Genomic DNA, 57,671 nt, shown 5'->3' on the forward strand with positions numbered 1-57,671 from the left:
CTTTCAGAATCTCAAATCCATTGATTTTGAGGTAATATTCCTCCTTTTTAGATCAATTTCAGGATTCTTTTCAAGTTTACCGTGAAGATGGCCATTGCACCCTGCATTTCCATATTTTGGATGCCATAGGAATCTGCTCTTCCATAACCATGGACATTCTTGAGCTCACTGTTCTTTGCCTCGATCTTATACCTTTCCTTAGACTTGCTCCGGTAATGATAGGTTTGCTGGAAAGCCATCTGCTCTTTATGGAGTTCGGATTTAATGGTTATCGAATAGGTCTTTGTTTTTGACCCATCCTTATAACATCCTTCCCTGAGAGGGCAAACCTTACATCTATCCACATCGAAGTAATACGTGTCTGCTTGATTTTTACCTATGTTCTTTTTGCCCTGACGGGCCTTCCGGATTGCTAGATGGCCAGCCGGACAGACAAACATCCCCGCATCTTTATTGTAGTGAAAGTGATCGCTTTCTTTCCTGGATCCCTGGCTGACTGCCGGTTTCAATTTAGCGATGATATCAATGTTCTGTTCTTTTGCCAGCCGTAGATTGTCCTTTCCAGAATATGCGGCATCGCCTATRATCGTGTCCACTTCCATTCCATTCTGCTGGCTGATCTCCAATAATCGGGGCAGTTCCGGACCATCACCTTTCTCGCCTGTAGTAACGACCGCTGCTGTGATGATGCGTTCCTCGGTCATTGCCAGATGTGTTTTATAGCCAAAGAAACTACTGTCCATTGATTTATGTCCAAGCCTGGCTTCACCATCTTTTGAGAGCAGATAGTATTCCTTTGTGTCCTCGATGGTTTCCTTCAACAGGTTCAACTTCTCTTTTACAGCCGGTATTTCACTGATAGATTGATCCTGATCCAGCACTCTCTGTAATTCCCTGCAATAGGCAAGCTCTTGGTCCAGGTCGTTGGACTCGTTCTTTTGTGGTAGGCGCCCTTTGTAGTCCTCATCGATCTGATATATTGCTTTCCTCAACAGCTTGGATCGTTCCTTGAGCACTYCCWGTGCTGTGTATGGGTTCGATCTGSAATGGGTATGTGTGGCATCTACGATGATGGACCTTGATTTTATAATACCCTTTTCAAGAGCGATCGTTACGGTCTTATTGATCAACAGGTTCAATAGGTCCATGTCCTTTAACCGTAGCTTACGGAATTTGGTGAGCGAACTTGGATTGATCACATCCTCCTCAGGGGCCATTTCCAGAAAGTATTTAAAGGACATGTCATATCTGGAACGATCAACGACATCAACATCCGAAACGGTGTAGATCGTCTTTAACAGAAGGTACTTGAACATCTTGATGGGGCTCTCTGCTGTACGCCCATTGGTCTGGCAATACTTCTCCAAAAGTTCCTCATGTATAAAACTGAAATCGATAAGATCGTTGATTTTGCGAAGTAGATTGTCTTTTGGAACAATGATATCGTACAATCCCGAATAGGAACTGAACTGAATTTTTTGTTGGGTAGAAAGCATCCTGATGTCCGTTAAAGCCTACTTTAAGATACGAAAAAAGGAGCAGAAAACTGTTGTTTTCCACTCCTTTTTTTAGCCCATTCTAAAAGAGGTATGGTCTTTACCGATACCAACGTTAGCATCAGGGTTATGCTGAGTACCACGTTGACGTACGATGATGTTACCAGCGATAGCTTGTTGACCACCGAAAATTTTGATACCTAATCTCTTACTATGTGACTCACGGCCGTTCTTGGAACTACCCGCACCTTTTTTATGTGCCATTTCTTTATTCTAATTTATGACTTGCGTCAGATTAAAAAATTCGATTATAAACTGATACCAGTAATCTGGATTTTAGTGAAGTGTTGACGGTGACCGTTTTTCTTCTTGTAGCCTTTACGACGTTTCTTCTTGAAAACGATAACTTTTTCACCTTTCAAATGTGACAAAATAGTAGCTGAAACTTTAGCACCTGAGATACTTGGTGTACCTACAGTAAACTTACCACCGTCTTCTGCTAACAATACATTGTCAAATTCAATACTAGCGCCTTCGTCTCCTTGTAAACGGTGTACAAAAAGATATTGGTCTTTTGCAACCTTAAATTGCTGTCCTGCTATATTTACTATTGCGTACATTGTTATTTATTAAAATTGTTAATATTTAATGAGTCGCAAAGATAGAACTTATTTTTTAAATGAACAAAAAATATTATCTATTTTGAAGTATCCCAAAATAGATATTCCTATTTCTATTCTTCAGGTTTTAACAAGTCCAAAGTATGTTTTATTTGCTTCAAATAACGGCCATACATCATCTCAATCACCCACCTGAAAAGAAAAACCCCGCCAATGATAATAATTGCTTGAGAACCAAAATAGATTAAATTACTTGCTAAACCCGAAGACAACAGCCTACCTATAGGGTCTTGCTTTCCAGTGACCATTTCCAAATTAGCCGACATCACACCAATCGATAGCCCACAAACCAAGCCCATCACAAAAAACACAAAACACGAAGTATGATAAAAATCTATAAAATACCTCAACTCATAATAAAACCAAATCAGATTATCCCTGCTATCATAATTCAAGTGATATGATCGTCTATAAAACCTGAAAAATTTAACGAAAAAGTAGATTACCAATACAGAAATTAAAAAATAAAATGTATTCAAAGTAAACAAAATAACAGGATGAAAATCTAATTTTAGATTGACATATATCATACCTCCCAAGCTCATCACCGCCATTATTATAAGGGCATAGAAATCCTTCCTCATATTCGACCTAACCTTATCAATCGCATTATTCGATTTTTTCAAAGAAAGATTTATTTCTCCCAGATTCACTTCAGAATCACCTTCTCGCTTCCACGCATTTTTTAAATCGTCAAAATTCATAACCTTGCTTTTTAATGATTTCTTGTAACTTGTCCTTGGTCCTATTCAGCTTGACACGAGCATTTACTTCTGAAATACCCAACTGACCAGCAATTTCTCGATGAGAAAAGCCCTCTAGAAAGAAAAAGATTAAAGCCTTTTCAATCTCGTTCAATTGCTTAACCGCTTGGTAGAAATACGTCAGTTGTTCTTCTTTTTCGTGATGATCAGATTTGTCGATTACATCGATATCTTCAATCAGGCTGTCAGATTTCGGGGATTTCTTTTCTTTCTTGATATAAACCAACGCTGTATTCAACGCCACACGGTACATCCAAGTAGAAAACTTACTCTGTGCCTTAAAACTTCCATACGATCTCCATAACTGCAATAGCATCTCTTGAAATAGGTCTTCCCTATCAAGAGGATCATCCATATAAATTTTGGACAATTTATACAGGATACCTTTGTGATTTTCTACTGCTGATAAGAAATCTTTTTCGTTTATGTTCAAAGCCGATAGTTTACCAAATTCTATAAGTTAGTATAGAATGAGATAATTCGTTACATAAAAAAGAAATAATTTCTGAAAAAAGTGATTATTGAATTTAAATGGTCTTTATTTCTGTTTTGATTGGTATGTTTTGTTTCCAATTACCCTTCACTGTAGTTATAAAGCCTGTAGTTTTATTTTTAACAGTAATATCAAATGTACAAGCTCTAGATGCATAGGTGACCTCTCCAAAAACGGTCAATTTTGAGTTTGGAGCTACAACCTTATTGACAGGTGATTTACCATTTGGAATCAAGTGAGGAGTAGTAGTTGTCCATTTTTTGAACTTTACTTTTTCATCCCAATACGTAACACCTTGATACATCAGAGGTATCATTGAGATCAAAGAGTCTGGAGCTGGTATATAATCGAAGGTGCCTATTATTGGCGACGTAAATTCTGAAGTACTATTGACATTTACAAAATACTCTTGAATAGGAGTATTTAAAGCAATGGGATTGCTCGTATTGTTGGTAATAGTTTTAGCAGCTAAACGAATAGTATTTACTTGTAGACTATTCGGAGTTTCTTCCACTATCTTCTCAGTTACTTCATAATTGGCAGCAGTGCTTTGAGTGATTTCGATTTGCCTTACTGTATTCTCGTCTTTGATACCGATTAAAATTCGACGTGGTTCTTCAGAAAAATTCTCTGTCATGGAAACATAAAGCTTTGTAGGATCAGCAGCTTTTTTCTCCAGAGAAATAAATCCTTTAGAACAATCAACTCTGCCTACATTCCCTAAGGCCATGAGTTGCTGCCTAACATCCAACAATACCTGAGAAGGGTTGATCGTCCTTACATACTCTACTTTCCAGGACTCAGATTCCAATTGAATCTCTTGGTCTTTAAATCCAGTGTTGAATTGGATTTCTTGCAATCCTTTATCAACGATTACATTAGTGTAATCAGGGTCTTTCTCACACGATGAAAGACACAATACAAAAAAGATAATTAATAACCTTTGCAGGCAGAAATGGGTCTTCATGGCGAAATATTTTTAAATTATTCGCCAAATTTATTAAATACTATAATACGTTGTAGCTGAATAGCTTCAAAAATAAAAATATTCCTTAAAATAGAGAGTTATAACATCTATTTTGGCTTTGATTGTAACAACAAATTTTGTAAATAATAAATCCCTCAGAAAATTATTTCTCTGAGGGATTTATTTTATTATTAGTGGTTGTTAACCCACTATTTCTTGGATTTCATTCATGATTTTTTGAGCAATGGATTCTGCTGCTTCTGGAGTAGGACCTTCAGAGTAGATTCGGATAATAGGCTCCGTATTTGATTTCCTAAGGTGAACCCATTCATTCGGAAAATCTATTTTCAAACCATCAATGGTCGAATGGTTTTCATGAGCATATTTTTCCTGCATCTTTGCCAATAGATTATCGATGTCCAATTCAGGAGTAAGGGTGATCTTATTTTTCGACATAAAATATTGAGGAAGTTCAGCACGGTATTCAGTTACTTTTTTTCCAAGTTTAGCTAAATGTGTTAGAAATAAAGCAACACCAACTAAAGAATCACGACCATAATGTGAGGCTGGATAAATAACGCCACCATTACCTTCGCCACCAATTACTGCATCTACTTCTTTCATCTTAGTAACGACATTGACCTCTCCTACTGCAGCTGCGAAATATTCACCACCATGTTTCTCCGTAACATCTCTCAATGCTCGGGTCGAACTAAGATTGGAAACCGTATTGCCCTTTTTCTGACCTAAGATAAAATCAGAAACAGCTACTAAAGTATATTCCTCTCCAAACAACTCGCCGTCTTCCATCATAAAAACTAAGCGATCCACATCCGGATCAACAGCAATACCCAGATCGGCACCATTATCTAACACGACCTTTGATAAATCTGTTAAATGTTCTTTTAAAGGTTCAGGATTATGAGGAAAATGACCATTAGGCTCACAATGTATTTTATAAATTGTTTCAACACCCAGTGCTTTTAATAATTCTGGAATAAAAGTACCACCAGTACTATTTACTGCATCAACTGCAACTTTAAAGTTTGCGTTTTTAATAGCCTCAACATCGACAAATTCCAATGCCAAAACATCCTCGATATGTTTCTGAAGAAATGAATCATCTTTGGTTACAGTCCCTAATTGATCAACCTCCGAAAAATCAAAATTCAAACGCTCACCTAATTCAAGGACTTCCTTGCCTTTAGCATCATCAATGAACTCTCCTTTACTGTTCAGTAACTTTAGAGCATTCCATTGTCCAGGGTTGTGGGATGCAGTTAAAATAATCCCTCCCGCAGCATTTAATTTTGGAACCGCGATCTCAACAGTAGGTGTAGTCGACAATCCTAAATCGATAACATTTACCCCAATGCTCTGAAGTGTACCGATAACTAAGTTTGAAACCATCTCTCCAGAGATACGGGCATCTCTACCTACGACAATAGTTTTATTTTCCGCATTTTCTGTAATGATTTTTCCGTAAGCAGCAGTAAATTTAACAATGTCAACAGGTGTTAGATTATCACCTGGTTTACCGCCTATGGTACCCCGAATTCCTGAAATAGATTTTATTAATGCCATAAGTTCAATGTTTTTAACGCCGGTAAAAATAAAGGATTTAAATAATTATTAAGGATTTTTATTCTTTTTTTCCTTCTTATGTATATCTTTGTTGCAACTTTGTTTCGTTTACGATTCTAAGTAAGGTATTACATCTTATTTTTATAGATTTGGTTTAATTAAAAAAATTAGACTGTTCTATTGCAAAAATATGTTAGATAAAATAATTCAATTCGATCAAGATTTATTTCTATTAATCAATCAAGGACTCAGCAATATAGTTTTTGATTGGTTACTCCCTATTTTACGTAACCCTTACACATGGTCACCTCTTTACTTATTTTTGATCATTTTCTTTATCAAGCACTATGGCAAAACTGGGGTTCTTATTGTAGCCTGCACCTTGGCGACTTTTGGAATTTCAGACTCCATGTCTTCACACTTGATCAAAAAATCAGTAAAGCGTGTTAGACCATGCAATGATGTCGTGTTCAAAAACGAAGTTAATTTGCGCGCTCGCTGTGGATCTGGGTTCAGCTTTACTTCTTCCCATGCTACAAACCATTTCGCGATGGCATTTTTCTGGATTGTATTGTTCCGTCGCAAATGGAAACATACCTTATGGCTATGTATTCTATGGGCGGCTTCCATATCCTTTTCTCAAATCTATGTAGGGGTCCATTATCCGCTCGACATTCTCTGCGGCGCAATACTGGGAACTCTAATCGGATTGGGAACTGGCTATTTATTTAAAAGGTTTTATCCTAAATTTTTCGAACCCCAAAACCAACCAACAACATCACCTGCATGAGTAGTTTCTTGATCGTATCGATTTTATTTTTATCTGCATTACTGAGTGGTATAGCAGTGTTTTTTGTAAAACGTGACAACACTCAATTGTTAAAATTAGTATTGTCATTCAGTGGTGCATATTTGTTTGCAATCACTGTATTGCATCTTATACCTGAAGTATACCACAGTAACCAAACTCCAGGTGAAATCATTGGTTTATACATTCTCGGCGGATTTTTGTTCCAATTGATTTTAGAACACTTCTCACAAGGAATTGAACATGGCCATATTCATCATAACAAAGATGGACATCATCATCAAGCATTCCCTATTGCAATTTTAATCAGCTTATGTTTGCATGCATTTTTAGAAGGATTCCCTTTAGCATCCGGACATCGAAATGAATTGGTGTTTGGAATTGCAATCCACCATATTCCTGCTGCCTTTGCATTGGGGAGTTTGTTGATAGGTACAAGACTGAAAAAACAAACTATCGTGTTATTTATTGCTGTTTTTGCGGCTATGACTCCACTTGGCTTCTTGACAAGTAAGGGAATCAGCGCAGGAGAAATCGGAAATGTAGCACAATATTTTGATAAAATAATGGCAGTGGTAATCGGTATCTTCTTACATATTTCTACAACGATATTATTCGAGTCTGGCTCGGCAGATCACCATACTTTCAACAAAAAGAAAATGTTGGCCGTACTATTGGGAGTACTGGTATCAATGGCAAACTTTCTATTTGAAGGTCATGATCATTCGCACCATCATCATGGACCTTCAGAACAAACTGAAGAAACCCACGACCACGAACACCATGATCATGACCATCATGATCATGAACATTAATAATCCAGGTCATCCATAACACCCCTGAACTTATCCAATAGTTCACTTAGCTTCAAGCAATCATCTACAGAAATGTTCTCTGGCAGGACATCGTCCAGCATCATGTCATTCTCGATTTCTTGAAGCAATTCTAATCCTTTGTCTGTGATTAACAGATCAACAGCGCGCTTGTCTATGCTGTTCTTTTCCCTAGACACAAGGCCTTTGCTTACGATACGATCCACCAACCTACTGATATCAGGGGTTTTGGTGAGTAACCTCTCCTTTAACAAATTGTTTGTAACAGGATCCGGATACTGCCCACGTAAAACACGCAACACATTGAACTGCTGCAGGGTGATTTGTTTGGCACCCGCCCTCTTCTCCAGCATCACGTTCAACCAGTTGTTTGTATAAATAATATTGATCGTTGCGCGATGCCAAGGACTAGCGAATTGCCTCACTTTAACCAATTCTTCGATCTTCGGCATATTTAATAATACATTAGTGTGACTTAATGCGCAATTTAAAAGATTTTAATTATTTATCTTTGCTAATATTGATTTTTTTTAAAAACTCATAAAAAATTGTCGTCGAATGCCGAATAATATTAGCCTCGATAAATTAAAAATCGGAGACATCGCTAAGATTAATGCTATCCAGTCAAATGAAATCCCCGCAAAATTCTATCAATTGGGCTTCTACCCAGGCTCCGTCATTGAAGTTAAGCACAAAGCCCCATTAAACGGCCCAATTTGCGTTAATGTAGTGGAAAACAACGCACTAATCGCAATCAGAAAATCTGAAGCAAAACTTATCACAGCAGTAATTATATAATGGAAAACCCTAATATTGTCCTGCTTGGTAACCCCAATGTAGGTAAAACCTCTCTATTCAATAGACTTACTAAATTAAACCAAAAAGTAGGTAACTACCCCGGTATTACAGTCGAAAAAAGAGAAGGTTCTCTGAAAGCAAATAACAAAACCTATCATATTATTGATCTCCCAGGAACTTATACCTTATTTCCAAATTCCCTCGATGAAGAAATAGTATTTAAGGTATTAAGTGAAAAGGAAAACAAGTTGACGCCAGACTTAACAGTCGTGGTTGCTGAACCTTCTACCATTAAAAGAGGGATAATCCTATATCAACAGGCGAGAGAACTGGGTTTACCAGCAATATTTGTGGTCAATATGATCGATGAAGCAGATAGCAAAGGCGTACATATCGACTTCCCAAGATTAGAAGCTTATCTGAAAACAAAAGTTTATCAAACTAATGCCCGAACAGGAAAAGGTTTGGATAAACTTATCTCTTCATTGGACGAAAAACCAGCGATTTATATCGGTAATTTCCAAATTCCAGAGAAATATACTGCGGCATTGGATGAAGCTAAAAAATTATTTCCTTTAGCTACTGAATACCTTACTTGGCAATACTTAGCTCAGGAAAATGTTTCCTATATCCCCGCTGATAAACAAAATGCATTAAAAGCAATCCGTGACAAATATCAGTTGGATACGCATGAAATGCAAAAAACAGAATCCCTCATAAGGCACGATAAAATTTCAGCGGACCTTGAGGGGATATTAAATAAATCTGAAAATAAAACCCTCGACACAACATCCAAGATTGACAAAATCTTGCTGCATCCAGTCTTGGGATATGTTATTTTCTTTGGCTTATTGTTCTTGATTTTCCAAGCCATCTTCAGTTGGTCAGGTCCCTTGATGGATTGGATCGACGGCACTTTCGGAGAATTAACTGAATATTTAGCTACTGTGTTGCCAGAAGGCCCATTATCATCCCTGTTTATTGATGGTATTGTAGCCGGGATTGGCGGGATTGTAATATTCGTCCCTCAGATTGTAATTCTATTTTTATTCCTGTCCTTAATGGAGGAATCAGGATATATGAGCCGTGTTGTATTCCTAATGGACAGATGGTTGAGACCTTTTGGACTAAATGGTAAATCTGTAATACCATTGATGTCCGGTGCGGCATGTGCCATTCCAGCGGTAATGGCAGCTAGAAATATTGAAAATCCCAAAGAACGTCTTTTGACCATGTTGGTGACACCATTTATGACATGTTCCGCAAGACTGCCAATATATATAGTTATAATTGGACTGATCATTCCAAATGACAGCTTCTTAGGATTCAATCTGCAAGGTATTACCCTGTTTATCATGTATATCTTGGGGATAGTAGGCGCATTGGCCTCAGCATGGATATTGAACAAGGTGATTAAAAGCATCAGATCATCGTTTTTGATTTTTGAGCTCCCAACCTACAAAATGCCTGATTGGAAAAATGTCATGACCAATGTTTGGGACAAAGCATCAGGTTTCCTTTGGGAAGCAGGTAAGATTATCTTGATGATATCAATCGTGTTATGGGTATTTGGAAACTTTGGACCTAACAGGAAGTTCTATGATGCCGAAGAAATCGTACAACAAGCAAACCCTAACCTTAGTGGTGATGAGTTGGAAATGGAAATCGGATCTTACAAATTAGAGCATTCATTCTTAGGATATATTGGAATGGGAATAGAACCACTGGTACGTCCATTAGGTTATGACTGGAAAATGGGAATTGGGTTGATTTCATCTTTCGCTGCTCGTGAAGTTTTTGTTGGTACCATGGCTGTAGTTTATAGCATGGGGCCTGATGTCGATATTGAAGATGAAGGTCAGAAATCATCTTTGTTGACTCGTATGCGTTCAGAAATTAATGCAAATACAGGTAAACCTGCCTATAATTTTGCTTCAGGAATATCGTTATTATTGTTTTACGCATTTGCAATGCAATGTATGGCGACCATCGGTGTAGTGCGCAAGGAAACAGGTTCATGGAAATGGACTTTAATACAAACCTTGTTCATGACAGGATTGGCATATGTTGCAGCATTAATTGCATATCAAATCTTAAAGTAATGAGTCTAATTATTCAATACATTATTATCTTCGCCCTTTTCATTATAGCATTGTATGTTATATTCAAACCTTTCTTTTCCAAAAAATCAGAAACGCCAGGTTGTGGAAAAGGATGTAAATGTGATGTGGAGAAAATAGATAAACTTTAGACAGTAGACATAAGACATAAGACATAAGACATAAGACAAAATGTTCAGGGCAAGCCCTGAACATTTTTATTTTGAGCAAAACCCATTACTTATCTAAACTTCGAAGCCTTTCGTAGGACCTACCTTCAGACCTAGCAGAATCAACAGCCTGACCGATGTCCTTCCCTGACAGTTTCAACGCCATGCCCGAATCCTAATTGCCAAGTACACGCCCTGGCAGGTCCTCTCACCCGTCAGTTTCAACGAACAAGCCGGTGACCCCATCTGACAATCACTCGCCCTGGCAGGTGTCCCCACCTGCCAGTTAAACGACCACGTCGGTGTCCTCACCTGACAGTCACTCGCCCTGGCAGGTGTCCCCACCTGCCAGTTAAACGGACCAAGCCGGTGTACCCATCTGACAATCCCACACCCTGGCAGGTGTCCTCACTTACCAGTTAAACGACCAAGCTGGTGTACCCATCTGACAGTCACTCGCCCTGGCAGGTGTCCACCACCTGCCAGTTTCAACGCCTTTATTTCATAAAATTCCCAAAAATTAAAATGAAAAAATTATCTTGTGGCTTTTATCGGCGTAACGTCAATGAAAAACAGAAATTTGAAACAATAATCAGGAATTAACCTTCTTCAGAGTGCAAGAAAACAACGAAAAAGAACTTAAAAGAGGCCTTAGCAATAGACATATACAGTTGATTGCATTAGGCGGAGCCATCGGTACAGGTCTGTTTTTAGGAGTCGGACAAGCAGCTATCTTAGCAGGTCCATCTGTTATATTAGGATATGCAATCGCTGGCTTGGTCGCTTTCTTTATAATGCGACAATTGGGTGAAATGGTCGTCGAAGAGCCCATTTCCGGAAGCTTCAGCTCTTTCGCCAATAATTATTGGGGACCCTTCGCAGGCTATGCATCAGGATGGAATTATTGGTTGCTGTACATATTGGTGAGTATGGCAGAATTAACCGCAATAGGAAAATATGTCCAATTTTGGTGGCCTGAAATACCTTTATGGGCGTCCTCATTGTTTTTCTTTATGGTAATCAATGTTATTAACCTAGCATCTGTAAAAGTGTATGGAGAAACAGAATTCTGGTTCTCAATTATCAAGGTCGTCGCAATCATTGCGATGATCATATTCGGAACATATCTCCTACTGTCTGGAAATGGAGGTGAGCGGGCAACAGTCGAAAACCTATATAATGACGGTGGATTCTTCCCACATGGTTGGCTCAGTGGAAATGCAGATATCGGATACTCAGGATTACTCGCCGCACTCGTCATAATCATGTTCTCATTTGGAGGTCTGGAATTGGTCGGAATAACGGCCGCAGAAGCCGAGAACCCAGAAAAGAATATCCCAAAAGCAACAAACCAAGTACTGTGGAGAATCTTGGTTTTTTATGTTGGCGCCCTATTTATCCTATTTTCATTAATGCCTTGGAGAACAATTACTGCGGAAACAAGTCCATTTGTGGAAGTATTTGCAACCCTCAAAGGATTCCAGTTTGAGCTCTTTGGAAAAACATTCTATTTCACAACAATCATAGCAAATGCCTTAAATGTAATTGTACTTACCGCAGCTCTATCAGTGTATAACAGTTGTGTATATAGTAATTCAAGGATGTTATATGGATTGGCAGAACAAGGAAATGCCCCAAAATTCCTTAAAAAACTGAACAAAAACCACTCTCCTATAAACGCTATTTTAGTGTCTGCAGCAATTGTGGCAGTCACAGTCGTGATAAATAAGGTAATTCCAAAAGAAGCTTTGGGAATCTTGATGTCACTGGTCGTTTCTGCTCTCATCATAAACTGGATCATGATCACATTGACACACATGTTTTTCAGAAAGAAAAAAGATGCACAAGGAATCAAGACAAAATTTCCAACTATTCTATATCCTCTGAGCAATTACTTTAGTCTGTTGTTTTTGTTTGGTGTACTGATGATGATGTGGTTTACAGGACTCAAAATATCCGTAGAATTGATACCAGCATGGTTACTCATTCTGTATATCAGTTACGTGTTGGTGAAAAAGAACAAAGCTAAACAAGCCAGAAATATCGAAAATTAAAGACCATAAATGAAGCAGTACAAACTACATATCGCATTTTTTGCCCTTGCACTGCTTCATCTATATGCCGTTTTTGCAAACTTTCCAAACCTCAGATTCTTTACTAAACCATTGATCTGCCTAGCGTTGATCTTCCTTTTATATAAAGGGACAGGGTTAAAGAAGAATATTGATAAAATTATTGCAGTAGGATTATTTTTCGGTTGTTTGGGAGATACCTTCCTGATGTTTCAGGATAAATTCGTATTTGGCTTGGCCTCCTTTCTCATTGGTCATATTCTCTATGTTATTGCTTTCATGAAACAAACAAGCCCTAGACTATTGGTTAAACATAAAGGTTATATTTTGGTGGTAGGAGTTCTTGCAACTTATTCATATTATTTATTTTCTGTCTTGGAGCCTAGTCTGGGACCATTGAAAATCCCTGTAATCCTATACATTATAACCATTGCCTTAATGGCAATATTTGCATTTACAAGGAAACATACTGTGAGTTTATGGAGCTTTATCATAACATTTATTGCTGCCTTATTATTTATTGTCTCCGACTCCATATTGGCGGTTGACAAGTTCGTAGCCTATGTCGCCAATTCTGGATTGATGATTATGTCCACCTATATCCTAGCTCAATATGGAATTACGTTGGGAGCAATTATTGAAAGCAAAAAAAATAGGCTGTAATTTCTTACAGCCTACAATTAATACAAGTTGATATGATATGATTAAAACGCTGTTTTAAGCCCCTATTGTTTGGGGTTTTTTGTCATAACTTTCGTTATGGACATTTGCTACTGCACGACCCGATGGATCATTCAGGTTTTGAAAAGAGGCATCCCATGCCAATGCCTCAGGAGTACTACATGCCACAGATTTAACTGAAGGCACGGTTTTAGCCGCGGCTTCCGATGGAAAATGCGACTCAAAAATACTTCTATATAAATATTCTTCTTTGTTTTTTGGTGTGTTGATAGGAAAACGTGAAGCAGCAGTTTCAAACTCAGTATCTGATACTTTTTGCTCAGCTTGCGCCTTTAGTGTATCGATCCATGAATAACCAACGCCGTCAGAAAATTGCTCCTTTTGTCTCCAAGCAATGGATTCCGGAAGATAATCCTCAAAGGCTTTCCGAACAACCCATTTCTCCATTCTCCCGTCCCTGATCATTTTATCCTCAGGATTGATGGTCATAGCAATATCCATGAATTCTTTGTCCAAGAATGGAACTCTACCCTCAACACCCCATGCTGCCAATGATTTATTCGCTCTCAAACAATCATATAGATATAACTTTTTAAGCTTCCTAACTGTTTCTTCATGAAATTCTTTCGCGTTTGGAGCCTTATGGAAATAAAGATAACCTCCAAATAACTCATCTGAACCCTCGCCTGATAAAACCATTTTTATGCCCATGGATTTGATTACTCTTGCCAATAAATACATCGGCGTTGAGGCACGAATAGTAGTTACATCATAAGTTTCAAGATGATAGATTACATCTCTGATCGCATCAAGTCCTTCTTGGATGGTAAAGTTTACTTCGTGGTGTATTGTACCGATATGATCAGCAGCCTTTTGAGCAGCAACCAAATCTGGAGAACCAACCAATCCCACTGCAAAAGAATGCAATTGTGGATACCAAGCATCTTCTTGATCATTAGACTCAATACGTTTTGAAGCAAACTTCTTGGTAATCGCAGCAATAACTGAAGAGTCAAGTCCCCCTGAAAGCAATACCCCATAAGGAACATCAGACATCAACTGGTGATGTACCGCATCTTCAAGTCCTTTGCGAAGTTTTGCGATATCAGTTTCATTGTCCTTGACAGCATCATAACTTTCCCATTCTCTTTTATACCAACGCTGAGGCTCTAAACTCTCTTTGCTGTATAAATAATGTCCTGGAGGAAATTGCTCAATCTCTGTACAGAAACCTTCTAATGATTTTAATTCTGAGGCCACAAAGAATTGACCAAATTCATCCTTGCCATAATACAATGGGATAATTCCCATATGATCCCTCGCAATAAAAAATGAATCCTCTCGAGCATCATATAAAGCAAATCCAAAGATCCCATTCAAATCTTCAACGAAAGTCGGACCCTTTTCAAGATATAATGCTAATACAACCTCTGAATCAGATTGTGTCGAAAATTGATAATTCGGCAATGAATTTCGCAACTCTTGGTGATTGTAGATCTCGCCATTTACAGCAAGAACAACCTGCCCATCTGGACTGTACAATGGTTGACTTCCTGATTTTGGATCCACGATAGCTAAACGCTCATGAGCTAACAAAGCCTTTTCTGAGCTGTAAATCCCTGACCAATCTGGTCCGCGATGACGAATCCTTTTAGACATTTCCAAGACCTGGGGCCTTAAGGATGCTAAGGGTTGTTTCAATTCAAATGCTCCGACAATTCCGCACATACAATTGTTATTTTTTAAATGATATTAATGTTTCAATGAATTAATGAAACAAAGTAAAGTAAATAAAAATTAAATTCATAATGTTTTTTAATTTTTATTGAATATTTAATAAAATTTAATAAGTTTCTTTGATTAATTCGTATATAAATAACTTTTTTATTGAAAATATACACGATTAATGCTCTGGAAGCTAAACAAAAAAAACAGCCTATTAAATTAATAGACTGTTCATAACTTTATTTGTCATTCTCTTAAATTATTCCATGTAAGGAACCTCCTTTAGCTCCAAGTTCATCGACCCTTCTTTCCACTGCTGGATCTTTTATTAAGTCAGGTGCGTGATGTGGCTTTCTCCTTGCATCGATGATAACTGGACAATGGCATCCCCAATGTTTATGTGAGGTAAAACTGTCAATTCCATAAATATCGTATGCTGGATTTGATCTTGTAAAAGTTACCCACACAAAATTATTCTCATTTTCTGCAGTAAACCCTGCATCATCTGCCAATACAATAAGTTGTATTCCGTTCCAATCACAACCTTTTGCTGCTTCGCACCAGTCGCCCAATATTTTTGACTCTTCTTCATAACTCGTAAAGGATTGCCCATCTACAACTACGATCCCCGGCAATGCCAGTTTTATATTGTTAAATGGCCGAGGCACGTCTAGATTAGCTGGTAATTCTTTGATTAAATCCCTCTTTTTGTCGCCTACAGCCGCAAATGTCACTTTTGAGCCGGCATTTAGACCATCACCCGTATAATCTAAGGTATCTATGGTGGTATTGGTCAAGAAATGTAAATCCCTGCTCAAATCAATTCTTTCAAATATATGCGTAAAGAAATCGCGAATATTATGAATATCTAATTTTGGATTGTCCTCAAAAGCAGATATAAACAAGTATTTAGCTAAGCTCAATTGGTTTGTTCCCAATATCTGATTGGCAATTGTTAACACCTCTTGAGGGCGTTCTACCTTTTGATAAGGGGTATATCTTTCGCTACCGATAGCAAACAACAAAGGATGTACTCCTGCGGGGTCAACTGCATTTACGGCGTGTAACCCTCCGATTTGCTGTGGAATAGCGTTTCCCGTAATTTCGTGAATTAAAGCTCCAAAACTTGTATCCTCCTGTGGTGGCCTACCTACTACAGTAAATGACCAAATAGGATTCTTACGGTGATAAACTTTGTGAACTTTCATCAATGGGAATGGATGTACTAGCGAGTAGTACCCAATATGGTCCCCAAATGGACCTTCAGGTTTGTTTTCATTAGGATAGACCGTACCTGTTATCACAAAATCAGCATCCGCTGATATGCAAAAACCCTCGTCGTCATAAAAATACCGAAACCTGCGATTTCCCAATGCCCCTGCAAACAACATTTCAGAAAGTCCTTCAGGTAATGGCATAACCGCTGAAAGCGGGTGGGAAGGCGGACCACCAACAAATATACTTACCTTTAAAGGTTTCCCTAGCTCATTGGCTTTGGTCTGGTGGATACCAATACCTCGGTGCAATTGATAATGCAAACCAACTTCTTGATCCTGTATATAATCATTCCCTCCAAGCTGAATACGATACATACCTAAGTTTGCATTCATAATTCCCGGTTTGCTGATGTCTTCAGTATAGACTTGAGGCATCGTGACAAATGCACCACCATCCATTGGCCAGTTAACGATTTGAGGAAGTTCAGAAATTTTCGTCTGCCCATATAAAATTGGCGCTGAAGACTTCTTTTTCCAAGGCAAGGCACCTAATGCCACCATTGAAGAACCTGCATATTGCAACGGCTTCTTCAATACAGACATCGGATTCATCTTGACATCAACGAGATTTTTTACATGGTCCAACGTATCACGAAACATGAACTTTGATCGGTCGAGCGTTCCAAACAAATTTGAAACCGCCGGAAACTTTGACCCTTTCACATTTTCAAAATAAAGAGCAGGACCTTGAGCATCATAAACCCGCATATGGATAGAAGCCATTTCCAAATATGGATCTACCTCTTCTTTTATCCGAATCAAATGACCATTCCTCTCCAGGTCAACAACACATTCCTGTAAACTTTTATATCCCATAGCAATAGCATGTAGAGCTACAAATATAAACTAATAGGACCAATCAAAGAAGGTTATTGATTTATTGATCTAGCTTAATGACCTCGGCAAGTGGAGTAAAGGAAAACAACATCGTATTTTTCCAGGAAGTATTATCAATTGGATATTCCCGCTCCATGAGTCTCCTGAATTCTATGACATCTTCTTTATGGATGTGGTATGCTTGTTGGAAAACCATGCTCATAATAAAATGAGGCAATAGAATACTCTTAACATCAGCGTTAGGATAAAGCGTTTTTTTGTACAAACGATACATTTCCTGTACGGTTACCGTACTTGAACCACCGATTTCAATAGTCTCATTGATGAAATTTTTATCCCAATCAACATTATAAATCCAACGCAAAAGGTCCAAGGAAGATATGGGGTTGAATTTTACGTTTGCAAAAAATTTATCATATGGCAGATACTTGCCGTTGATCAATTGATGCATATATTTATCCAAGACACTTCCCTTTCCGATTGCTAGATTTTTTAGAACAATCGTATACGTAATATCGGAAGCTTTGAGCAAAGCTTCAACTTCTGTGATATAAGGCTTGTCCATAAGCCGTGCAATATAGACAATCCGACGCCCCCCATTAAGCTTCGTTAGCTCAATAAAGTTTCGTAAGGTAATAAGCTCTAAATTAAGGTTAACATACTCGCCCAATGTTGGGACATGTGTTATATAAATTGCCAATCCAATTCCAGAATCTATTTTAAAAGAATCAAACTCCTTCCCTTTCCGCAATAAATCAACTTTGTCCAAAGTTGCTGTAATCTTCTCAAATAACCGAGACTTGAACAGGTCCAAGTCTCTGACAATTCCATGCACATTAAAGTCTTCCTTACTCAAGTTACTCATTGCTCGCTTCCCTAAATAGGAATTCAAGCCAGATAATAACACTTCCATCTCTCCTACACTTTTTGTGATTAATTCATTATTTAAAACCTAACATTATAAAAACAATGTTTGTTTAAACTTTCTTAAAATTTTACAAAACAAATAAAAAATAAACAATTTTCAACATTGTCTTTCACATGTAAAAATTCATCCAAATCTTGCCCCTAGTCGTATAGAATAAAGTATATTTGTTAACTAACGCATTTCGGGATATTAGTATGAGCAAAAAAGTAGTTCTTGTTTGGTTTAGAAATGATTTAAGGCTCCATGACAATGAAGTTTTGTCGGAAGCTATTAATAAATCTGACTTGATTATTCCCGTCTACTTCTTCGACCCGCGTTATTACAGCAAAAACAAATTCCATAATTATAAGACTGGACTAAAAAGGGCGCAATTCCAATTGGAATCCGTTTCTCACCTTAAAGAGAAACTGCAATCCATGGATAGTGACCTTATGACTTTTGTAGGTAAACCCGAAGAAATCCTTCCAAAGCTATGTGCTAAATACGAAGTAATGGAAGTTTATCATCACCGTGAGGTCGCTTCTCGTGAAACGCAAATATCTGAATTGGTAGAATCAGCGCTGTGGGAGAATAAAATAAATCTAAGGCATTTTATAGGACACACCCTATTTCATAAAGAGGATCTGCCCTTCCCTATCAAGGACATTCCAGACAAATTCAATATTTTCAGAAAGAAAATTGAAAGGGAAAGCTCTGTACGTAATCCATTGGATGCACCAACCTCTATCCAAAGCCCTCAACATTTAGAACAAACATCGATACCGTCTCTTCAAGATTTAGGATTCTCAGAAGACGAAATCAGCCAAATGCCAAAAAAAGACATGGAAGGTGGGGAAGATATTGCTATTGAAAAATTAAACACTGTCTTGGACCCAAATTATGCTGGAAATGAAAATTTCTCGCTTATATCTCCATATATAGCTGTAGGATCATTATCACCAATATTTGTTTACCATAGAATGCAATCTTCCGGATTGAGTCAAAACAAAAAAAGATATGATAGACTTATGACTATGCTCTTATGGAGAGATTATTTTCGTTTTATGCTCAAAAAATATCCAAACGTATTTTTTAAGATTAACGGAAATAATCCAGCAGCGCAAAACCCAGAGTCTATTGACCAAGATTTAGTAGCGAAATGGTCTGCTGCAAATACGGGACAAGAAGCCGTCGACGATAGCATACAAACATTGATTTCAACAGGAAACATCACCTATGCTGAAAGAAGACTAATCTCAAAATATTTTACCCAAGATATAGGATCCAATTGGCTTGCTGGAGCTAGCTTCTTTGAAGAACATCTTTTGGATTTTGCGCCAGCAACAACTTATGGATTTTGGTCACATATGGCTGCTGTAGGAACAAGTGAGAAGGAAAACAGCTGCTCAGATTGGCAAGAACTCGCAAAAAGATTCTATGTTTCAAAATAAGGAAGACAAATATTCTAACGTTATCCTTTTAAGGAAAAAAGCTTTATTAATTTCAAAGCTTATCAAAAATCGACTATTATTTTTTTATCATACCGAAATAGATGAAAAAACATGCTAAAACATTGTATTTTATATCGATTAAATGCAGTAAAGTATGTTTATTATTTATAAATTTGGCAAAATTTTATCACCCCAATCCACATGGACAAATTGACATTTTTGAGTAATGCCGATTCGAGTTACATCGACGGTTTATATCAATCTTACAAAGCTGACCCAAATTCCGTAGACTTTGGTTGGCAAAAGTTTTTTGAAGGATTTGACTTTGGTCAAACATCTGAAGGTGGTTCTGTTGAATCTGTAGAAGGTGTTTCAGACCACGCACTAAAAGAAATCAACGTACTAAACATGATCCATGGTTATAGAGACCGTGGACACCTTTTCACTCAAACGAACCCTGTTCGTGAACGTCGTAAATATTACCCTGGAAAAGAATTGGAAACATTCGGCTTATCAGAAGCTGATATGGATACCGTATTCAATGCTGGGGTAGAAGTAGGATTAGGACCTGCGAAATTAAGAGACATCCGTCAGCTAATCGAAGATACCTATTGTAGCTCAATCGGTGCTGAATTTAAATATATCCGTAACCCAGAAAAAATCAAATGGTTGCAAGACCATATGGAAGCGGACAGAAATCAACCTCACTATGATGTTGATCAGAAAAAAAGAATTTTCAGAAAATTAAACAGAGCTGTTATTTTCGAGAGTTTCCTAGGAACGAAGTTCTTGGGACAAAAACGCTTCTCACTTGAAGGTGCTGAAAGTTTAATCCCTGCATTGGATTCTGTCATCGAAAAAGGTGCTAGCCTAGGAATTCAAGAATTCATGATTGGAATGGCTCACCGTGGTCGTTTGAACGTATTGGCAAACATCATGGGAAAACCTTATAAAACAATATTCTCAGAATTTGAAGGTAAAATGTATGCTGAAGAAGATCCTGAATTACAATTTGGAGGTGATGTTAAATATCACTTAGGTTATTCTTCTGACGTAACTACCGAAGACGGAAAATCAATTCACCTGTCATTAGCACCAAACCCTTCACATCTGGAAACTGTTGACCCAATCGTAGAAGGTATAACACGTTCTAAAATCGACATGAAATACAATGGCGACTCTTCCAAGATCGCTCCTATCCTGATCCATGGTGATGCTGCTATCGCAGGACAAGGTATTGTATACGAGGTAACTCAGATGTCTAAACTTGAAGGATACCGTACTGGTGGTACAATCCATATCGTTATTAACAACCAAGTAGGGTTTACAACAAACTACAAAGATGCTCGCTCAGGAACATATTGTACTGATGTAGCTAAGATTTCTTCATCCCCTGTATTCCATGTTAATGGTGACGATGCAGAAGCTGTGGTTTATGCCATCAATTTAGCCGTTGAATATCGCCAAAAATATAAAACCGACGTATACATTGATTTATTATGTTACCGTCGTTATGGTCACAATGAGGCTGACGAACCTAAGTTCACTCAACCATTGTTGTACAAAGCAATTGAAAAACACCCTAATCCAAAAGATGTATATGCTAAGAAATTAGTGGATGAAAAATCAATTGATCAAGAATACGCTAAAAACGTAGAAAAAGAATTTAAGGACTACCTACAAGAACAACTTGATATCGCCAAAAAAACCGACAAATTAGATGATGAAATCCCTATGTTCGGTGGGGCGTGGAAAGGTTTGCACGCAGCAAAAAAAGCCGATATCTATGAAGAAGTAGACACAAAAGTTCCTGCTAAAGAATTCTTAAAATTAGCAAACGAGATCACAACACTTCCAAAGGACAAAAAATTCTTCCGTAAGATTTCTAAATTGTTCGAAGATCGTGCTGCCATGGTTAAAAATGACAACTACGACTGGGCAATGGGTGAATTAATGGCATATGCTACTTTATTGGATGAAGGAAAAAGAGTTCGTATCTCAGGCCAAGACGTGCAACGCGGTACTTTCTCACACCGTCATGCTGTCCTTACTTTGGAAGATTCTGAAGAAAAGTATATCCCATTGGCGAATGTTAATGGTGGTGAAAGATTCAATATCTATAATTCCCTGTTATCAGAGTATGCAGTATTAGGATTTGAATACGGATATGCATTGGCAAATCCGCAAGCCCTAACAGTATGGGAAGCACAATTTGGTGACTTCTACAATGGTGCTCAAATCATCGTAGACCAATACCTTTCTAGTGCAGAAACTAAATGGAAAAGATCTAACGGTCTTGTCATGATGTTACCTCACGGTATGGAAGGTCAAGGACCGGAACACTCTTCAGGACGTATCGAGCGTTTCTTGGAACTATGTGCTAACGACAATATGATTATTGCAAACTGTACAACGCCAGCAAACTATTTCCACTTGTTGCGCCGTCAATTAGTGAGAGATTTCCGTAAACCATTGATCGTATTTACTCCTAAGAGTTTACTTCGTCATCCTAAAGTGGTATCTAAACTTGATAACTTCACAAAAGAAAACTTCCATGAAGTTATTGATGATACTTATGCAAAACCAACAACTGTAAAACGCGTGCTTTTCTGTTCTGGAAAGATTTATTACGACTTGTTGGAAAAACAACAAGCTGACAAGCGTACAGATGTTGCAATCGTAAGGATCGAACAATTATATCCAGCTCCAGTAGATCAATTGAAAGCAATCCGTGCTAGATACAAGAAAGCTATTGAATTCATTTGGGTACAGGAAGAAAACGAAAACATGGGTGCATGGCCGTATTACTGCCGTATCTTCAACAGAACTGATCTAGAGTTCACAGAACACATTTCACGTTCTGAAAGTGGAAGTCCTGCAACAGGCTACATGAAAAAACATGCAGCACAACAAGAAGCAATAATTAATAAATCATTTGAATAAACAATTTGTTTAACCGCCCGTTGTAATATTATGTATATTTAATGGAGGTTTAAAAGAAGTAAATATGAGCTTAGAAATCAAAGTCCCTTCGGTTGGAGAATCAATTACCGAAGTAACCTTGGCCCAATGGCTAAAACAAGATGGTGATTACGTCGAAATGGACGAGAACATTGCCGAGTTAGAATCTGACAAAGCAACGTTTGAATTACCTGCAGAAAAAGCTGGTATCCTACGTATCATTGCACAAGAAGGTGACACACTAGAAATTGGTGCTGTTGTTTGTACAATTGAAGATGGTGATGCTCCTGCTGGCTCTGGAGATGCTCCCGCAAAAGAGGAAGCTCCAGCTGCTAAAGAAGAAGCTAAACCTGCTGCTAAGGAAGAAGCTGATGAAAGTCCAGAAACTTATGCTGCTGGAACTGCATCCCCTGCCGCTGCAAAAATCTTAAGAGAAAAAGGTATTGACCCTTCTACCATAAAAGGAACTGGCAAAGACGGCAGAATCACTAAAGAAGATGCTGAAAAAGCTCAAACTGCTCCAGCGAAATCTGAAGCTAAACCTGCTGCACCTGCTGCAGCGGTAACTCCAACTGCTCCATTTAGCAAAGGTGAACGTGCAGAACGCCGTGAGAAAATGAGCTCATTGCGCAAAACAATCGCTAAACGCCTAGTTGCAGTGAAAAATGAAACCGCAATGTTGACCACCTTCAATGAAGTTAACATGCAACCTATCATGGACCTTCGCGCTAAATACAAAGATATATTTAAAGAAAAACATGGTATCGGACTTGGTTTCATGTCCTTCTTCACTAAAGCAGTAACAACTGCATTGAAAGAATGGCCTGCTGTGAACGCTCGTATCGATGAAAATGAAATCGTTTATTCTGACTTCGCCGATGTTTCTATCGCAGTATCTGCACCTAAAGGTCTGGTAGTACCCGTTATCAGAAATGCCGATTCAATGTCTCTTTATGAAATTGAAAAAGCAATCGCTGAATTAGCAGGTAAAGCACGCGATAACAAATTGACAATCGAAGAAATGACAGGTGGAACTTTCACAATCACAAATGGTGGAGTATTCGGTTCAATGATGTCAACCCCAATTATCAATGCGCCGCAATCAGCAATTTTGGGAATGCACAACATCATCCAAAGACCAGTTGCAGAAAACGGACAAGTAGTGATCCGTCCAATGATGTACATCGCTCTTTCTTACGACCACCGTATTATTGATGGACGTGAATCAGTGAGCTTCTTGGTACGTGTTAAACAATTACTTGAAGATCCAGCTAGATTATTATTGGAAGTTTAATTCCTTTAAATAGATAATTTTTAAAAGGTCGCCTGAAATCAGGCGACCTTTTGTATTTTTACAGCATTCGGTTTTATAAATGACTCCAAATATTGTATGCAACAACGAAAAATGTCAATATCCAAAATATTCCTTTCCCTCCTTCTAACATTTATTACCTGTACCAGTATGGCACAAAAAATCGGATTGGGCGTAGATTTCTTTGGATATGCAGATAACCGTGAATATGGAGCTCAATACACCATTCCAAAAACTTTCTTTGGAGCGACCATTTCTCCAAACCTCTATTTTCAACTAGAAGACAATCATCGTATCTATGGTGGTATTCATTTCAACCAAGAGTTTGGAAAACATGCCGAGAACAAAAGCCGTATAAACCCCATTGCATACTACAACTATAAAACCGACAAATTCGACTTTGCTTTAGGATTCATCCCAAGATTTGAAAGATTAAAAGATATTCCCAGAATGGTATTGGCAGATACGTTAATGTATGACCGGCCTAATATAGAAGGAATGTATTTTAATTACAATAACGGAATAGTTCAACAAGCGGTATTCATCGATTGGATGAGTAAACAAGGACCAACTAAAAGAGAACAATTTGTGGCAGGAATATCAGGCAAATACACCTTAGGAAACTTCTTCGTGCGCAACGATGGACTGCTTTATCATAATGCTTTAACAAGTAACGACAGTATTGATGAACATATCCAAGACAATGCAGTTATAATGCTTAGAGTAGGCGTTGATCTAAGCCATAAAACATTCTTGGATTCCTTGACAATTGATGCTGGAGGAGCAGTTGGATTTGACCGTGTAAGATCAGTTTATGATATGCAACAAACTGCTGGATTTATTTCCAATATTCATCTCGGTTATAAAAGGTTCTTCCTTGCCAATACTCTTTATTTAGGTGAAGCAATGAACCTTCCTAATGGCGATTCTTTTTATCATCGGGACAGCTATGATCGGATTGATCTGGGCTGGATTCCTTTTAAATCTGATAAAATTGAAGGAATATTCACTGCCTCTTTTCACTTCTCCCCCGGTCAAATCGATAATCAGCAAATGTTTACTTTAAAATATAACTTTGGCAGGAATCTGATCGATTAATCCGCAACCAACTTGTTATGGATCATCCGATTATTGTATTGTTGCATAAAAGCTTCCAAATCCTTTAATAGAGAATCTTGCACTAATGGTGACTTCCCTTTAAGGTCATTATTCAAAAATTTATCTTCCTTGAGGTTATATAAAGAGGTAATCTCTTGGTTACCATAGGTCATAAAATAATCCCCTTTGAAAAAATTGTAGATATTGCCAATATTACTGACTACAAAATTGTTTCTGTCTGGGGAGAACGCATCAAATCCAAATGAAAAATATGGCTTATCATAGTGAAGATAATTCAACACAGTAGGCATAATATCAATTTGCTGAACTAATTTGTCAGACACGCCTTTTAATTCTCCGCCCGGATAATAAAATACGATAGGGATCGCAAATGAATTCGGCATGGTATTGTATTCCTTAAAATGGCTCATGCTGGCATGGTCAGCACAAATCACAAATAAGGTGTTCTGATACCAGGGACTTTTGGATGCCGTTTCAAAAAACCTCTTTAATGCATAATCCGCATAGCCTAGAGGTTCATGAAGTGGCAAGGTACCTTTAGGAAATTTGCCTGAAAACTGTTCAGGAACTTTAAATGGATGATGCGAGGAAAGAGAAAAAAAACTTGAGAAGAAAGGTTCTTTCATTTGATCCATTTCCTTGGCCATATATTGCATAAATGGCTCATCCCAAATTCCCCACATACCATCAAAATCAGAATCATTATTGTACTCGTTTTTACCATAGTAATGTTGAATCCCAGCCAATTGCATATAAGCCGAAAATCCCATGCTACCATTCGGAGCACCATGGAAAAAGGAAGTTTCATATCCCTCATCAGCCAATAATTTCGCTAGACTGGTCGTCTTATTCCCTGAATAAATCGATAGAACAAATGGTTCGCCAATGGATGGAACCCCAGTGATAACGGCGGGTAAGGCATCAATCGATTTCCGACCATTGGCGTATGACCTGGTGAAAGTATAGGATTGTTGAATTAGTGAATCTAAAAATGGCGTGTAACCTTTATAAGAACCATTATCCAATTCTTTATTAAAAAAACCAATGTGTTCCTTACCGAAACTCTCAAGTATCAAAACAACAACATTTAATTTCTTGAATGCTGAAGAATCTTTTGGGTGATGAATGACAGGATATATCTTATTTAATTCTTCTTCAGAATAGAAATGTTGCTCCTTAAGCGTAACAGCTTTTAATGTCTTAAGTATTGAAAATGGAGTATTGAGTACAATATTCATTTCCTCTGGAGACTTTACATAATCGCCCGCATTGCTCAATGTTATTGGCCTTGTACTATGAGCCCAGCCACCTCTTACTCCACCAACAAATAAAAATGCTACTAATAATAACATCCCTAAATGAACGGAATAAAATTTCCAATTGATAACAACCGGACGTTCAACACTTATTAAATCATAAAGTTTGATTATTCCCCATACAATAACACCAAACAATAAGATGAAGTACCAATATTCCAATCCAAAATCCAGAAATAATTTCAGCATATTTTCTTCATTTGAAAACTGACTGAAAACTGTTCCAGTGGTTCTTTTGAGCGTAAATGGATAATATGCAAAATCAACAAGGTTCAGGGCAACACCAATACTATTAGTGATTACAAATACCCATTTTTTCACCTGAGAATATTTTGGACTATATTTAAACGGAACTGGTATCGACTCAAGAAGGATATATAAAATATTAATATATAGAAGGGCAACAATATCAAATTTAACACCTCCTGCCAGCATAAAGAGCAACTCCCCGACAGCAACTTGTGGAAATTGTGAAGCATTGAAACCATAAAATCCAAGCCTCAAAAAAGTATATAGCAATAACATCAATCCCAATCGAATTGCCATTGCCAGATATGGCCCAAACCACCCTTTTAGCTTAATCATTACTTTAGTATTTCATAAAATCTTCATATACCTCTTGGTAATAAGCTTTGGCAATATTTAACAGACTATCTGCCTTAGCTTGAGGATATTTTTCATTGGACACAAAATTAACCCTATTTCCAACACGGTCATAGGAGATTACCTCTTCCGGCGTAACTATACCAAACGCATCTTTGGAATTGTAGAAAGCGACCTCAGGCATACTATGGTTAAATAGATCCCGACTCCAGATATAACGGTCCGAAGGTAGATTCAATTGATTCAACAGAGTCTTCGCCAGATCAGTCTGATTCCCAATATGATGTATTTTCTTGCCCCTATATTCCTCTTTTATGACATCACCAAAGAATAACAATGGAATATGAAAACGCTGCGGCATATTGATATCCCATTTCTCTGCAGGTAACCGATGACCATGGTCTGCAACAAGGATAAAAAGGGTGTTTTTATACTATGCCTTTGTCTTGGCAATCTCGATGAAATCATGAATCGATTGATCGGTATAAAAAGCTGTACTCTTAAACTTATTTACATTATTATCTTTTCCAAATTTATATTCTTTTAGTTCAAAGGGCTCATGGTTCACCAAAGTGAACATACTGCTGAAAAAGGGACCTTCTGCTTTATCTAAATCCTCTAGCATTCTTTCAAGTACAATATGGTCATAAATTCCCCACGAAGTCTTTGGTAATAAAGGGTTAAAGTTCATAATATCAACAACATGCTCAACCCCATGGGTCAACATATAGGATTTCATATTATAAAACTCGCTCTGACCACCGTGATAGAAAGAGGTTTTGTATCCGGCCTTAAAAAACTCCTGACCAATAGCAGGCATGTTTTCATGTTTGTCAATATATTTGATAATACTTTCAGGCCCTTGTGCCGGGAATCCGCTGAACAATCCTACCAATCCTTTGTCAGAACGGTCTGAAGCAGAATATATCTGATCAAAAAAGACACCTTCTCGTATAAGTTCTTCAAAATGTGGGGCTACTCCCTTTTCACCTCCCATAGATTCGATTAAATCGCCCACAAAACTCTCCAAAACAAATACTACAACATTCGGACGGGTAGTCTTAAGGATATTATAGGACGAATCAGGATTCTCAATAAAGGCTGATTTCAATAGCGCTTTTGCTTCAGCATCTGTGGTAAAATATTTATATGGAGAACGCATCCTTTGATTTCGAGTAAAATATTCCCGCATCAAAGAATAATGAGTATTTACCGCAGCATGATTATAAAAGGTATTTGACGAAAAATAGGCTTTACTGGGATTCAATGGTGCTCGACCAAAACCTCCACGAATAAACCCAAATAATATAAATCCGCCAACAAAAAAATGAATTGCTAATTTCCAAACAGGTAGTTTTTTTGGAAAAACAACTTGGTTAAAGATCTTCAAAAATAACCAATAAGAACCAGCAGTTAATAGCACAATACCTAAAACAGGTATTAAGATTGGAGTTGATTCAGCTGAAGCAGCAGCTCCAGAAGCATCCTCTGCGATAGCATCAAGGGCACGTTTCGAAATCTTATCTCCCCATTCCCTATAAATATTTACATTAGAAAAAGTAATAATCTGGAAGATTATAATGAGAATAAAATTATAGCACTTGAAGAGTTTTCGCTTTAAAGTTTCATTATCATGATAATTCAGAACAAAATAGCTTAAAAATGGAAGTACGCAAATATAGGATACGAGTGAAAAATCCAAGGGAAGGCCATGGAAATATATCCTCAAGATATCTTTGAGATTAGAAAAATTTACTTTGTCTGAAAAGGAAATAAGGAAAATAAATCGATCTATGAAGCTCATCAACAGCCAAAAGGCGAAGTATAGAAAGAAGCCTCTTAAATCTTTGACAACAGTCTTCATGTCATAAAAAATTCAACCGCCAAATTTACATTAATTGCAGATAGGAAACAGTTAATTAACATTAAATTTTCATTTAAGAAACATCTAATATTTATTTGGCGTTAACTGATGGGAAATAACCCTATAAATCCGTATTTTTGTACTCCTTTTACAATATTGAGATAAAAAATGAGCATAGCAAAAACGTACAGTCCGAAAGAAGCTGAAGAGAAATGGTATTCATATTGGATGGACAATGGATTTTTCCGTTCTGTTCCAGATGAACGTGAACCTTATACTATTGTCATGCCACCTCCGAATGTCACTGGCGTACTTCATATGGGCCACATGCTAAATAATACTATTCAAGATGTGCTGATCCGCCGTGCTCGTATGCAAGGTAAAAATGCTTGTTGGGTACCAGGAACTGACCATGCATCAATTGCAACTGAAGCGAAGGTCGTTGCAATGTTGAAGGAAAAAGGAATCGAAAAAACTTCAATATCTCGTGAAGAGTTCTTGGAGTATGCCTGGGAATGGAAAGAAAAATATGGCGGAATTATCCTCAAACAATTGGAAAAACTGGGCGCATCCTGCGATTGGGAAAGAACAAAATTCACTATGGATCCCGACCTTTCCGAAGCAGTAATTGATACGTTCATTAAATTCTACAACGAAGGTTATATCTACCGTGGTATCCGCATGGTTAATTGGGACCCCGAAGGCAAAACTGCCCTATCTGATGAAGAAGTAATACGTAAAGAAGTAAACCAAAAACTATATTACGTAAGATATAAAATCAAAGACTCAGACGAGTATGTGATTATTGCAACTACCCGTCCTGAAACTATTATGGCCGATACTGCCATTTGTATCAACCCATTGGATGAACGTTATAAGCATCTGCAAGGAAAATCAGTATTGGTACCTTTAATCAACAGAGAAATTCCAATTATTCAAGATGAATATGTTGAGATGGAATTTGGTACTGGTTGTTTGAAAGTTACTCCTGCCCACGATTTGAATGACTATGAGCTAGGTCAAAAACATAACCTTGAGGTAATTGATATTCTGAATGACAATGGAACATTAAATGAAAAAGCTCAGATTTTAGTTGGTGAAGATCGTTTCATTGCTCGTAAGAAAATCGCAAACCTCCTTGAAGAAGCTGGTCAGATCGAAAAAATCGAAGACTACAAATCTCAAGTTGGATTCTCGGAGCGTACAAATGCAGCAATTGAACCAAAACTATCAATGCAATGGTTCTTGAAAATGGACAAACTTTCAAAACCTGCTTTGGAATATGTTGAGGATGGAACAATTAAGTTGATACCGGATAAGTTCTTCGCTTCTTATAAGCATTGGATGGAGAATGTCAAAGATTGGTGTATCTCCCGTCAATTATGGTGGGGACAGAGAATCCCAGCTTGGTACAACGAAAAGAATGAATGGGTAATCGCCAAAACTGAAGCTGAAGCTATTGCAGAACTTGAAAAACAAGGCAAATCTACAAATGGTATTCGCCAAGAAGACGATGTATTGGATACATGGTTCTCATCAGGATTATGGCCAATGTCGGTGTTCGATGGTGTAAGAAATCCTGAAAACCCTGATTTCAAATATTACTACCCTACCAATGACCTAGTGACTGCACCTGAGATTCTTTTCTTCTGGGTTGCAAGGATGATCATTATGGGGCATGATTATACCCAAAAACCACCTTTCAGAAATGTATACCTAACTGGAATTGTACGCGATAAATTAGGCCGCAAAATGTCTAAGTCGCTAGGAAATTCGCCGGACCCAATTGAACTTATGGAACAATATGGAACGGATGGTGTTCGTGTAGGAATGTTGTTGTCATCACCAGCAGGAAATGACCTGATGTTTGATGTTTCTTATTGTGAGCAAGGAAGAAATTTCGCCAATAAAATCTGGAATGCCTTCCGTTTAGTAAAAGGATGGGAAGTAACTGAAAATCCAGCTACAGAATCTCAAAAGTTGGCTGCAAAATGGTTCGAAAGCAAATTCAACCAAGCATTGGTGGAAATAGAAGAACATTTTGCAAATTATAGACTATCTGATGCCTTGATGGCAACATATAAATTGATTTGGGATGATTTCTGCTCTTGGTATTTGGAACTGGTTAAACCTGCTTACCAAGCACCTATTGAAAAAGAAACTCTAGAAACTGTTAAAGCGTTATTTCAAAAAGTTCTGAAATTAGCACATCCATTTATGCCATTTATCACTGAAGAATTATGGCATGATGAAATCTTCGGAACACGATCTGAAAAAGACTGTATTATCGTAGCTGAATTCCCTTCAATCGAAAAATTCGATGAAAGCTTGATCAAAGAATTTGCTACCGTTCAACAGATCATCTCCGAAGTAAGGAACATCAGAAATTCTAAAGGAATTTCTCCAAAAGTGGCTCTTCCTCTAGCTATCAATGCTACAAATATTGACTATAGCAAATATCAAGAAAGCATTGTAAAGCTTGCAAACATTGAAGAATTAACGTTTGTCAAAGAGAAAGTTTCTGGAGCTGTAAGTTTCTTGGCTGGAAAAGATGAATGTTATATCGCATTGGAAAACAATATAGATGTGGATGCAGAAAAAGAACGTATCAGCAAGGAAATAGAATATCTAAAAGGCTTCTTATCATCAGTAGACAAAAAACTGTCTAATGAAAGATTTGTTCAGAATGCCAAACCTGAAATCGTAGAAAACGAAAAAAACAAAAAGGCAGATGCTGAAGCAAAAATTCAGATCCTTCAAGAAAGCTTAGTTAGTCTAGGCTAATCAGAAATATAAAAAAATCCCTCAAGTAAATTTACTTGAGGGATTTTTTTATAGACATATTATTTGTCAACTCTCAGGAATTTGCCGTTAAGGTCAAATACCAGATCAACATCATTTTTAAGCTCCACAGACATATCATCAATATCCTTGTCGATTGATTTGATAGCCTGCCCAGCATAATTTGCCTTTATATATTCCTGAACCTGAAGAGGAAGTACAACCATTGGAATCTCAACATTTCCTTCTGTACTTATTTCTCTCCATTCTCCATCTTTGTCAAAATCTATTTCTGTTTTATCTGAAAGATCAACATCAAATACAGTCCCATCAGTTACAGGGCTTTGTTTGTTCTCCACATGTAAAATAGTTGCATTAGGAAAGTGTGTTTCGATAAATTGCTTCGCAGAATGTGGCAATATATCTGCTGGATTATTAGCAGGTATAGGACCATCACTAGACCCCTCAGCTATGCCACCAGTAGGATTGTTATCAATGTTTTCTGCTTGCTTGTTTGGGTTATTGCAGGCAAACAATAATGTGACTGCACCAACTAGTAATAATTTTTTCATGTTTACTCCTTTTTTAATATAAACAGTATAAAAAGAGTTTTGTTTTGTTAACTGACAATTAACATCATTTCTAAAAGAGATAAATCAAACTACTCATTCAAAGCATGCTTACCCTCTATACACTTTTGATAACTTCAAAAACTTATTGAAATCACAATTGTTATACATGAACTAACTCACTGTCTATTAAATATATATCCCTAAACATATAATCATGGAAAATTTCATCAAAACCATCCGAACCGCAGTAAAACAATGGTATTTACCATTAATAGTTGGAATAATTCTTATTGCATTAGGATTTTATGTATTATCAACTCCACTCACTTCTTACCTTGCTCTATCTTTTGTATTTAGCATATCATTCTTATTTTCCGGAGTTATGGAGATTATTTTCGCCTTCAATAATAAAAATGAAATTGATGGATGGGGATGGTATCTCGCTGGTGGAATTTTAAACACCCTATTTGGTTTGATATTGCTCAGCAATCCTGCCGTTTCTTTGGCAACATTGCCATTTGTAATCGGATTTTTTGTTATGTTCAAATCTGTTCAGTACTTGTCATTATCATTAGACTTAAAACAATACGGAATAAAAAGCTGGGGCTGGATTCTCGTCTTTGCAATACTTGGAATAATTTTCAGCTTTGTGCTTATTTGGAATCCGGTATTTGCAGGATTGACCATTGTGATTTGGACAGGAATGTCAATTATTTCGGCTGGCTTTGCCTCTTGTATCTTGGCATTCCAATTGAAAAAATTAAAAAACATCTCTTCAAAAACACCAGAAGACTGGAAAAGAAAATATGAAGAATTAAAACAGGAACACGACAGGTATAAATCAGAATTTTAAATACAATAGCAATTAGAAAAGGCTGCAGATATTAGATATCATGCAGCCTTTCTCCCTTTTTATGCCTTTTCAGAAATTATTTCCTCTTCTATCTTGGGTGGTATTAATTTATAAACTACCGGTGTGACGATTCTTGACAATAAAGTTGAACTTATCAAACCTCCTATCATTACGATAGCCAAAGGTGATATCAAAGGATTTGATGACCAGGCAATAGGCATCAATCCCCCAATAGCAGTCAGTGTAGTCAGGATAATAGGCAGAAACCTAATCTCACCGGCCTTCTCGATGGCCTCATTCAATCCCATCCCCTCTCTTCTCAATTGATTGGTAAAATCAACCAATAAGATCGTATTCTTAACTTCAATACCTGCCAATGCAACAATCCCAATGGTTGCTACAAAAGACAGTGTATTTCCTGTTATCAACAAAGCTAAAACTGCTCCTACAATACCCAATGGAATAACAGATAAAACAATTAGCGTACTCTTGAAAGTCTTAAATTCCAAAATCAGCACTGCTATGAACATAAAAACAGTGATCATAATAATAGTTCCAAAACCACCAAATGCCATCTCTCTACTTTCAACCTCTCCGCCCATCTCGTAATTATATCCATCGGGAAACGGAAACTCCTCCATCTGTTCAATCACTGATTTAATGACTTCGTCATTACCATAACCTTTCTTCACATAGGAATTTACAGAAACTGTTCTGATTTTATCCTGGTGATAGATATTCGATGGAGATTCTTCAAATTCCAAGTTGGCTAATTGTGTCAATGGAATGGATGTTCCTGCAACATTGTCCACAAAAATACCTTCTAAGGTCGCCAAAGTAGCATCCCCATCTTTTGGAACACTGACCAAAATATCATAATCATTATCATCAGAATTAGGATCTGAATAAGTACCAACGCTATATCCTGAAAGTGCTACCCGAATAGTCTGATCAATAGAAGATGTGGGTACACCCAAGGCCATTGCCTTTTCTCTATTGATATTCACCTTGATATCTGTCTTATTGTTCTTAATAGGATTATTTACATATTCGGTGCCTTCAGTACGTTTTAAGATATCTTCGATCCTATAAGAAAGACTCTGCAGGCTATCAAGATTGTCTCCTAAGATTTTCACTTCAACAGGTGATATAATAGGAACTCCTTGTTCAAAATCTCTGACTTCAACCTTGGCCCCTAAATATGGTGTCCATTTTTTCCTAAGATCTTCAATCAAGGCAATCTTTTCCTTGGACTTTACATCATCATGCAACTGTACGAAGATATCAGCATAAGATACATCTTCCCTAGCCTGCTGCATATTATAGTACACTCTAGGATTTCCTTTCCCAACGTTGGAAGTATAATATTTTACATCAGGCAATTGCTTCAATTCTTTTTCAATAGCCTTTGTCACACTATCTGTAGTCTCTATATTGGACTGTAACGCAGCATTGATATGAATCATAAATTGAGGCTTTTCGGATGGCGGAAACAAACTGAAACCCACAGCAGGAATCAGAGCCAACGAGGCTAAGAATATTGCCAAAGCAATCAATACTGTACGGCCGGGATGTTTAAGAGCTTTATCCAAGAAAACACCATACGACTTATGAATAATACGCTGCATTCCGCGAAGAATTGCATTTCCACCTTCATGTTCATGTGGCTTTAAAAGCTTGCTGGACAAAAACGGAACCACCAGCAAAGCTATAAACATCGAACCTATGACCGAAGATATAACGGCAATCGGCATACTTCGGATAAATTCACCAGCCATTTCGGGCATAAATACCAAAGGCAAAAAGGCAATGACCAATGTCACTGTACATCCCAAAACCGCCAACGCTATCTGCTCAGTACCTTTAATAGCTGCTTCAAACTTACTATACCCTTCACGCATCCAACGCTCAATATTCTCAACAACGACGATACTATCATCCACAACAAGGCCTAAGGCTACAACAAAACCAACAATGCTCAATTGGTTCAGCGAATAACCAAAGGAGTTCATCGCAATGACACCAATACCCAAAGAAAGTGGAATAGCAATCATAACGACCAATGATGCACGGGTACCTAATGGCAATAAAGTAATCAACACCAGCAAGATGGCAATTCCAAAATCTACACCCAAGCCTCCCAATCGCTTATTCACGTTCTGCGCCTGATCAAAATTCAAGACCAAATCAATATTCTCAGGTAGACCAGCTTTAAACTCATCAATAACTTTTAGGTATTCTTTTTGGGTATCTGAAATATTCATCCCTTCTTTTTGGGCAGCATTGATCAGAATACTCTGGAAACCATTCAATCTCGTGATATGTGTATTGGTACCAAAAGCTGGATAAACCGTAGCAACATCTTTCAACAGTATATTTTTGCCCTCCGAACTGGCAATGATCGTATTTTTAATATCTTCAATGCTCTGATAATTTCCTGAGCTCTTCACACTGAAAGATTGCGACCCGGCATTTACACTGCCCGCAGGAATATTTTGGTTTTCACTTTGAACGGATTGAATAATTCTATTCATGGTTATACCCAATTCCGCCAGTTTAGCTTGATTAAGGTCGATTTTAATTTGTTGATCCGGAAGACCTGAAATTTCTACTTCCTTTAATGCTTTAATTTTTTCAAGATCCTGTTTCAGTTCATCCGCAAACTTTTTCATGGTCGATTGAGAAGCACTCTCTGAAATCAGAGCCATCTGGACCACACTAACATTGGTAGGGTCGATCTTCAGTACCTCCATGCTGTAGATATTGTCCGGAAGTTCAGACCTGCCAGCATTCAATTCCCGAACTAGCTCTTGATATTTATTGTCGTAGTCCTGACCATATTCAAACTCCACAAAGAAAAATGCAACACTATTGTTGATAGTCGTTTCAATCTTTTTAATATTGTCTAGGGCATAGAACCTGGCTTCCAAAGGCTTGACCACCAATTGTTCCATATCTTTGGGACTTGTTCCCGGATGGACGACCAGAACCGGAAAGGTAACCCCCTTCATGTCGGGATCCTCCGCTCGTGGCATCGTCAAAATAGAGGAAACGGCAACTACCATAATCATCAAAACCATGATCAAGGTAAATTGATAGTTCTTAATAGGATATCTAATTAAGCTCATGAGTTCTGAAATTATTTTTTGATTACGATTGGTGCTCCATTAACTAAATATGGGCTCCCAGAAATTATTAATGATTGTGCATTCTCCAAACCAGACTCAACCAAAACATCATCGTTCTCTATGCTTGCAACCTTCACTTTTTGCTTTTTGGCAGTCTTTCCATCTTCCGTTATAAAAACATAACCCTCCCGACCATTGCCATCCAATAAGGAAGAGAATGGAATTCGCCAAAAGTTTCCTGACCGGGTAGTTGAAGGAATAATGATGGATTTGCCGAAAATACCTGAGGCCAATTTAAAACTAGGCTTCTGCTTTAATTCCAAGAATATGGCAAAGGTTCCTGACTGTGGGTCAAGGCCTTCAGATTTCTTAGATACAACAGCTTCCAAGGTATCGGTAGGCATAGCATCTGTGCTGATCTTGGCACGGTCACCGACTTTTATTTGGGTCCATTGCTGATCCCCAACACCTACTTTTAGCATCCATTTGGCATTCCCTGCGCCGTTTACTTGCAGCACAGGGGTTCCAGGTCCTACAACCTGACCCTCATTCGCAAGCTTCGCCAAAACATAGCCCGAAACTGGAGAGATAATATTCGAATATTGCTGATTGAAACTGACCGATTTTAAATCCTGTTGGGCAACATCCAAAGCGGTCTTTGCATTTTGCATCTGCTCCAAAGTAGCAACACTGTCACGATACAGTTTATTGGCCCTTTCATAATCCCTTCTTGCCTTCTCAACTGCCAGTCTAGCCTGACCAGCTTTGGCATCCACTTCTGAACTCAATACAGAAGCCAAGACCTGCCCTTTGCGAACTGCATCCCCTTCCTTAACCGTGATTCGTGAAATAACTCCGCCGTTCTTAAAACTCAGCATGGTCTCATCATCAGTCGTAAATACACCCGTAGCTTCTATTTGTGCCCCACCAGACCCCTGATCAATGGGCATCAATTTAACTGGAATAGTATCTTGAATAGCAAGTTCTGTTTTTCGCTCCGATTGCTGGCATCCAACCAATGAAATTGCCGATCCAGCTAATAGTAATGTTATAAATCCTAACTTCATGATGATTATTTTAAAGGGTATGATGCATTTTCTCGTTCTAGTTTTGCCATCGCTGATAAAAGTTTATATGCTGCTATGTTATTGGCCATTTGCGAATTGGTATATTGTGACCTAGCATCTATTGTTTCGATATAGGTGTTGACCCCTTCGTTAAAGCCCCGCAAGATCAATCTTTGATAAGTGGCAGCAGCTTCCATCTGCACCTTTGAGCTTTCATAGTTTTTTTGCATTGCTACTAGCTCATTCTTCGCAACCTCCGCTGATAACGCCAACTGTTGCTTCGCTTGATCTATCTTGTTCTGAGCTTCAGCAACTGCAATCTGGTTTTCTTGGATTTTCAACCGGTTCCTGTTCCCTTGGAAAATCGGGAAACTCAATTGTGCGCCGACCATATAATATTGAGAATTACTATTGATCTTCAACCCCTCAGCTTGCGAACCAAGATCCAAAAAAGCACTTAACTTAGGGACAAACGCCTGTTTGCTCATCTCAACCATAGATTCTTGTATAGCTTTATTTCCCTCCAATGATTTTATTTCCTCCCGCCCATCAATATTTACCGACATGTCCGAACCTTCCAACTCATTAGCCCTTTCCTTGCCCGATTCATAAACGATCTCAGCATCACCAGCACGGTTCAACAATGAATTGAAATAGTATTTCGCATTTTTGATCTGTTGTTCCGCTTCGGCAATTTTTGATTCATGTTGAGCTATTTCCGCCTCAGCACGGATTACATAGGCTGGCAACCCTTTCCCAGCCTCCAATAGCTTTTCATTAACCCTTTTGCCCTCCTTGGCCAAAGTCAACGCATTTTCATAAATCTCTTTAGATTGAACAGCACTCAAATAATTGAAATATGCAATCTTGATATCTTTGACGAGCTCCCTTTTATAAGTTTCGGTTTCAACCTTTGTCAACTCAACCATTTTCTCCCGAACAACTTTATTATGTTTTATATCCGTGTTGATAATCGGAACGGAAGTCCTGATTTTAGCATCATAATAATTCTTTGGCAAGAAGTTGATCTGTTCGTTACTGATCTGTGGGAAATTATTGCTCTGTGTCAACTGGTTCAATGTGGCATACACAGGATTCAGCATATCACCAATCGGCAAGTCGATCGAACGACCACCATCAGCATGTGAATAAGTCAAGTCAAATGTAATCTGAGGCAGGTACATGCTCTTGGCAACCTCTAGCCCATTCATGGCCTTTTTCATCGAAAGATCCTTCTGAATTAAAACCAAGTTACTGTCCAAACCTTGTTTGACATACCTATCCAAAGCATGCTCTTGTCCTATGATTAATCCATTAAATCCGAATATAAGGGCACAAACTACAGTTATTGTTTTTATTATTTTCATTCTTAACAGTGTTAAGTTATTGTACAAAAAAAATCTACTTAGATCTTGCTATCATTTCCACAAATACCTGAAACGAAGCATAGACCATTTCCTCCATGGTATCATTTCTTTCAAAAACATCCTTGATACAGTACAAATGCTCCGTAACATGCAGAGAGACCAGACCATGAACTGCACCCCAGGCTTGAATTGCGACTGCTATGGAATCCATATCCTTAAAGTATCCCATTTCCTGACATTCAATAATAGTTTTACGTAGAAATTCAATCACATACTGCCCTTCTATCCAAGCTGCATTTTCTTCTTTCGAGGTCAGGAATGACAAAGGTTCTTTCATCATAAACATAACTTGATAGTATTCAGGATTTGACAAAGCAAAGTGAATATAAATCTTACCCAATGCCTTCAATCTTTCAAAAGCATTCTCGACGGCCATCAATGGGAAAAATCTATCTCTCAAAATCCCAAATCCAACCTGATGGAGCGCATAGACTATATCACTTTTATCTTTATAGTATAGGTAAATGGTCGTCGGACTGAACCCAATCTCCTTGGCAATCTTCCTGATCGAAGTCGCTTCATAGCCCTCTTGAACAAAAAGCTTCTTGGCAGCCTCCAAAATTAAAGTCCTTAAATCTTCCTTATGTTTTAACTTCTTTTCCAATTGATTAATATTTTACGAAACAAAACTACTTAACAGTGTTAAGTTTTTCGTAATTATTTTTTTTAAAGACATTTTGATGACAAATCAGCTAGTAATCAACCCCAGAGGGGTGCAACTATTATGGTGGCAGGTGGGGACACCTGCCACGGCCTCGTCTCCGCGCAACCCTGTAGGGGTGCAACTATTCTAGCGGGGACACCTGCCACGGCGCCCGAGCTAAAGCTCGAGAAGGACAGCCGCCTTTTTTAATAACTGGCGATTTTTGGGAAAATGGGGTTGCGACGAGCCGCAACCCCATTTTCCCAAAAATCGCCATCCTCCCACGACATGCGTAACAAAAGTTGAGCGCGGCTTCTGCTCCGCTCCGCCACCGGCGCGATTTGTCTGACTGTGATTTGTAACCATAGTTGGTGTTCCCAGGAATCTGAGCCTTTCCATTTCTTATGTCTTATGTCTAATGTCTTATGTCTAGTATAGTTTCCTTCCTATCTCCGTCCTCCCTCCTTCCACTCTCGTTCGTCTCTTGTTCGGACTTCCTTCGGACCTCGTTCGGAGCTGCTTCGGAATACACCCGAACAAGGTCCGAACAAGGTCCGAACGAAAGAAGACTGAGAGTGGAAGGAGAGTGGAACGAGAGTGGAACGAAACACAAGTAAGAGACTTTGCGCTAGCAATGCTAAAGATGGTCGATAGCGTAGCCGAAGCGTGCGCTAGCGTTGCTGAAGATGGTTGGTGTGGACACCAACCATGGCGTATGTGATGCCGCATGGCGTTCAATTGAATTTCAAAGCTACCAATAGAATTTTCAAAGCCGATGCCCGCTCATTTTCAGTGGCGGAAGAATGGATAAAATGCCGCGGCATTTGTGCGTCGGGATTGACCTTGGATGCTTTCAAGCAATTATCTCCTCCAAAGAGATAATTGATTAGAACGGCACCCTCGGCAATAAGGCATTTTGTCCATGCGCGTTGGAATTGTGCGACAAGCCACCTTAAATGAGCAAGCGTTTTGGTTACTTTTGCGCCTCAAAAGTAACTGCACCCTGCCATGGAATGGTAAAGAATTTGGGTTGTTAGCCCAAGTCAGGCCAGCGCGCATAGCCACAGCTCAAGACTTGCGCTAGCAATGCTAAAGATGGTCGATAGCGTAGCCGAAGCGTGCGCTAGCGTTGCTGAAGGTGGTTGGTGTGGACACCAACCATGGCGTATGTGATGCCGCATGGCGTTCAATTGAATTTCAAAGCTACCAATAGAATTTTCAAAGCCGATGTCCGCTCATTTTCAGTGGCGGAAGAATGGATAAAATGCCGCGGCCTCTGTGCGTCGGGATTGACCTTGGATGCTTTCAAGCAATTATCTCCTCCAAAGAGATAATTGATTAGAACGGCATCCTCGGCAATAAGGCATTTTGTCCATGCGCGTTGGAATTGTGCGACAAGCCACCTTAAATGAGCAAGCGTTTTGGTTACTTTTGCGCCTCAAAAGTAACTGCACCCTGCCATGGAATGGTAAAGAATTTGGGTTGTTAGCCCAAGTCAGGCCAGCGCGCATAGTCACCGCGCAAGACTTGCGCTAGCAATGCTAAAGATGGTCGCTGGGCGTAGTCGAAGCGTGCGCTGGCCAGAAAAAGAGCATAAAAAAAGGGCAGCATTAAAATGCTGCCCTAATCAACTAACCACAACTAAACTTTACTTCACCTCAATTAGTCTCTTTGCTACGATTGCTTCTTCTTTCTTGCCGATCTTGATATCAAGCACGCCATTTTCATAGCTGGCGTCAATGCTTGAATAATCAACTACTTCAGGTAGTGTGAATGATCTTGAGAATGAAGTGTAGCTAAATTCTTTTTTGCTGTATACCTTGCCCTCTTCTACTTTTTCTTCTTGTTTTTCTACAGAAATATTGATGATATTCTTATCAACGTTAATTTTAAAATCAGATTTCTGTAAGCCAGGAGCTGCTACTTCAATATTGAATGCCTCTGGGGATTCAGTGATATTTACTGCAGGAACGCGCGTTACCAAACGGTCCGAAATAAATGAGTCATTGAATAAATTGTCGAATACATTGTTAACAAATGGATTCACTGCATCAGTGTTGTAAGATTTTCCTGGTAATTTGATTAATGCCATGTTTAATTCCTCCTTATTTTTTTAATTCTTTAATTTCTTTTTTGATATATGATCCTATATTCAACTAACGTACCAAGGACGAAATTGATTATTATCAAGACAATTTGTCTTATCAGAAACAAAAGAACAGACATAATGGCTTAAAAAACAAAGAAAAGCGTTGAAATATTTAATTAATAATCCTCAAAACCAGCTTATGGTTTAGAATAGTTAACGATAAGATTACTATTTCCTATAGCACCTTCTTTAATAAGAAACAGCTACCGCAACCATATTGATTTGGAATTCTAAATTTATTCTCGGATATAGGAAAGGGAGACTACTGATTTTGCAACATCTCCACCGAATGGCGGATTGATTTTACGGATAGCAACTTCAATCTGCTGTACATGTGCATACTCTTCGACGATTCTATTGAGGATATCTTCCGCCGCGGATTCCAATAATTTTCGGCGCGGGCTCATCACTTCTACCAAAATAGCGTATAGCTCTTCGTAGTTCACGGTGTTTTCCAAGTTCTCCGAATCTGGATTTTGAAAAGGAAAACTAACAGAGACACTGACATAAAACTCGTTTCCTAAGACTTGTTCTTCTTCATAGAGTCCAATCGGTGAGTAAAATCGAACATCTTCTAATGAAATTTTCTGAGTTATACGAGCCATTATAGAGAAAGTTTTTATGTTTTGCTTATTAAAAATAATGTTTTTTCTTATATTAACCATAACAAATGCTTAAACCTTATGTTAAAACACTCTTTATTAATAGCATTACTTGCGGGCGTATCATATGCAAGTGCTCAGACCCAGTTTAAACCTGAAGACACTGAGTTTTATGAACCTGTTCCACGGGTTGTCACTACCAAGGCAAATGCTGCTCCATCGGATGCCATTGTATTGTTTGATGGAAAGAATCTTTCGGAATGGGTAAGTGAAAAAGATGGCAGCCCAGCACAATGGACCATTACGGACAATGTCCTAACCGTAAAACCAGGTTCTGGAGGAATAAAAACCAACAAACAATTTGAGGATTTCCAATTGCATGTTGAATGGCGTAGCCCAGAAAAAATCAAAGGCGAAGGCCAAGGGCGTGGAAATTCAGGGATATTCCTGCAAGGGCTGTATGAATTGCAGGTCTTGGACAACGACGACAACAAGACATATACCAATGGACAAGCTGGAAGTTTATACAAACAGAGTCCACCTTTGGTTGAAGCAAGAAAACCTGAAAGCGGATGGCATACTTATGATGTAATCTACACAGCACCGCGATTCAACAAAGATGGCCAATTGATCAAAAGAGCTTTAGTAACCGTACTTCATAATGGTGTAGTGGTTCAAAACAATACCGAATTACAAGGAACCACGGAATATATTGGATTGCCTAAGATGAAAGCTCATGGACCAGGTCCAATTTCATTGCAAGACCATGGTGATCTAGTCTCTTATAGAAATATCTGGATCAGGGAATTATAGAAAATTTTTCATATAATCATTAAAAGAGAAGGGGTGCAATTTTTTGTACCCCTTCTCTTTTTATGAGCAGAAAATCCCCAATAATAAAACCTATGAATTAGGTTTATTTGAGCAATTTCACCTCATACAAATCTTTACGACGGTCTCTCAATAGTTTTACAGTACCATATTCATGTAGGTCTCTCAGTGCGTAAAGGTCCACGTCAGCAATCAGCACCATCTCCGTATTTGGGGTGGCTTCAGCCTTGATCGCATTATTTGGAAATGCGAAGTCAGAAGGTGTAAATACTGCAGACTGTGAATATTGAATATCCATATTGTTAACTCTCGGTAAGTTACCCACAGAACCCGCGATCGCAACGTAACATTCATTTTCAATGGCTCTCGCTTGAGCACAAGACCTTACACGGATATATCCATTCTGTGTATCGGTCATAAAAGGAACAAAAAGAATCTGCATCCCCTGATCAGCCAATATCCTGCTCAGTTCAGGGAATTCAACGTCATAACATATCAACAAGCCAACCTTACCACAGTCGGTATCAAAAACCTTTACTTCAGAACCGCCAACCAAACCATAATACTTCATTTCATTTGGCGTAATATGGATTTTCTTATAGGAATCTAAGCTACCATTCCGGTGACATAAGTAGGTAATGTTATATAATTTACCTCTCTCCATGATTGGCATGGATCCAGCAATGATATTGACATTGTAAGAAACCGCGAATTGCTGGATTCTTTCGACAATTTCCTTGGTATGTTCGGCAAGTTTTTCCATGGCCAAACGTTCAGGGAGCTCATTGTATGGACTCATCAAAGGAGAGTTGAAGAATTCTGGGAACATGATGAAATCTGTACCATAATCACTCACGGTATCCACGAAGAATTCAATCTGATCGTAGAATTCTTCAAGGTCCTTGAACAGACGCATCTGCCATTGTACCAATCCCAAACGAATCGTCTGTTTGGATGCTGAATTTGATGGTGCATCAGGTTCGTAATAAATGTTGTTCCATTCCAATAAGGTCGCTACCTCCATGGATTCGGCATCTTCAGGAAGATAGTTCTTCAAGATTTTCTTGACGTGAAAATCATTGGAGAGCTGAAATGTCAAGGTTGGATCGTAGATTTCCTTTCTTTTCACCTTTTCAATATAGGTCCTTGGGGTCATTGAATCCGAATAGTTGTGGTAATTAGGGATACGTCCCCCAGCCAGGATACGTTGCAAGTTCATCTGTTCGCACAGCTCCTTACGTTGATCATATAGACGGCGACCTAAGCGCAATGACCTGAAATCAGGGTGTACGAAGACCTCGATACCGTATAAGGTATCCCCCTCGGAATCATGTTTATCAAATTTACCATCATCGATGATGGCATAATACTTATCGTAAATATTTGTTTTTCGGGAATTCAGGATAATGGATAAAGCACATGCTACCACTTTTCCGTTCACCTCTACTGCTATTTGTCCCTCAGGGAAGATGTCGATCAGATCAGTAATGTTTTCTTTGGTCCAAGGGTCACCTACCAATCCATGATAGGCTTGTTCCATAGACTTCTTTAGATCCTTATAATCTTTCTTACTAAGGTTTCTTATTTTAATATCCATTTTTTAACTCAGCTTGAATTGCCAGAATCGGCAATGTAATCCATTAATCAAATCCCATTCCAATTTTCAGTGTAAAATTCTTAATCTTTTATAATGAATAAGTTAGGGAAAGCATTTATTTTTCGCTTTAATCAATATTGTACTTAATCTCAATCACGTAGAATTAATTGATAATTACAAAAATTGCAAAATCTAAAAAGAAATCAAATTTAAGGGATTCGAATAATTTATCAATATTATCACCAAATCAGCCAACACAAAACAAAAAAAGCTGCCCGTGGCAGCTTTTATAAAGCTATATGAAATAAAATTAAGCTTCTCCTTTAGGAGTGCCGAAATTCAGGGGATAAGGCATATCCTTAGGTTGGATAGTACCATTCGCTCCTTCGAAACGGCTGATGTTTTCTTGCAATGCTTTCATTAGTTGTTTAGCATGCTCAGGGGTCAAGATCACTCTTGATTTTACTTTTGCTTTTGGCACTCCTGGCATGATACGAACGAAATCCACAACAAATTCAGTGTTTGAATGTGTTATGATTGCAAGGTTGGAGTAAACTCCTTCGGCTGTTTCTTCGGTCAATTCAATGCTTAACTCTTGTCCTTCTGGATTTAAATTTCCGTTTTCCATCTCAAATTTTATCAGTTGGTTTTATTATTTACTAAATGATCTGAAATCTTGGTCCTTTTTGATGTCCAAGACCATTTCATAGATCAATCTTATTACGTTATCTACATCATCCTTATGGATCATCTCCACTGTGGTGTGCATATACCTCAAAGGTAAGGAAATCAAAGCAGATGGCACACCTCCATTTGAATATGCAAATGCATCGGTGTCTGTTCCTGTCCATCGCGAGGATGCTTGCCTTTGGATTGGAATATTATTTTTCTGAGCGACTTCGATCAATTGCTTGTTGAGGTTGATCTGAACAGCAGGTGCATATGATACTACAGGACCTTTACCGCAAGCCAGATCGCCCTGAGTGATTTTGTTGATCATCGGAGTATTTGTATCATGCGTTACATCTGTAACGATTGCTACGTTCGGTTTTATATAATCCGCGATCATTTCTGCTCCCTTCAACCCTATTTCTTCCTGCACAGAATTCACGATGTACAATCCGAACGGCAATTTTTTCTTGTTTTCCTTCAATAATCTGGCAACTTCCGCAATCATAAATCCTCCGGCTCTGTTATCTAAAGCACGGCCAACATAGTAGCGATTGTTCAAGATCATGAACTCATCCTCATAAGTAATCACACAACCTACATGGATTCCCAATTCTTCAACTTCTTCCTTGGAGGTGCAGCCACAATCCAAAAATATATTCTTTAGACTTGGACTTTCTTCTTTTTCTCCTGAGCGTGTATGGATAGCCGGCCATCCAAAAACAGCTTTTACTATCCCCTTATCGGTATGGATATTCACTCTTTTTGATGGTGCAATCTGATGATCAGAACCACCATTGCGGATTACATAAATCAATCCGTCTTTTGAGATATAGTTTACAAACCAAGAAATTTCGTCGGCATGTGCTTCAATTACTACTTTATAAGTTGCTTTAGGATTTATAATACCTACTGCAGTTCCATAGTTATCGATATAGGTTTCGTCAACATACGGTTTTAAATAATCCAACCACAACCTTTGTCCGCTCCACTCAAAACCTGTTGGAGATGGGTTATTGATATATTTTTCGAAAAAAGCTAATGAATCCGCTGTCACTACAGATGGTTTTTTCGGTTCTTCTTCTGGTAATGTTTTAATTGTTTTTTTAGCCATAGCTCTGAATTAATTCTCGCAAATTAAGTATTTCCGTAATTTTCGCAAAAATAAAATCCGAAACCTTATCTTTACAAGACATTTTATTACTGTATGATCGATATTTTAAGTTTTATTACATGGGGACCAGAACCTGAGATTTTCAAAATAGGTTCATTTGGTGTCCGTTGGTATTCATTATGCTGGTTATTGGCTTTTGTAGTTTCTTATTTCTTAATGCTAAAAATATTTAAGAGGGAAGGCAAATCTCAAGAGTTATTGGATAAATTAACAATCTATATTTTTATAGGAACATTGGTCGGCGCTCGATTGGGTCATTGTTTCTTCTATGATTGGGAATATTACAGGGAACACTTTATAGAAATCTTTATTCCATTTCAAAAGATAAATGGTGACTGGCAATTGACAGGATTCACTGGACTTGCCAGTCATGGTGGTGCTTTGGGGATATTGACCGCATTATGGTTATTCTCTAGAAATACAAAGACTAATTTTATGTGGATCACCGATCGCTTGATTTTAGTTGTACCTATTGCTGGAGCATTTATTCGTTTGGGGAACTTCTTTAATTCGGAGATGATCGGAAACCCAACAGATTTACCTTGGGCAGTTGTATTTACCCATATTGATCAAATCCCGAGACATCCGGCTCAAATGTACGAAGCCATAGCCTATGTCATATTATTTTTCATCCTATGGGCCATGTACCAGAAAAACAAGGATCCAAAACCAGGAAAACTATTTGGTATTTTCCTGATCGGTCTATTCGGTGCAAGATTTATCATTGAGTACGTTAAGATAGATCAAGTTGCATTTGAAGCTGGTATGCTACTGAATATGGGTCAAATACTGAGTATACCATTTATTCTGGCGGGAATTTTCTTGCTACTCAGAAAACCAAAAGAGATTAAAAAAGCTTAATATATAAGCCCTACCTTTTGGTAGGGCTTTTTTTATCAAATAGACATGTCATCCTCATTGAAAAACGATAGAAAAGTAACTTTACTGATATTGGGTTTATTATCTGCTATCGGGCCCTTTTCTATAGACTTATACCTTCCTGCTTTTGATGTAATTGCCGAAGACTTCAACACTTCAGTTGATAAAGTTCAGCTGACACTAACGAGTTACTTTATCGGTATCGCCTTCGGTCAGATGGTTTATGGGCCCTTGTTGGACAAGTATGGCCGCAAGAAACCGTTGTTGGTTGGTTTGGCCATTTATTTTGTAGCCTCATTGATGTGCATCTTTACGAGAGACATCAATCACCTGATATTTTTGAGATTCTTGCAGGCATTGGGAAGCTGTGGTGGAATGGTTGGAGCTAGGGCTATGGTAACAGATTATTACAGTAGCCGGGAGGCAGCCAAAGTATTCAGCCTATTGATGTTGGTTATTGGTGTATCCCCTATTCTGGCACCCAGTATTGGAGCTTTTATGCTAACTCATTTTGACTGGCATTATATCTTCTTGTTTCTTGCTGTCCTTTCATTATTGATTTTCATAGCTACTGCCTTTCTTTTGCCTGAAAGCTATGCAGGAAATAAAGATTTTTCGCTGGCTCCGAAGTCTATTATAAATAACTTTTGGCAAGTCATCAGCAATAAGGTATTTATTTCCTATTGCCTTATCGGTTCCATTGCTTCGGCAGGTACGTATGCGTATTTAGCGGGATCGTCCTTTGTGATGCAACAATATTTTGGCTTGAGCAAAGAACAATATGGATTGGCATTTGCTTTTGTAGCATCTGCTATGGTTATTGCAACGCAGCTCAACAGGTATTTCTTAAAGAAACATAGCAGTGAGCAGATCAGTCAACTGGCCAATACTTGGCAAGCATTTATTGGTGTATTGATGATTGTTGCACTTTTAACCAACACATTGACTTTCCCTGTGACGCTCATCCTAATTTTCTTTTTTCTTTTTGGACATGGGTTTATTTTCCCTAATACATCGGCAGTTGCGTTGACTCCATTTAAATCCCTGGCAGGAAGCGCTTCAGCCTTATTGGGATGTATACAAATGGCAATCGGAGCGCTGGCATCAGCCGTTGTCAGTCTACTGCACAATGAAACACCTTGGCCAATGTTGGGCGTAATGTGCGCCGGAGCAATATTATCCCTTATCCTGCATTTGATCGTCAAAAAGAACGTTAAAACATCAGTAGAATAATCGAACTCAAAAAAGAATGGCGAAATCAAAATTTCGCCATCCTTTTTTAGTTAAACAATTCTGTCTTTTGTCTTATGTCTATTGTCTTTTGTCTATCCTAACAAACTCTCCAACCCCAATCGATATCCATCCAATCCAAAACCAATAATCACACCTTTGCAATTTTTGGACAGGTACGAATGATGTCTGAATTCTTCACGTTGATGAACATTGGAGATATGTACTTCCACGACTGGTGTTTTGATTGCTGCGATGGCATCTGCAATTGCTACTGAGGTATGAGTATATGCCCCAGCATTCAGTACTATCCCATCATAATCAAAACCTACTTCATGCAGCTTATCTATAATAGCCCCTTCAGAGTTACTTTGGAAATATTCCAGATCCAAAACAGCGTATTTAGATTTCAGTTCATCGAAATATTGTTCGAACGATTGGTCGCCATAAATACTTTTTTCTCTGACACCAAGTAGATTCAAATTAGGGCCGTTTAGGATTAATATCTTTTTCATTGATTAATTTTATATGCTAAAGATACTATATTCCTAAAGATCTCCATATATATTACGGAAACTAGACCTCAAACCGACATTGATCACACCTGATTTTTGAGTTTTCTCACCTTCGATTTTGTTGTAACGTTGCGTATAACCAACTTCTACTCTAAGGTTATATTTAGGATTCAGTACATAGGCAGCTTTTAAATCTGCATAGTAAAGGTTGTTTTTTACACCCTGACCAATTTTATTTCCATATCTATTTGGTGCGGAATTATAGGACTGGAAGATATCACCACCATAATTTACACGGTTTCCGAATTCGTCGATGGAGTCAGTACCGAAGTTGCTGATTAAACCTTGTAGGGAGAAATCGAATCTGTTCCAAGAATAGTTAGCGATACCAATCACCTCACGGAAATTAGCACCTCTTGGATGTGCCAAAGGTTCACCCCTATTACTATAGTTCGAGATCGAAACAAAGTGTTGATAGGTATATGGACGGACGAAATTATATTCACCCAAAACATTCAGGTTTTGCACTCCAAAAATATTGAATGCTTTTGCTCCTAATTGAGCTCCCCATTTATTGTGTTGATAACCATTGTTGGCAAAGAATTCCTTTGCAGTAAACTCACCTAACAAGAACTGGCCATAAGCCGTAATATTATTTAGGATCTTGTATTTTGCATTCAGACCCAAGAACATTTTATCAGGTGAAGAGACGTTAGAATTTTCAACCGGTCTCAAGAACAATACAGGGTTCAGATAATTAAAATCGAATCCTCTATGTCCAGCTTGATTGCGGTTTGCCCAAATTACAGATTGGAAAAATCCGATCGACAAACGGTTAGTTACATTGTAGTCCAAGTATTGGAAAGCACCCCATTTAATACCGTCCCCGTAGCGACCACCTGAATCCAAAGAGTCAACACGAGGGTTTTTAGGATCATTCATATACGCCCAGATGGAAGTATATTGAACATTCCCTACTTTTCCTGTGAATTTTAAGTGGGCCATGTTAGAAGAAAAATCAGACAATAGTACCGATCGGTAACCATCTCCAATAAAGTTCTTGTCATAGGCTAGAGTAGCTTGGAAGTAGTCGCTAAAATCATAGGTGAAATTGGCGGTTGCATACATCCAATCTTTGGTTCTGTCGAAAGGTTTTTTCGTGGCTGCCTGTCCCGGAACAACTCTATTTGTCTGGATGTATTCATCAAGATACTTTGGGAACACCCCTTGGTTTTCGAAGAAATTACCGTAGAAAGTGAATTTATCCTTGATTGTCACTCCTGCTTGAATCCCGCGGGTATTCAGCCAAGTTGTTCTTTTATCAGGATCAATCATCTCAGTACCGATTACGAAATCCGGAAGAACGTCCAGATAAAAGGTGTGGTCTTCTTTCTCGACTTGGATAAGATGTTCATTAAAGATCTTACGCATAAACCAATTGTCCGAATCCGTTGGGTAAAGAGATTGAATGGAATCCATTTTCTCTAATAGACGGCCTTTAAAAAGGATTGGTTTTGAAGAAGTATGGTAACGAGTATTCGGTGAATATAGCTCTTCATCATACTTTTGATAATGCTGGTAAGAGTAAGGTTGGTTTTTGACTTGTGCTTGTAATTGCCCGATTGCAGCTACACTTAAAAGTCCTGCTATAGCATATGATAACGTTTGCTTCATAAATTGTTGGTCAAGATGAATGCGTAATACCATCAAATTTTATTCCTAAAAACTCCCAAAGGTAGTTTTATTAATTGAGCATTCGCGAATTTTAACTATATAATTCGCTAAAACGTTTATTCTAATCGATAGAAAAATGGCCAACAATTTGTATCTTGTGGGAATAATTAATTGATAAACTATTGTAACTAGAAAATGAAGCGTAGAACATTCTTACAAAATTCGGCACTTTTAGGTGCTGGAATGCTAGCCAGCAAATTCTCTTTTGCCGAGGGAATCAATGACTTCCCTGTAGTGCGTACGCCTGTAGATAAACGTCATTTCAGCAGTAAATTGGTGGAAGACATGATTAAAGAATTCCAAAAGAACGTCGCTGATAAAGAATTGGGTTGGATGTTCAACAACTGCCTCCCAAACACATTGGATACGACTGTATATGATGAATCGAAGGCTGGTCGTCAATTGACCTATGTGATCACTGGTGATATTGATGCCATGTGGCTGCGAGATAGCAGTGCGCAAGTATGGCCATATATCCAATTCGTAAACAAGGACAAGAAATTGAAAAATATGATCTTGGGCTTGATCAATAAGCAACAGGAATGTATCAATATTGATCCTTATGCGAATGCATTCTACAATGATCCTACGAAAAAAGGCGAATGGTTCACTGACCATACCGATATGAAACCGGGGATGCATGAAAGAAAATGGGAAATAGATTCTTTGTGTTACCCTATCCGATTGGCATTCCGCTATTGGAAAGAAACGAATGACAACACTCCGTTCGATGACACCTGGGTTAAAGCACAAGAAGCAACGTTGAGAACATTCAAAGAACAGCAACGCAAAGATAGCTTAGGACCCTATAAATTTGAAAGAACAACTTCCAGAGGCTCGGACACGCTGCAAGTAGATGGTTATGGTTATCCTGTAAAACCTGTTGGTTTGATCGTTTCGAGCTTCCGTCCATCTGATGACTCGAGCATCTTTGGCTTTTTGATCCCTTCTAATTTATTTGCGATTGTCAGCTTACGTCAGTCAGCAGAAATCCTGAGAAAGGTAAAAAACAACACCGCTTTGGCTGAACAAATGGAGGCTTTGGCAAATGAGGTTGAAACCGCAGTCAACAAATATGGTATTATCGATCACCCTACCCATGGTAGAGTTTATGCTTTTGAGGTTGATGGATTCGGCAGTTATTTGATGATGGATGATGCAAACGTCCCTAGCCTTTTAGCATTGCCTTATTTAGGTGCGGTAGATGTAAATGATGAGGTGTATCAAAGAACGAGGAATTTTATTCTTTCAGAGGAAAACCCATTCTTCTTTAAGGGAACCTATGCAGAAGGTATCGGTGGCCCACACATTGGGCGTGATATGATATGGCCAATGTCAATCATCATGCGTGCAAATACGTCGACCAATGATGAGGAAATTCGCAATTGTGTGCAGACCTTGAAGAAAACACATGGTGGTACTGGTTTTATGCATGAATCATTCCACAAAGATGATCCAAAGAAATTCACACGTCATTGGTTCGCCTGGACAAATACATTGTTTGGCGAGTTGATGTGGAAATTATATAAAGAAAAACCAGAGCTGTTAAAGGCTTAGGGATAAAAAAAAGGAAAGCAGTACTGCTTTCCTTTTTTTTATGACGGCAATGATAGTTCTCCAATAAGAATCATTCAATCTTATCCAAGATCAAAACCCAATCTTTACTAATGGTATCTGGAACTTCGAACTCTAGATCACCTTTTGTTTTTATGTTTTTTGATCGAACTATTTTACCTGTTTCTGGCCTAAACCAACTATACTTTATTCTTTTACTCGGAAATTCTTTCATATTTATCTTGACAGATTTATTGTTGGGCAAATAAATCATTGCATAAGACTTGGCATTATCTGTAAAAGCGACCATGAAATTTTTATTTTCAATAGTATCTTGGTTTTTGATTAATGCTTGGGCAGGTATTCTATTTGTTGATGGTCGAGATAAGATAAGATCTTTTAAAAATGCGGCTTGGAAAGCTGCTGGTCTATCTAATGCTGCCTGCCAGTTTCGGTCGGGATAATTTACCGCCTTATATGCTGGTCCAAAGAACTGCCATATAGCATGATGCCCATAAGTTACTCCAAATCCACCTGCAAAGACGGACCTGTAAATTTGGCGTCTGACCTCCCAATCCCGAAAATATCCTTTTGTAGGATCCCAACCATTCCAAGGGTTAATTGGATGATCTTCATAGCAAGGCTCGGCATCCATGGTGGGTTTTGAAGGCTTAAGATTCCAATCTGTTTTAATAAATTCCCAAACCGGGACATCCAGCTTGGCATGTCCTGATTGTATCATATTGAAATCCATCCAAGGTTCTTGTTGCAACATTTTGCTGGACTCCCAAATAAATCCACCTGGATGGAAGGACTTTAGAGTCTTTTTCTCAGATCCTTTATCAATACCATAGGCCATGGCTGAATAAATTGACAACCAAGTTTCATCGTTGTCGGCTGGCGGGCGGTCGCCACCTAATATCCAAAAGATATTATTAAAGCCCTTAAATCGCTCGCCTAATAATTCCCCATAAACAAAAGCATTTTGTTCATTGAAAATAACTGGACCTGCACCTCCGTATTTTAGCGTTACCTTATCTCCCCATGTCGGCAAAATTGCAAGGTACATACCCTTTTTTTCAGCCATTTTTACCACCGTATCAACCAACTGAAAATAATGCTCATTAAACCTAGTTGGATCATTATCCAAAAAAGGTACATGTCCATATCGATTAGGCACTAATACACCATCTAATTCTGCCAACACAACACATTGAATAACGTTGAATCCCTTTTCTTTCCTATTATCTAGATAATTTTCGATTTCTTCGATTTTTAGTCTATGAAATAACTCCCAAGCAGTATCACCTAACCAAAAGAAGGGTTTTCCATTTTCATATTCCATGGTACGACCTGACTCAGAAATCCTAACATTTTGAATTAAATTTTGAGCATTTGAACATCCAAAAATCAACAGAAAGGCGATTAATGCGGAAATTTTTATTTTCATAGAATCTTTTTTTATTCCCTAGGTTCAGCTTTTACAATGTACCAGTAGTCGTCCGGGTCATTTCTAAAATATTCTATCATAATGGCAATATTATTTTTGCTCGTCTGCCAGATTTTTAATGGATAAGAATATTCCCTAGCCTCCGTTTTAAATATAGCTTTATATTCATCCATTAGATCTGATTTTCTATAGTCAGTCCCCTTAAATTCGTATTTACTTTCCCCATATAGGTTGGTTAAAAATTTGTTAAAGGTCTGATGAATCTTTTCTTTAATCATTTTATTATTTCCTTCGGAAGAATTGCTTGAAAAACCAGTTAAAGTTGCATATTTTACTCCATTGTTATAGAAAAATTCATGATTTAAGTGAAATCCATTCACATTTTCAACATAAGTTGAGAAATGCCTATCTTCTTCGTCTTTCCAATTTACGCCAAAGAAATCTCTATCATTTTTAACTTCAAATTCAACAGAGTCTTTACAGATCACCTCTCCCTTATTATACCCCTGCACAAACAATGTATACGCTCCTGGTTGAGCAAAAACAACTCCTTTACCCACCAGTACAGAATTATCTCTACCCTTTTCGGAAAAGACACCTGGAACTTTCCACACGATTGAATCAAATCCTGATCTAACAATAGGTTTAGAATACTCGCCCTGAATATCAATGAAATTTATTTTGACAACTAATTCCTCATAAATGTTCAGGTTTTGTTTGCCTTCAGAGTTGGAATTCTCTACATACAGGTCAAACTTGCTGTTATAATATAAAGTATCTGGTTCTGGTTCCGGTTCCGGCTTTGGTTCAATATTATTTTTTGAACATGAAAATAAGAGGGTTAATCCCACGAAAAGTAAAGAGATTTTGTACAATGATTTCATAATTAGTATTAATTTTTACACTGAATTAGAGCAATCCAAAGCTATCAAAGTTTAATCCATATATAAAAAAATTACAAAATTTAATATTAAGTTAACATTAGCCAAAAAAAATATAATAGTGACACCCCTACAGGGTTGAATGGCGCCGTATAATCATTTCTATAATAGTTGAACCCCTCTGGGGTTGGAATGCGTCATATCCGTTTTATAATAGTACCCCCCCCTGGGGTTAGCACTTGGGGTAATCACAAATAAGTCGCCCCTAAGTGATGGTTGGTGGAGAGACCAACCATGGCAATCAACACCAACCATGGCCGGCAAATAATCTTCGCTCATTCAAACTAGCTGTGGATAGTTCACTAAATAGTTTCCCTCTCTTACGAGAGGGAATGACAGGCTGATCCGTTTAGTGAAGGGGGGATTTGGGCGGGTAAGTGGTCGCCGCAGCGACCACTTACCCACCCAAATCCCCCCTAGCCCACCAGGAATGCGTGTCATTCCCAAGCTTTAGCTTGGGAAACTATTTGGTCGCATTACAGGAATTTAGTTTGGTCGGTAGTGTGGATAGTTATAATTAACCAGCAATTTATAGTGACACCCCTACAGGGTTGAATGGCGACGTATAATCATTTCTATAATAGTTGAACCCCTCTGGGGTTGGAATGCGTCATATCCGTTTTATAATAGTAAAACCCCTTTGGGGTTAGCCCTGGGGGTAATCACAAACAAGCCGCCATAAGGGATGGTTGGTGGAGACACCAACCATGGCAATCAACACCAACCATGGCATTTAGCTTTTATCTCAAATTTCCTTGCATTTCAAGTTAGAATCAACAACCTTTGTAAGAAATAAAAAGAAAGACACAAGTTCATGTCAAAAACAAACAGTTCTGGTCCTATCGGTATTTTTGATTCGGGGTATGGAGGTTTAACGGTATTCAAGGAAATCCACAAGCATCTTCCGGAATATGATTATATCTATTTAGGGGATAATGCGAGAGTTCCGTATGGTACAAGATCCTTTGAAACGGTTTATGAATATACCAAGGAATGTGTTTTCAAGTTATTTGACCTAGGCTGTAATTTGGTAATTTTGGCTTGTAATACGGCATCTGCCAAGGCACTGCGAACTATCCAGCAAAACGACCTTCCTGAAGGCAAAAAGGTATTGGGTGTTATTCGTCCTACCTCCGAAGTCGTCGATCAATTTACAAATACCAACAAAGTAGGGATCTTGGCTACTCAAGGGACTGTAAATTCAAATTCTTATGTACTTGAGATCAATAAATTTCATCCTCAGATCGAAGTATTTCAGCATGCATGCCCATTTTGGGTACCTCTAGTCGAAAACAATGAGCTGGAGGGTGAAGGTGCTAACTTTTTTGTACAGCAGGATATTCAACAGTTACTTTCAACATCGACAGACATTGACACTATTCTCTTGGCCTGTACGCATTATCCACTTTTACTGCCCATGATTGAAAAGTATGTTCCGAAAGGTATAAAAATCATATCTCAGGGCAAACTGGTTGCGGAAAGTCTTGTCGATTATCTGGAAAGACATCCCGAAGTTGAAGAAAAGTGTTCTAAAGGAAAAATGCTTCAATTTTTCACGACCGATGACCTTGAAGATTTCAACAAAAAAGCACAGATTTTTTTCGGCAGGAAAGTTCATTCCAGCTTCCTGAAAGTTCAAAACTAACAGCACTCAAGTTAAAATAAGTTAATTTACTGTATCGCAAACTTTTATGTATTAAATTTAGGTATAACATTTTGCCTAAATGAGATTTCTAGTTTGCCTTTTAATAATTATGACTTTCCATAATTCTTATGGACAAGATATTATTACAGGAAAAATCAGGGATAAGGTCTCTTTCAAACCTTTGTTAAACGTAAAGGTTCAAAGTGGTAAATCGATAACCTATTCAAACGGTCAGGCAGAATTCCGTATTGCGGTTAAGGATTCGGACAGCATTGTTTTTACACTTCCTTCGTATAGAAGGGTTGTTATTCAGAAAGACAGCCTAGAGGGGCTCAAAACCATTTTCGTTGAGATGATTGAATCCTCCATTCCCATTGAGGAGATTACTGTAAAAAGCAAAAAAGTGAAGAAAGACACCTTTCAGTTTAAGCTCAACTTAGGGATTCCAAAGACACCAAAATACCGTGAGATTGTAATAGACCGATCTGAAGTCGGTAATTCGGCAATGATGAAGGCAAATGGAAGTACATCTAGTCTTATATCTGTAGACCTTCTTGCGATTTCAAGAATGTTATTTAAGAAGAAGCCTAAAGTTGATAGACAGCAACAAATGGAAGAAGACATTATAACCATTCAGTATATAGACATGGGATTTAAAATTGAACTGATTGAAAAATATACGGGCTTAAAAGGTGAAGAGGCTTTAGTTTTTCAGAATACTTATCGGCCATCCATTATGGAATATCGCAACATGACAGATGTTGATATTATAAATCATATCAAAAAGAGCTTTGTAGAATATAGGAGCTATGAGCATGATTTGGTGAAATAAAAAAAGCTGCAGATTGCAGCTTTCTTTGTTTTATGATGCTTTAGCTTGGAGAGCTATAGCGTATAGTTTCATTTGCTTTACCATAGAAAGGAGACCATTTGCCCTTGTTGGTGAAAGATGTTCTTTTAGACCAATTTGATCGATAAAATAAAGATCAGCATTTGCAATTTCTTTAGGTGTATGTCCTGACAGGACTTTCACCATTAAGCTCACCAACCCTTTGGTTATTACCGCATCAGAATCGGCTGTAAAGGTTAATTTATCATCTTTCATTTCAGGCACCAACCACACTTTTGATTGGCATCCTTTAATGATATATTGGTCTTGTCTGTTGGCTTCATCAATCAATGGTAGTTCTTTGCCCAATTGGATAATAAATTCGTATTTCTCCATCCAATCTTGATAAAAGGAAAAGTCCTCGATCAATTCATCCTGTATTTCGTTAATCGTCATATTCTATTTATACTAACATGGCTACGGCTCTTTTCACGCCTGCGACCAATGCATCTACTTCATCTTTTGTGTTATAAACTGCTAAACTTGCCCTTACAGTACCTGGGATATGGAATTGTTCCATAACT

General features: G+C 38.1%; 48 protein-coding genes and 1 pseudogene (1 of these 49 running past the window's edge). 20 read left to right on the top strand and 29 right to left on the bottom strand.

All coding sequences use genetic code 11. The features are described from left to right. Positions 1-47: 47 nt before the first annotated feature. The 7 genes from CRT24_RS12840 to glmM all read right to left on the bottom strand — a co-directional run bounded on the left by CRT24_RS12840 (position 48) and on the right by glmM (position 5,984). Positions 48-1,496 carry an IS1182 family transposase gene (locus CRT24_RS12840; protein ID WP_099371626.1) on the bottom strand — a complete coding sequence of 483 codons (1,449 nt, stop codon included), beginning with the start codon at positions 1,494-1,496 and terminating at the stop codon, positions 48-50. Positions 1,497-1,568: 72 nt separating this feature from the next. Further along, on the bottom strand, positions 1,569-1,760 hold the full coding sequence (locus CRT24_RS12845) for a 50S ribosomal protein L27 (protein WP_257214039.1): 192 nt from the start codon (positions 1,758-1,760) through the stop codon (positions 1,569-1,571). A gap of 44 nt (positions 1,761-1,804) precedes the next feature. Then, positions 1,805-2,116, bottom strand: coding sequence for a 50S ribosomal protein L21 (gene rplU / locus CRT24_RS12850; protein ID WP_099367640.1), 312 nt, complete (start codon positions 2,114-2,116; stop codon positions 1,805-1,807). A gap of 113 nt (positions 2,117-2,229) precedes the next feature. Then, positions 2,230-2,880 (bottom strand): hypothetical protein, encoded by a 651-nt coding sequence (locus CRT24_RS12855; RefSeq protein ID WP_099371627.1) that lies wholly within the window; start codon positions 2,878-2,880, stop codon positions 2,230-2,232. Further along, the gene (locus tag CRT24_RS12860; RefSeq protein ID WP_099371628.1) at positions 2,870-3,373 is read right to left on the bottom strand and encodes an RNA polymerase sigma factor; all 504 of its coding nucleotides are present in this window, start codon (positions 3,371-3,373) and stop codon (positions 2,870-2,872) included. The genes CRT24_RS12855 and CRT24_RS12860 overlap by 11 nt, the downstream gene beginning before the upstream one ends. A 94-nt stretch (positions 3,374-3,467) precedes the next feature. After that, a complete protein-coding gene (locus CRT24_RS12865) occupies positions 3,468-4,400 on the bottom strand; it encodes a hypothetical protein (protein WP_099371629.1) in 933 nt (310 codons plus the stop codon). Positions 4,401-4,601: 201 nt separating this feature from the next. Beyond that, a complete protein-coding gene (gene glmM, locus CRT24_RS12870; protein WP_099371630.1) occupies positions 4,602-5,984 on the bottom strand; it encodes a phosphoglucosamine mutase in 1,383 nt (460 codons plus the stop codon). Positions 5,985-6,174: 190 nt separating this feature from the next. Here glmM and CRT24_RS12875 point away from each other — a divergent pair, with 190 nt between their 5' ends. Beyond that, positions 6,175-6,774 (top strand): phosphatase PAP2 family protein, encoded by a 600-nt coding sequence (locus CRT24_RS12875; RefSeq protein WP_099371631.1) that lies wholly within the window; start codon positions 6,175-6,177, stop codon positions 6,772-6,774. After that, positions 6,771-7,607, top strand: coding sequence for a ZIP family metal transporter (locus tag CRT24_RS12880; protein WP_099371632.1), 837 nt, complete (start codon positions 6,771-6,773; stop codon positions 7,605-7,607). The genes CRT24_RS12875 and CRT24_RS12880 overlap by 4 nt, the downstream gene beginning before the upstream one ends. Here CRT24_RS12880 and CRT24_RS12885 read toward each other — a convergent pair. Further along, positions 7,604-8,077 (bottom strand): MarR family winged helix-turn-helix transcriptional regulator, encoded by a 474-nt coding sequence (locus CRT24_RS12885; protein WP_099371633.1) that lies wholly within the window; start codon positions 8,075-8,077, stop codon positions 7,604-7,606. The two genes, CRT24_RS12880 and CRT24_RS12885, sit on opposite strands and share 4 nt — an antisense overlap. A 106-nt stretch (positions 8,078-8,183) precedes the next feature. On the opposite strand from CRT24_RS12885, the gene CRT24_RS12890 reads away from it, so the two are divergent. From CRT24_RS12890 to CRT24_RS12910, 4 genes are all read left to right on the top strand, one after another. Beyond that, entirely contained in the window at positions 8,184-8,423 is a 240-nt protein-coding gene (locus CRT24_RS12890) for a FeoA family protein (RefSeq protein ID WP_099371634.1), read from the top strand. Beyond that, on the top strand, positions 8,423-10,525 hold the full coding sequence (feoB, locus tag CRT24_RS12895; RefSeq protein ID WP_099371635.1) for a ferrous iron transport protein B: 2,103 nt from the start codon (positions 8,423-8,425) through the stop codon (positions 10,523-10,525). Before CRT24_RS12890 ends, feoB begins: the two co-directional genes overlap by 1 nt. Positions 10,526-11,306: 781 nt before the next feature. Next, positions 11,307-12,746: an amino acid permease gene (locus CRT24_RS12905; protein ID WP_099371637.1), complete on the top strand. Its 1,440-nt coding sequence runs from the start codon at positions 11,307-11,309 to the stop codon at positions 12,744-12,746. 9 nt (positions 12,747-12,755) lie between these two features. Continuing rightward, on the top strand, positions 12,756-13,427 hold the full coding sequence (locus CRT24_RS12910) for a lysoplasmalogenase (protein ID WP_099371638.1): 672 nt from the start codon (positions 12,756-12,758) through the stop codon (positions 13,425-13,427). A 54-nt stretch (positions 13,428-13,481) separates the two neighbouring features. On the opposite strand, the gene asnB is transcribed toward CRT24_RS12910, so the two are convergent. The 3 genes from asnB to CRT24_RS12925 form a co-directional block, all read right to left on the bottom strand. Then, positions 13,482-15,173 (bottom strand): asparagine synthase B, encoded by a 1,692-nt coding sequence (asnB, locus tag CRT24_RS12915; protein ID WP_099371639.1) that lies wholly within the window; start codon positions 15,171-15,173, stop codon positions 13,482-13,484. Between the two features lie 251 nt (positions 15,174-15,424). Next, positions 15,425-17,263, bottom strand: coding sequence for a UbiD family decarboxylase (locus tag CRT24_RS12920; RefSeq protein WP_099371640.1), 1,839 nt, complete (start codon positions 17,261-17,263; stop codon positions 15,425-15,427). A 61-nt stretch (positions 17,264-17,324) separates the two neighbouring features. After that, on the bottom strand, positions 17,325-18,197 hold the full coding sequence (locus CRT24_RS12925) for a hypothetical protein (protein WP_099371641.1): 873 nt from the start codon (positions 18,195-18,197) through the stop codon (positions 17,325-17,327). Positions 18,198-18,406: 209 nt separating this feature from the next. Here CRT24_RS12925 and CRT24_RS12930 point away from each other — a divergent pair, with 209 nt between their 5' ends. From CRT24_RS12930 to CRT24_RS12945, 4 genes are all read left to right on the top strand, one after another. Then, positions 18,407-19,642 (top strand): deoxyribodipyrimidine photo-lyase, encoded by a 1,236-nt coding sequence (locus tag CRT24_RS12930; protein WP_099371642.1) that lies wholly within the window; start codon positions 18,407-18,409, stop codon positions 19,640-19,642. 201 nt (positions 19,643-19,843) lie between these two features. Further along, positions 19,844-22,585, top strand: a complete 2,742-nt coding sequence (locus CRT24_RS12935; protein ID WP_099371643.1) for a 2-oxoglutarate dehydrogenase E1 component — start codon at positions 19,844-19,846, stop codon at positions 22,583-22,585. Between the two features lie 64 nt (positions 22,586-22,649). Continuing rightward, on the top strand, positions 22,650-23,897 hold the full coding sequence (gene odhB, locus CRT24_RS12940) for a 2-oxoglutarate dehydrogenase complex dihydrolipoyllysine-residue succinyltransferase (protein ID WP_099371644.1): 1,248 nt from the start codon (positions 22,650-22,652) through the stop codon (positions 23,895-23,897). Positions 23,898-24,065: 168 nt separating this feature from the next. Continuing rightward, the gene (locus tag CRT24_RS12945; RefSeq protein WP_257214040.1) at positions 24,066-25,013 is read left to right on the top strand and encodes a hypothetical protein; all 948 of its coding nucleotides are present in this window, start codon (positions 24,066-24,068) and stop codon (positions 25,011-25,013) included. Here CRT24_RS12945 and CRT24_RS12950 read toward each other — a convergent pair. Together CRT24_RS12950 and CRT24_RS12955 are read right to left on the bottom strand one after the other, a co-directional pair. Next, positions 25,010-26,935 (bottom strand): LTA synthase family protein, encoded by a 1,926-nt coding sequence (locus tag CRT24_RS12950; RefSeq protein WP_099371645.1) that lies wholly within the window; start codon positions 26,933-26,935, stop codon positions 25,010-25,012. The genes CRT24_RS12945 and CRT24_RS12950 overlap by 4 nt on opposite strands. Positions 26,936-26,939: 4 nt before the next feature. Beyond that, positions 26,940-28,817, bottom strand: a pseudogene (locus tag CRT24_RS12955) (LTA synthase family protein). A gap of 168 nt (positions 28,818-28,985) precedes the next feature. On the opposite strand from CRT24_RS12955, the gene CRT24_RS12960 reads away from it, so the two are divergent. Next, positions 28,986-31,601 (top strand): valine--tRNA ligase, encoded by a 2,616-nt coding sequence (locus CRT24_RS12960; RefSeq protein ID WP_099371646.1) that lies wholly within the window; start codon positions 28,986-28,988, stop codon positions 31,599-31,601. Between the two features lie 59 nt (positions 31,602-31,660). Here the strand turns inward: CRT24_RS12960 and CRT24_RS12965 are convergent, their stop codons facing one another. Further along, positions 31,661-32,170 (bottom strand): PepSY-like domain-containing protein, encoded by a 510-nt coding sequence (locus CRT24_RS12965; RefSeq protein WP_099371647.1) that lies wholly within the window; start codon positions 32,168-32,170, stop codon positions 31,661-31,663. A gap of 214 nt (positions 32,171-32,384) precedes the next feature. Here CRT24_RS12965 and CRT24_RS12970 point away from each other — a divergent pair, with 214 nt between their 5' ends. Then, the gene (locus CRT24_RS12970; protein WP_099371648.1) at positions 32,385-33,023 is read left to right on the top strand and encodes an HdeD family acid-resistance protein; all 639 of its coding nucleotides are present in this window, start codon (positions 32,385-32,387) and stop codon (positions 33,021-33,023) included. A 59-nt stretch (positions 33,024-33,082) separates the two neighbouring features. Here the strand turns inward: CRT24_RS12970 and CRT24_RS12975 are convergent, their stop codons facing one another. The 4 genes from CRT24_RS12975 to CRT24_RS12990 are packed head-to-tail and all read right to left on the bottom strand — an operon-like array spanning position 33,083 to position 39,249. Then, the gene (locus CRT24_RS12975) at positions 33,083-36,151 is read right to left on the bottom strand and encodes an efflux RND transporter permease subunit (protein WP_099371649.1); all 3,069 of its coding nucleotides are present in this window, start codon (positions 36,149-36,151) and stop codon (positions 33,083-33,085) included. A gap of 11 nt (positions 36,152-36,162) precedes the next feature. After that, positions 36,163-37,218 (bottom strand): efflux RND transporter periplasmic adaptor subunit, encoded by a 1,056-nt coding sequence (locus tag CRT24_RS12980; RefSeq protein WP_099371650.1) that lies wholly within the window; start codon positions 37,216-37,218, stop codon positions 36,163-36,165. Positions 37,219-37,223: 5 nt separating this feature from the next. Beyond that, positions 37,224-38,585: a TolC family protein gene (locus tag CRT24_RS12985; RefSeq protein ID WP_099371651.1), complete on the bottom strand. Its 1,362-nt coding sequence runs from the start codon at positions 38,583-38,585 to the stop codon at positions 37,224-37,226. Positions 38,586-38,619: 34 nt separating this feature from the next. After that, positions 38,620-39,249 (bottom strand): TetR/AcrR family transcriptional regulator, encoded by a 630-nt coding sequence (locus CRT24_RS12990; RefSeq protein ID WP_099371652.1) that lies wholly within the window; start codon positions 39,247-39,249, stop codon positions 38,620-38,622. 747 nt (positions 39,250-39,996) lie between these two features. Here CRT24_RS12990 and CRT24_RS20910 point away from each other — a divergent pair. Both CRT24_RS20910 and CRT24_RS20915 read left to right on the top strand, forming a co-directional pair. Continuing rightward, positions 39,997-40,170 (top strand): hypothetical protein, encoded by a 174-nt coding sequence (locus CRT24_RS20910; RefSeq protein ID WP_180269135.1) that lies wholly within the window; start codon positions 39,997-39,999, stop codon positions 40,168-40,170. Positions 40,171-40,448: 278 nt separating this feature from the next. After that, positions 40,449-40,622 carry a hypothetical protein gene (locus CRT24_RS20915; protein ID WP_180269136.1) on the top strand — a complete coding sequence of 58 codons (174 nt, stop codon included), beginning with the start codon at positions 40,449-40,451 and terminating at the stop codon, positions 40,620-40,622. 314 nt (positions 40,623-40,936) lie between these two features. Here the strand turns inward: CRT24_RS20915 and CRT24_RS13000 are convergent, their stop codons facing one another. Both CRT24_RS13000 and folB read right to left on the bottom strand, forming a co-directional pair. After that, complete coding sequence (locus tag CRT24_RS13000) at positions 40,937-41,380, bottom strand: Hsp20/alpha crystallin family protein (protein WP_099371654.1); 444 nt, start codon at positions 41,378-41,380, stop codon at positions 40,937-40,939. 293 nt (positions 41,381-41,673) lie between these two features. Beyond that, positions 41,674-42,042, bottom strand: coding sequence for a dihydroneopterin aldolase (folB, locus tag CRT24_RS13005; RefSeq protein ID WP_180269137.1), 369 nt, complete (start codon positions 42,040-42,042; stop codon positions 41,674-41,676). 78 nt (positions 42,043-42,120) lie between these two features. On the opposite strand from folB, the gene CRT24_RS13010 reads away from it, so the two are divergent. Then, positions 42,121-42,852, top strand: a complete 732-nt coding sequence (locus CRT24_RS13010) for a DUF1080 domain-containing protein (RefSeq protein ID WP_099371656.1) — start codon at positions 42,121-42,123, stop codon at positions 42,850-42,852. A gap of 103 nt (positions 42,853-42,955) precedes the next feature. Here the strand turns inward: CRT24_RS13010 and CRT24_RS13015 are convergent, their stop codons facing one another. The 3 genes from CRT24_RS13015 to CRT24_RS13025 form a co-directional block, all read right to left on the bottom strand. Beyond that, on the bottom strand, positions 42,956-44,467 hold the full coding sequence (locus CRT24_RS13015; RefSeq protein WP_099371657.1) for a carbon-nitrogen hydrolase family protein: 1,512 nt from the start codon (positions 44,465-44,467) through the stop codon (positions 42,956-42,958). 310 nt (positions 44,468-44,777) lie between these two features. Beyond that, the gene (locus CRT24_RS13020; RefSeq protein ID WP_099371658.1) at positions 44,778-45,095 is read right to left on the bottom strand and encodes a DUF3467 domain-containing protein; all 318 of its coding nucleotides are present in this window, start codon (positions 45,093-45,095) and stop codon (positions 44,778-44,780) included. A 24-nt stretch (positions 45,096-45,119) separates the two neighbouring features. After that, on the bottom strand, positions 45,120-46,250 hold the full coding sequence (locus tag CRT24_RS13025; protein WP_099371659.1) for a M42 family metallopeptidase: 1,131 nt from the start codon (positions 46,248-46,250) through the stop codon (positions 45,120-45,122). 93 nt (positions 46,251-46,343) lie between these two features. Between CRT24_RS13025 and lgt the strand changes: the two genes are divergently transcribed. Continuing rightward, a complete protein-coding gene (lgt, locus tag CRT24_RS13030; RefSeq protein WP_099371660.1) occupies positions 46,344-47,171 on the top strand; it encodes a prolipoprotein diacylglyceryl transferase in 828 nt (275 codons plus the stop codon). A gap of 45 nt (positions 47,172-47,216) precedes the next feature. After that, positions 47,217-48,422, top strand: coding sequence for a multidrug effflux MFS transporter (locus CRT24_RS13035; RefSeq protein WP_099371661.1), 1,206 nt, complete (start codon positions 47,217-47,219; stop codon positions 48,420-48,422). Between the two features lie 92 nt (positions 48,423-48,514). Here CRT24_RS13035 and aroQ read toward each other — a convergent pair whose 3' ends face one another. Both aroQ and CRT24_RS13045 read right to left on the bottom strand, forming a co-directional pair. Further along, positions 48,515-48,934: a type II 3-dehydroquinate dehydratase gene (gene aroQ, locus CRT24_RS13040; RefSeq protein WP_099371662.1), complete on the bottom strand. Its 420-nt coding sequence runs from the start codon at positions 48,932-48,934 to the stop codon at positions 48,515-48,517. 33 nt (positions 48,935-48,967) lie between these two features. Next, complete coding sequence (locus CRT24_RS13045) at positions 48,968-50,608, bottom strand: gliding motility protein RemB (RefSeq protein WP_099371852.1); 1,641 nt, start codon at positions 50,606-50,608, stop codon at positions 48,968-48,970. 195 nt (positions 50,609-50,803) lie between these two features. On the opposite strand from CRT24_RS13045, the gene CRT24_RS13050 reads away from it, so the two are divergent. Then, positions 50,804-52,225, top strand: coding sequence for a glycoside hydrolase family 125 protein (locus tag CRT24_RS13050; protein WP_099371663.1), 1,422 nt, complete (start codon positions 50,804-50,806; stop codon positions 52,223-52,225). Positions 52,226-52,295: 70 nt separating this feature from the next. Here the strand turns inward: CRT24_RS13050 and CRT24_RS13055 are convergent, their stop codons facing one another. After that, positions 52,296-53,672 carry a DUF4038 domain-containing protein gene (locus tag CRT24_RS13055; protein ID WP_099371664.1) on the bottom strand — a complete coding sequence of 459 codons (1,377 nt, stop codon included), beginning with the start codon at positions 53,670-53,672 and terminating at the stop codon, positions 52,296-52,298. Positions 53,673-53,683: 11 nt separating this feature from the next. Then, on the bottom strand, positions 53,684-54,556 hold the full coding sequence (locus CRT24_RS13060) for a hypothetical protein (RefSeq protein WP_099371665.1): 873 nt from the start codon (positions 54,554-54,556) through the stop codon (positions 53,684-53,686). 871 nt (positions 54,557-55,427) lie between these two features. Here CRT24_RS13060 and murI point away from each other — a divergent pair. Further along, complete coding sequence (gene murI, locus CRT24_RS13065) at positions 55,428-56,258, top strand: glutamate racemase (protein WP_099371666.1); 831 nt, start codon at positions 55,428-55,430, stop codon at positions 56,256-56,258. A gap of 109 nt (positions 56,259-56,367) precedes the next feature. Beyond that, entirely contained in the window at positions 56,368-57,090 is a 723-nt protein-coding gene (locus CRT24_RS13070) for a hypothetical protein (protein ID WP_099371667.1), read from the top strand. Between the two features lie 30 nt (positions 57,091-57,120). Here CRT24_RS13070 and CRT24_RS13075 read toward each other — a convergent pair whose 3' ends face one another. Together CRT24_RS13075 and CRT24_RS13080 are read right to left on the bottom strand one after the other, a co-directional pair. Continuing rightward, a complete protein-coding gene (locus CRT24_RS13075; protein WP_099371668.1) occupies positions 57,121-57,543 on the bottom strand; it encodes a SufE family protein in 423 nt (140 codons plus the stop codon). Positions 57,544-57,550: 7 nt separating this feature from the next. Beyond that, positions 57,551-57,671 carry the 3' end of an aminotransferase class V-fold PLP-dependent enzyme gene (locus tag CRT24_RS13080; protein ID WP_373604705.1) on the bottom strand. Its footprint extends 1,103 nt past the window's final position, so the window shows 121 of its 1,224 coding nt (coding positions 1,104-1,224); the start codon falls outside the window, past its right edge; it ends in the stop codon at positions 57,551-57,553.

The organism is Sphingobacterium sp. 1.A.5 (assembly GCF_002734235.1).
GTDB lineage: Bacteria > Bacteroidota > Bacteroidia > Sphingobacteriales > Sphingobacteriaceae > Sphingobacterium > Sphingobacterium daejeonense.

Excerpts from the sequence above, each read along its gene's own strand:
- CRT24_RS12845 (WP_257214039.1), bottom strand. The coding sequence starts at position 1,760 with ATGGCACATAAAAAAGGTGCGGGTAGTTCCAAGAACGGCCGTGAGTCA.
- rplU (WP_099367640.1), bottom strand. The coding sequence starts at position 2,116 with ATGTACGCAATAGTAAATATAGCAGGACAGCAATTTAAGGTTGCAAAA.
- CRT24_RS12855 (WP_099371627.1), bottom strand. The coding sequence starts at position 2,880 with ATGAATTTTGACGATTTAAAAAATGCGTGGAAGCGAGAAGGTGATTCT.
- CRT24_RS12865 (WP_099371629.1), bottom strand. The coding sequence starts at position 4,400 with ATGAAGACCCATTTCTGCCTGCAAAGGTTATTAATTATCTTTTTTGTA.
- glmM (WP_099371630.1), bottom strand. The coding sequence starts at position 5,984 with ATGGCATTAATAAAATCTATTTCAGGAATTCGGGGTACCATAGGCGGT.
- CRT24_RS12875 (WP_099371631.1), top strand. The coding sequence starts at position 6,175 with ATGTTAGATAAAATAATTCAATTCGATCAAGATTTATTTCTATTAATC.
- CRT24_RS12880 (WP_099371632.1), top strand. The coding sequence starts at position 6,771 with ATGAGTAGTTTCTTGATCGTATCGATTTTATTTTTATCTGCATTACTG.
- CRT24_RS12885 (WP_099371633.1), bottom strand. The coding sequence starts at position 8,077 with ATGCCGAAGATCGAAGAATTGGTTAAAGTGAGGCAATTCGCTAGTCCT.
- CRT24_RS12890 (WP_099371634.1), top strand. The coding sequence starts at position 8,184 with ATGCCGAATAATATTAGCCTCGATAAATTAAAAATCGGAGACATCGCT.
- feoB (WP_099371635.1), top strand. The coding sequence starts at position 8,423 with ATGGAAAACCCTAATATTGTCCTGCTTGGTAACCCCAATGTAGGTAAA.
- CRT24_RS12910 (WP_099371638.1), top strand. The coding sequence starts at position 12,756 with ATGAAGCAGTACAAACTACATATCGCATTTTTTGCCCTTGCACTGCTT.
- asnB (WP_099371639.1), bottom strand. The coding sequence starts at position 15,173 with ATGTGCGGAATTGTCGGAGCATTTGAATTGAAACAACCCTTAGCATCC.
- CRT24_RS12920 (WP_099371640.1), bottom strand. The coding sequence starts at position 17,263 with ATGGGATATAAAAGTTTACAGGAATGTGTTGTTGACCTGGAGAGGAAT.
- CRT24_RS12925 (WP_099371641.1), bottom strand. The coding sequence starts at position 18,197 with ATGGAAGTGTTATTATCTGGCTTGAATTCCTATTTAGGGAAGCGAGCA.
- CRT24_RS12930 (WP_099371642.1), top strand. The coding sequence starts at position 18,407 with ATGAGCAAAAAAGTAGTTCTTGTTTGGTTTAGAAATGATTTAAGGCTC.
- CRT24_RS12935 (WP_099371643.1), top strand. The coding sequence starts at position 19,844 with ATGGACAAATTGACATTTTTGAGTAATGCCGATTCGAGTTACATCGAC.
- odhB (WP_099371644.1), top strand. The coding sequence starts at position 22,650 with ATGAGCTTAGAAATCAAAGTCCCTTCGGTTGGAGAATCAATTACCGAA.
- CRT24_RS12945 (WP_257214040.1), top strand. The coding sequence starts at position 24,066 with ATGGCACAAAAAATCGGATTGGGCGTAGATTTCTTTGGATATGCAGAT.
- CRT24_RS12950 (WP_099371645.1), bottom strand. The coding sequence starts at position 26,935 with ATGATTAAGCTAAAAGGGTGGTTTGGGCCATATCTGGCAATGGCAATT.
- CRT24_RS12960 (WP_099371646.1), top strand. The coding sequence starts at position 28,986 with ATGAGCATAGCAAAAACGTACAGTCCGAAAGAAGCTGAAGAGAAATGG.
- CRT24_RS12965 (WP_099371647.1), bottom strand. The coding sequence starts at position 32,170 with ATGAAAAAATTATTACTAGTTGGTGCAGTCACATTATTGTTTGCCTGC.
- CRT24_RS12970 (WP_099371648.1), top strand. The coding sequence starts at position 32,385 with ATGGAAAATTTCATCAAAACCATCCGAACCGCAGTAAAACAATGGTAT.
- CRT24_RS12975 (WP_099371649.1), bottom strand. The coding sequence starts at position 36,151 with ATGAGCTTAATTAGATATCCTATTAAGAACTATCAATTTACCTTGATC.
- CRT24_RS12980 (WP_099371650.1), bottom strand. The coding sequence starts at position 37,218 with ATGAAGTTAGGATTTATAACATTACTATTAGCTGGATCGGCAATTTCA.
- CRT24_RS12985 (WP_099371651.1), bottom strand. The coding sequence starts at position 38,585 with ATGAAAATAATAAAAACAATAACTGTAGTTTGTGCCCTTATATTCGGA.
- CRT24_RS20910 (WP_180269135.1), top strand. The coding sequence starts at position 39,997 with ATGGCGTATGTGATGCCGCATGGCGTTCAATTGAATTTCAAAGCTACC.
- CRT24_RS20915 (WP_180269136.1), top strand. The coding sequence starts at position 40,449 with ATGGCGTATGTGATGCCGCATGGCGTTCAATTGAATTTCAAAGCTACC.
- CRT24_RS13000 (WP_099371654.1), bottom strand. The coding sequence starts at position 41,380 with ATGGCATTAATCAAATTACCAGGAAAATCTTACAACACTGATGCAGTG.
- folB (WP_180269137.1), bottom strand. The coding sequence starts at position 42,042 with ATGGCTCGTATAACTCAGAAAATTTCATTAGAAGATGTTCGATTTTAC.
- CRT24_RS13010 (WP_099371656.1), top strand. The coding sequence starts at position 42,121 with ATGTTAAAACACTCTTTATTAATAGCATTACTTGCGGGCGTATCATAT.
- CRT24_RS13015 (WP_099371657.1), bottom strand. The coding sequence starts at position 44,467 with ATGGATATTAAAATAAGAAACCTTAGTAAGAAAGATTATAAGGATCTA.
- CRT24_RS13020 (WP_099371658.1), bottom strand. The coding sequence starts at position 45,095 with ATGGAAAACGGAAATTTAAATCCAGAAGGACAAGAGTTAAGCATTGAA.
- CRT24_RS13025 (WP_099371659.1), bottom strand. The coding sequence starts at position 46,250 with ATGGCTAAAAAAACAATTAAAACATTACCAGAAGAAGAACCGAAAAAA.
- lgt (WP_099371660.1), top strand. The coding sequence starts at position 46,344 with ATGATCGATATTTTAAGTTTTATTACATGGGGACCAGAACCTGAGATT.
- CRT24_RS13035 (WP_099371661.1), top strand. The coding sequence starts at position 47,217 with ATGTCATCCTCATTGAAAAACGATAGAAAAGTAACTTTACTGATATTG.
- aroQ (WP_099371662.1), bottom strand. The coding sequence starts at position 48,934 with ATGAAAAAGATATTAATCCTAAACGGCCCTAATTTGAATCTACTTGGT.
- CRT24_RS13045 (WP_099371852.1), bottom strand. The coding sequence starts at position 50,608 with ATGAAGCAAACGTTATCATATGCTATAGCAGGACTTTTAAGTGTAGCT.
- CRT24_RS13050 (WP_099371663.1), top strand. The coding sequence starts at position 50,804 with ATGAAGCGTAGAACATTCTTACAAAATTCGGCACTTTTAGGTGCTGGA.
- CRT24_RS13055 (WP_099371664.1), bottom strand. The coding sequence starts at position 53,672 with ATGAAAATAAAAATTTCCGCATTAATCGCCTTTCTGTTGATTTTTGGA.
- CRT24_RS13060 (WP_099371665.1), bottom strand. The coding sequence starts at position 54,556 with ATGAAATCATTGTACAAAATCTCTTTACTTTTCGTGGGATTAACCCTC.
- murI (WP_099371666.1), top strand. The coding sequence starts at position 55,428 with ATGTCAAAAACAAACAGTTCTGGTCCTATCGGTATTTTTGATTCGGGG.
- CRT24_RS13070 (WP_099371667.1), top strand. The coding sequence starts at position 56,368 with ATGACTTTCCATAATTCTTATGGACAAGATATTATTACAGGAAAAATC.
- CRT24_RS13075 (WP_099371668.1), bottom strand. The coding sequence starts at position 57,543 with ATGACGATTAACGAAATACAGGATGAATTGATCGAGGACTTTTCCTTT.